The sequence below is a fragment of the Bradyrhizobium sp. USDA 3262 genome, assembly GCF_054060035.1.
In genome coordinates this window covers 4,286,565-4,344,235 of record NZ_JBSSCT010000001.1, presented here as the reverse complement: position 1 = coordinate 4,344,235, position 57,671 = coordinate 4,286,565, and the positions used below count along the sequence as shown (strand labels likewise).

Sequence of the window (57,671 nt, the reverse complement as noted above, 5' to 3'; positions counted from 1 at the left end):
CGCGCCATCATCGCGGAACGTCCGGACACCATCTTCGTCAACGAGGGCGCCAACACGCTCGACCTCGCCCGCGGCGTCGTCGACATGCACAAGCCGCGCAAGCGGCTCGACGTCGGCACCTGGGGCGTGATGGGCATCGGCATGGGCTATTCGATCGCCGCGGCGGTCGAGACCGGCCTGCCCGTGCTCGCGGTCGAGGGCGACAGTGCGTTCGGCTTCTCCGGCATGGAGGTCGAGACCATCTGCCGCTACAAGCTGCCGATCTGCGTCGTGATCTTCAACAATGACGGCATCTATCGCGGCACCGACGTCAACAGCGCCGGCGACGATCCGGCGACCACCGTGTTCGTCAAGGGCTCGCGCTACGACAAGATGATGGAAGCCTTCGGCGGCGTCGGCGTCAACGCCACCTCGCCGGACGAGTTGAAGCGCGCGGTCAATGCGGCGCTGGATTCCGGCAAGCCGACGCTGATCAACGCGGTGATCGACCCGGCGGCGGGCTCGGAGAGCGGCCGCATCGGCAACCTCAATCCGCAGAGCGTTCTGCAGAAGAAGAAGTAACCCCTAACCCCATCACTCCCTGCGGGTGCAGGGGCAGACAGAGTACGGAGCAAACATTATGACCAAGGCGCTGAAGGGCGTTCGCATTCTCGATTTCACCCACGTCCAGTCGGGTCCGACCTGCACGCAATTGCTGGCCTGGTTCGGTGCCGACGTGATCAAGGTCGAGCGTCCCGGCGTCGGCGACATCACGCGTGGCCAGCTGCAGGACATCCCGAACGTGGACAGCCTGTATTTCACCATGCTGAACCACAACAAGCGCTCAATCACGCTCGACACCAAGAACCCGAAGGGCAAGGAAGTGTTGACGGCGCTGATCAAGCAGTGCGACGTGCTGGTCGAGAATTTCGGTCCCGGCGTGCTCGATCGCATGGGCTTCCCCTGGGAGAAGATCCACAGCCTCAACCCGAAGATGATCGTCGCCTCGATCAAGGGCTTCGGCCCCGGCCCGTATGAGGACTGCAAGGTCTACGAGAACGTCGCGCAGTGCACCGGCGGCGCCGCCTCGACCACCGGCTTCCGCGACGGCCTGCCGCTCGTCACCGGCGCGCAGATCGGCGACACCGGCACCGGATTGCATCTCGCGATCGGCATCCTTGCTGCGCTCCACCAGCGCACCAGCACCGGCAAGGGCCAGAAGGTCACCGCCGCAATGCAGGACGGCGTGCTCAACCTTGCGCGCGTCAAGCTGCGCGACCAGCAGCGCCTCGCCCATGGGCCGCTGAAGGAATACAGCCAGTTCGGCGAAGGCATTCCGTTCGGCGACGCCGTGCCGCGCGCCGGCAACGATTCCGGCGGCGGCCAGCCCGGTCGCATCCTGAAATGCAAGGGCTGGGAGACCGACCCGAACGCCTACATCTACTTCATCACCCAGGCGCAGGTCTGGGAGAAGATCTGCGACGTGATCGGCGAGCCGACCTGGAAGACCGATCCGAACTACGCCAAGCCGCCGGCCCGCCTGCCGCGCCTCAACGAGATCTTCGGCCGCATCGAGCAGTGGACGATGACAAAGACCAAGTTCGAGGCGATGGAGATCCTCAACAAGGACGACATCCCCTGCGGTCCGATCCTGTCGATGAAGGAGATCGCGGAAGACCAGTCGCTGCGCGCGACCGGCACCGTGGTCGAGGTCGATCACCCGACCCGCGGCAAGTACGTCTCGGTCGGCAACCCGATCAAGCTGTCGGATTCGCCGAGCGACGTTCAGCGCTCGCCGCTGCTCGGCGAGCACACCGACGAGATCCTGCGCGAGGTGCTCGGCTTCAGCGATCACCAGGTCGCCGAGATCCACGACTCCGGCGCGCTCGACCCGCCGCGCAAGCAGGCGGCCGAGTAAAGGCTCGCACTCAAGCAGAAACACAAATGGCCGCGGGTAACCGCGGCCATTTTCGTTCCGGCTGGTCGTCAGTTCCGCGTCGTGGAGCGATCAAGGTCCCCGGCGAAAGCCGCCGCTCATTGCCAGCCCGGAACTCCGCGCATGTCGGGCAAGTGATGTGCAATGCCCTTGTGGCAATCGATGCAGGTCTTCTCGCCGGTAAACAGGAAGCGCTGGTGCGCCACCGAAGCGCGCGGCGACTGCTTGGTGATATCCATTGATTCCGCGCTGTGACAGTTGCGGCATTCGAGTGAATCGTTGGCCTTGAAACGCGCCCACTCATGCAGCGCGAGCTCGAGCCGCTTGTCGACGAACTTGTCGCGGGTGTCGATGACACCGAACAGGTGGCCCCAGACTTCCTTCGAGGCCTGCATCTTGCGCGCGATCTTGTCGGTCCAGTTGTGCGGAACGTGACAGTCCGGGCAGGTGGCGCGGACGCCGGAGCGATTGGTGAAATGGATGGTCGACTTCAGCTCTGTAAACAGATTTTCGCGCATCTCATGGCAGCCGGTGCAGAATTTTTCAGTATTGGTCAGCTCGAGCGCGGTATTGAAGCCGCCCCAGAAAACAACGCCGGCGACGAAACCCGCGATCACCAGCACGCCGAGCCCGAACACCGTGCTCGGCCGCACCAGCACGTCCCACAGCTCGCGCGCGAAGGCCCATGCGCGTCGGAAGAACCCCTCCTTCGAGGTTTGCGGGTCGGCCGCCTTCATCGACGGCCGCCCGGAGCCGCGCGGCTCAGCATGGTGTCGATGTCGACGAAGTCGTTGCTGACGGGCGGATTGCTCACGCTCTGCGGTACGTGACATTCAGTGCAGAAAAAACGGCGCGGCGAGATCGACGCAAGGAACTGGCCGTCGCGATCCATGAAATGAGTAATCGAGACCATCGGCGCCTGCGACTCGCCGGTGCGGGCACGCGCGTGACAGGACAGGCATTTGTTGCTGTTCAGATCGATCTGGTAGCCGTCGATCGAATGCGGAATTACCGGTGGCTGCTCGGGATAGTTCCTGACCTCCCGCTCGGACGTATTGCGCGTCGGCATCATCGGCGGAGCCGGGCCTTCATTATCGAGCGGCGTCGGCCCACGCAGCCCGGATTTGAGCGATTGCGCCGCCAATGTGCCGGTGCCGGCCCCTATCGCCAGGACGAGCAGAACGACGCGCAGGTTCCTGATCATGACGGCAGCACCTTCTCGATGCGCACGGCGCATTTCTTGAAGTCGGTCTGCAGCGAGAGCGGATCGGTGGCGTCGAGCGTCACCTTGTTGATGAGCTTCGACTCGTCGAACCAGGGGACGAACACCAGACCTCGCGGCGGCCGATCGCGGCCGCGGGTCTCCAGCCGCGCCCGGATGAACCCGCGGCGAGAGATTACCTTGACCTCATCGCCGCGTCGTAGCTTGGCCTCCTGCGCATCATCCGGATGCATGAAGCAGACGGCCTCGGGAAACGCGCGATAGAGTTCGGGCACGCGGCGGGTCATGGTGCCGGAGTGCCAATGCTCCAGCACCCGGCCGGTGGAGAGCCACAAGGGGTATTCGCTATCAGGCGATTCCGCCGGCGGTTCGTAGGGAAGCGCAAAGATGCGCGCCTTGCCATCGGCAAAACCGTAGAACTGCACGCCTCTGCCCTGCCCGACATACGGGTCCGAGCCTTCGCGGAAGCGCCACTTCGTCTCCTTGCCGTTCACGACGGGCCAGCGCAGCCCGCGCTCGCCGTGATAGGCATCGAACGGCGCGAGATCGTGGCCATGGCCGCGGCCGAAGCTGGCATATTCCTCGAACAGTCCTTTCTGGACATAGAAGCCAAACGCCTTGGATTCGTCGTTGGCGTAGCCCGACGCGATGTCGGAGACCGGAAACTTGTCGACCTGGCCGTTGCGATAGAGCACATCGAACAGCGTCTTGCCACGATACTCCGGCTTCTTTGCCAGCAACTCTTCCGGCCAGACCTCCTCGATCTTGAAACGCTTGGAAAATTCCGTCAGTTGCCAGAGGTCCGAACGCGACTCGCCCGGCGCGGTGACGAGCTGGTGCCAGAACTGGGTGCGCCGCTCGGCATTGCCATAGGCGCCTTCCTTTTCCACCCACATCGCGGTCGGCAAGATCAAGTCGGCGCCGAGCGCGGTGACGGTCGGATAGACTTCCGAAACCACAATGAAATTGTCGGGGTTGCGGAAACCGGGATAGGTTTCCTCGTTGATGTTGGGACCGGCCTGCAAATTGTTGTTGACCTGCACCCAGTAGGCGTTGAGCAGACCGTCCTTCAGCATCCGGCTTTGCAATACCGCATGATAGCCCGGCTTGTCCGGAATCGTGCCTTCCGGCAGCTTCCAGATCTCCTCCGCCTTGTCGCGATGCGCCTTGTTGGTGACGACCATGTCCGCCGGGAGGCGGTGCGAGAAGGTGCCAACCTCGCGTGCGGTACCGCAGGCCGAGGGCTGCCCGGTCAGCGAAAACGGGCTGTTGCCGGGCTCCGCGATCTTCCCGGTCAGAAGGTGAAGATTGTAGACCAGATTGTTGCACCAGACGCCGCGGGTGTGCTGGTTGAAACCCATGGTCCAGAAGCTGACGACCTTGGTCTTCGGGTCGGCGTAGAGCTCGGCCAGCGCCTCCAGGCGATTGAGCGGAACGCCCGACATCTTCGCCGCCTTTTCCAGCGTGTAATCGGCGAGGAATTTGACGTAGTCGTCGTAGCTCATGTCGGTGGCATCGTTGGCCTTGGCCGCGCCCGTCGCCTTCTTCTGCAGCGGATGATCGGGTCTCAGGCCGTAGCCGATGTCGGTCTGGCCGCGCTTGAACACGGTATGCGCGGTGACGAAATCCTTGTTCACGCGCCCGGTCTTGATGATGTGATTGGCGATCGCATTGAGGATGTAGAGATCGGAGTGTGGCGTGAACACGATCCCGATGTCGGCAAGGTCGAACGATCGGTGCTCGAAGGTCGAAAGCACGGCGACCCGCACATGCGCCGCCGAGAGCCTGCGGTCGGTCACCCGCGTCCACAGGATCGGGTGCATCTCCGCCATGTTGGAGCCCCACAACACGAAGGCATCGGTGGCCTCGATGTCGTCGTAGCAGCCAGCCGGTTCGTCCATGCCGAAGGTGCGCATCATGCCGACCACGGCGGAAGCCATGCAGTGGCGCGCGTTGGGATCGATGTTGTTGGAGCGAAACCCGGCCTTGAACAGTTTTGCAGCCGCATAGCCCTCCCAGACCGTCCATTGGCCGGAGCCGAACATGCCGATGCCGCTCGGCCCGCGCTGCTTCAGCGCCGCCTTGAACTTCTCGGCCATGATGTCGAACGCCTCGTCCCACGAGACCGGGGTGAAGTCTCCGTTCTTGTCGTACTTGCCGTTGGTCTTGCGCAGCATCGGCTGCGTCAGCCGATCGTGGCCGTACATGATCTTGGAGAGGAAGTAACCCTTCACGCAGTTGAGGCCGCGATTGACCTCGGCCTTGATATCGCCGTGGGTGGCGACGACGCGATTGTCCTTGGTTGCCACCATGACGCTGCAGCCGGTGCCGCAGAAGCGGCAGGGAGCCTTGTTCCAGTCGAGTTCGCTGGCATCGCGTTCGGTGACGAGGTTTGCCGCGACCGACGCAACCGGCATTCCGCCGGCCGCTGCGGCGATCGCGGCGGCCTCCAGCTTCAGCATCTGGCGGCGGTCGAGCTTGGTTTCGGTCATGGCTTGCCTCCCGGCACTTCAGCAGACGTCGATGGCATGAAACACCAGCGAGGCGGAATGGACGTGCGGTAGCAGAGCGATCGTGTTCAACGTCGCGCCGAGCGCGCCGGCATCGGGTGCATCGACCACCACGACGAGCTTGCCTCTGGGGTCGCGGCCGAAAATCTCGCAACCGGAAACGGCGAGGATATCGGCTTCGACCGCATCAAGGCGCTCGGGCCGGGCCTGCACGAGGATGCTGGCGATCTCACCCCCGGGTGGCGCCACGACGCGCTCCGCTGTCAAGGCGCGGCCGGTAATCAACATACGGCGATTGATCGCGGTCTTGCGCACAACGATGTCTCTCCCTGTCAATGCGGCGGGGGCGGACCGGGAGGGCCGGCCACCATTTGGTAGATCCAGACCGCGAGCCCGTATGACCCCACCGTCGCGACCGCGAGCCCCGGCATCAGGATGGCGGTCAGGAACAGGAAGGCGAAGATCTCCATTCGCGTTCGGCGACGCCGTACATCTGCGTCGCCGTCTGCGACCGCCATGATCGTGTCTCTCACGTGGGACGTTGGGGGGACGGCATCCGGGCCGCTGCCTTGGACATGAACCTAAGGAGCGGCGGTGAGCGGACATTGATTCAGATCAAAGTGCGGAGCGATGGCCTCACGCAGCAAACATATCTCGGGTGAACGAGACGACGCTGCCTGGCAATCAATCGCACGCCGGATCAACCACCCTCGCCGTTCTCGCCGTCCCCGCCCTCATCCCCCGGCACGTATTCCAGAATATCCCCCGGCCGGCAGTCCAGCTCGCGGCAGATTGCCGACAGTGTCGAGAAGCGCATCGCCTTGGCTTTGCCGGTCTTCAGGATTGACAGGTTCTGGATCGAAATGCCTATCGCGTCCGCGAGGTCTCCGAGGCGGCGCTTGCGCTTTGCGAGCATGACATCGAGGTTCACCACGATGGGCACAAGCATCACCCTCAGATCGTCAGATCGTTTTCGGACTGCAACAGGATGGCCTGCTCGATCACGAATTTCAGCGCCATCAGGAACACGCCGCCTGCGACGGTGCCGACGTCGACGCCGTAGCTCGGCAGGAAGAACTTGATGTCGCCGAGTTGATACAGCGCATAGGTCACCGCGATGGTCGTGATCGTATCCACAAACGGCCAGACCACCAGGAAGATCCCCATCCACCAGACACCCTGCAGCGTTTCGGACACGAATATCCGTCCGTTGGCGAATCGGTTGACCATGCGATGTAGGATGCCGATCAGCACGGCGTAAAACGATACCCCAAGCGCGAACAGCGACCAGAACAGCACCTGGCCCTTGGCCGACATGGTGAGCGGGTTGGCGACGATGGCCGCGCACTTCGCCTGCTCGCCGATCAGACTCTCGGCGATCGTCGCCGAGGCGGTGGTGGTGCGGTAATAGGCCAGCCACAGCACGACCGGCAGCGCCGCCCAGATCAACCAGAACGCCCGATCGAGCCTTCGAAACCAGAGCTGGCGCTGCTCACGAACCGATTTCCCCATCGCATCCATCCGAAAACTTCTTTGCCAAAAAAGCCGTTACGGCCGGATCACATCATGCCCAGGCAATGTCATTGACTCAACCTTAAACGTGATTTATTTCATGTTTATCATGAAATTTTTCATGAAAAGGTGGATGATGACGGTAATCCCAGACCAAAACGGCCGGCGCAAAGCCCTGAAGCAGTTGATCCACGCTCACCTCACGCGCCGCCTGATCGTGGCCGCGTTCCACATCCCGCTGCTCGGCAGCCCCGCCGATGCCGCCAAGGCGAGCGACAAGGCCAACGATCCGGCCGGCGTCTGGCTGACCCAGTCCGGCGACGCCAGGATCAAGATCCATCGCTGCGGCAGCGCGCTGTGCGGCCGCGTCGTCTGGCTGAAGGAGCCAACGGACAAGGCCACCGGCAAGCCGCAGCTCGACGACAAGAACGCCGATCCCGCGCAGCGCACCCGGCCGGTCATAGGCATATCGCTGTTCATCAACATGCAGTCCGCCGGACCGAACAAATGGGCCGGCCGGATCTACAACGCCGATGACGGCAAGACCTATGAGAGCTCGGTGACGCTGGTCTCGCCGGGCACGCTGAATGTTCGCGGCTGCATGGGAACGCTGTGCGCCGGCGAAGACTGGACGCGGTGAAGCGAACGCGGTGAAGGGACTTGGCCCCGACCCTTCATCGGCCAAGAAGAAAAGCAAACCCGCTCACTCGAGGCCGCCGCATTTGGGCGGCCTTCTTTTATGAACTAGTGTGCTGAATGCGAAGTTCGTGCGATTTCGCGGCAGCCACTTTCACGAACTTCGCATTCATAAAGCACACTAGAATCATAAGTTTGCTAGTGTCCTTATCGAATCCGAAGTTCGCTCCGAAGGTGCGGCAAATGATGCGAACTTCGGATTCGGGACACTAGCCGCCTGCCCTCAACCTTCCACGCCGAGCTTCCACAGCGGCGGCAGGTCGGCGAAGGGCGGCGTGGTGTGGGCAATGACGATCGCGGCGCGCCGGCTGTCGGAATCGATCTTGCTGTTGATCGCCTTGACGTGCGCCTTCACGGCATCGAGCCCAACGCCGAGGATAGCAGCGATCTCCTCGTTCGACTTGCCCTGGGCGATCCACGACGCCACCTCGATCTGGCGCGGCGTCAGCGCAGGAAATGCCAGCCGCAGGCGGTCGCTCGGCGTCAGCGCCGCCAGCGTTCGCTCCTGCGCCTGGCGGTAGCCGCGTAGGATGTGGGGACGAAAACCCTGCATCCGGTCGCGCTCCTCGTCGCTGAACGCTGGCCGTCCCACCACGCGATGGCCGACAACCGTGACCACATAACCGGCGTGCTCGAACGCGATCCCCATGATCCGCCGCGCCCCCGACGGCAGGAACACCTCCTTGGCAATCGGCAGCTCGACGAATTCCTCGTCGCTGAAGAAATCCGACTCGCGCAGCGCGCGTTCGCCATAGAACGCCGGATCGTGCTGCCAGAACGGATGCGAATGCATGTGCTTCGCAAACGCCTGCATGCCGCGGGCACGAACCTCCGGATCGTCGCCGACCGAAATCAACGACCGGAAATCCCAGCTCGGACGATGGAACTCGGTGAAGCTCACCACCTCCGCATCGACCAGGCGGCCGACGCCGGCGAACAGGACACCAGGCAGCGTGTGCAGGTTGGACTCAGATTCGTAGAGACGAATGATCTCGTCGTTGAGCTTGCTGTCCCGTTGCATGGGATTCTGATCGACCAGGTTTGATTTGATTTTTTGGCGATCGCTGCAACGTCACGACGTGCCCACATGTTGCAGCAAAGCCTCGCTCGCCGTCTTATCGTTCGTGCGCGCGTTGGTATACCCCTTAGGGTAATGGCCAGATCGCATTCGATTACGGAATCTCTGCGCTGTGTCGAGTCCGACACATCGCGCGACGTCGTCTGGGGCAGCAACACGCATGGCCCGGCGAAAGTTGCAACAATTCGAGTTACTACCGGGACTGAATGCGGTGACCCCATTGGAAGACGCAGCGGAACGTCCCGCTGTAGGACAATTCGACGACACACGCGCTGATTGTTTCGAGGCAAAATCGCTCGCGCGCCACGGGCGCGCGTTGTTCCGCGGCGCCCTGCTGGGCACGACATCGCTGGTCGCGCTCGCGCTGCTCACGGTAACGCCGGTACCGTCCCATGCGGCGGACATCGTCTGGACCGGTGCCAACTCGTCGATCTGGACCGACCCGACCAACTGGCTCCCGAACACCCTTCCGGCCTCCCCCAACAATGCGGTGATCGACACCACCTCGCCGCATGCCACGACGATCGCGGGGACCGCGGGGCAGGCCACTAACCTCTATATCGGCCAAAACGCCATCGGCGAGCTGACGATCAGCGGCGGCGGCACGATGAATAACGTCAATGGCTTCATCGGAAACAATGCCGGTTCGAACGGCACCGTGACGGTCGATGGCTTCGGCTCGGTGTGGTTCAGTCCCGGTGTCACTGTCGGCGTGGCCGGCACCGGCACGCTGACGATCCAGAACGGCGGCACCGTGGCCGGTACCAACGGCCTGATCGGGTCTTTGCCTGGCTCGAGCGGGACTGCGACGGTCACCGGACCCAACTCGTCCTGGAACATGACTGACGATCTCGCTGTCGGCGCAAACGGAACCGGTGTGCTGACAATCAAGGCTGGCGGCACCGTGAGCGATCGCAACGGCCGCGTCGGCTTTGTTCCCGGTTCGAGCGGCACCGTCACCGTCACCGGCCCCGGCTCGTCCTGGACCAACTCCGCCGAACTCTACGTCGGCACCGCCGGCGCCGGCACGCTGAACATCGAGAACCGCGGCGGCGTGAGCAACGGCGCCGGCTCCAATGCCTACCTTGGCTATATCTTCGGATCCAACGGCACCGTAACCGTCGATGGCGCCGGTTCATCGCTTCTCGTCGGCAAGGAGCTTCATGTCGGCTATGTCGGCACCGGCTTCCTCAACATCCAGAACGGCGGCGCGGTCAGCAACGACACGACCTTCATCGGCTCCAATGTGGGCTCCAACGGCAACGTTGTCGTCACCGGCGCCGGCTCGTCCCTGAGCAGCGCTGACTTCCTGTATGTCGGCTACTCCGGCACCGGCACGCTCGACATTCAAAATGGCGCCACGGTCACCAGCGCCCCCAGCGCGACTCGCGGGATTGCCGGTATCGGCGTCATTGCAGGCTCGAACGGCACGGTGACGATCGACGGCCCCGGCTCGTCCTGGACCCACGGCGGCATTCTCAATGTCGGAGGTGGCGGCACCGGCACGCTGACCATCCGGAACGGCGCGGTGGCCAGCATGATCGGCAGCGACATCGGCTTCCTTGCCGGCTCGAAAGGCACGGCCACGGTCACCGGCTCCGGCTCGTCCTGGACCAACAGCTTCGCGCTGTTCGTCGGCGATGCCGGCACCGGCACGCTGACGATCCAGAACGGTGGTATCGTCACGACGCCGCTTTTCGGTGTTGCCAATCAGGCCGGCTCGACCGGCACCGTCAACATCGGCGCCGGGCTCGGCCAGGTTGCCGCGGGGCCGGGCACGTTGAACACGCCGACCGTCACGTTCGGCGCCGGCACCGGCAGCATCGTCTTCAACCACACGTCTGCGAACTACAGCTTCGACCCGGCCATATCAGGCGCAGGGTCGGTGCTGGTGGAGGCCGGCAAGACCATCCTGACCGCAAACAGCACCTACACCGGCACCACCACCGTCGACGGCGGCACGCTCAGCGTCAACGGCTCGATCGCGTCCTCGTTGCTGACCACAGTCAATGCCGGCGGCACGCTCGGCGGCAACGGCACCGTCGGCAACCTCAGCATTGCGAGCGGCGGCACCGTGGCGCCGGGCAACTCGATTGGCACATTGAACGTGTCGGGCAATGTCAGCTTCGCGGCCGGCTCGATCTACCAGGTCGAGGCCAATGCGGCCGGCCAGTCCGACAAGATTGTCGTCACCGGCACCGCGACGCTCGCCGGCGGCAATGTGCTGGCGCTGGCGCAGACCGGCACCTATGCGCCGCAGACGGTCTACACGGTCCTCACCGCGAATGGCGGCGTCAACGGCACGTTCAGCGACGTCACCAGCGGCCTGACATTCCTCACCCCGACGCTGAGCTACGACGCCAACGACGTCTTCCTGACGCTCGCCCGCAACGCCACTTCGCTCACGAGCGTCGCAACGACGCCGAACCAGATCGCCGTGGCCGGCGCGCTGGATGCGAGCGGGCAGCAGCGCGCTCCGCTGATGGTCGCCGTGCTGAACCAGGGCGCCGCCGGCGCGCGGCAGGCGTTCGATGCGCTGTCCGGCGAAGTGCATGCCAGCGCGCAGACCGCGATGCTCGACGACTCGCGCTATCTGCGCGACGCCGTGCTCGGCCGTCTGCGGCAGGCTTCGTTCGCCGGCAGCAGCGGACCGATGGCGGCGCTCGGTTCGGGTGGCCCGCAGACCGCTGCGATGGACCAGCTGTCGGTGAGCACCGCGCTCGCCTATGCCGGCACCGAGCGGTCCGCGTTTCCGGTCAAGGCGCCGCCGCTCGCGCGTCCTGCGCAGATTCCGGACACCACGTTCTGGGCACAGGGGGTCGGCGCCTGGGGCCGGTTGAACGGCGACGGCAATGCCGCGGGAATGACGCGCGACCTCGCCGGCTTCTTCAGCGGCGTCGATCACAGATTCGCGCCAAACTGGATCGCCGGCATCGCCGGCGGCTACACCAGCTCGTCGGTTCATGTCGGCGATCGCACAAGTTCGGCCGATATCGAGACCGCACATCTCGCCGGCTATGTCGGCGCGAGCTACGGCGCGGTCAATCTGCGCGGCGGCGCCTCGGCAAGCTTCAGCACGCTCGACACCAGCCGTTCGATCGTGTTCCCGGGCTTCTTCGACACGGCGCGCGCCCGCTATGACGCGACCACGGCGCAGGTGTTCGGCGAGATCGGCTATGGGCTATCGCTCGGCCGCGCCGCGCTCGAGCCGTTCGCAGGCCTCGCCTGGGCCCACCTCAACACCGACAGCTTCGCCGAGACCGGCGGCAGCGGCGCCGCCGCGCTGCTCGGCGCCGGCAGCAACCAAGATGTCGGCTACTCCTCGCTCGGCGCCCGCATCGCCACCAGCTTCGCCCTCACCAACGGCATGCAGCTGACGCCGCGCGCCTCGGTGGCCTGGCAGTACGCCTTCGGCGACGTGACCCCGATGGCGGCGCTCGCGTTCCAGAGCCTGGGAACCGGATTCACCGTGGCCGGCGTCCCGCTGGCGCGGAACGCGGCGCTGGTCGAAGGCGGGCTCGACCTGCGGGTCACGCCGCAGGCCAGCATCGGCATCGCCTATGTCGGCCAGCTCGCCGACCGGGTCCAGGATCACTCGGTAAAGGCCAGTTTTAGCTGGAAATTCTGACCCGGCGGCGCCGCCGGGCTGCTCCCCTTCCACGCCAATCCGGGATGCCGATCAGTCGATTTTGCTGCATTGCACAGTCGTGAATGCTGCTATGCAAACAAGTCCGTTGTATCTGGCATCTGGTATACATAGTTTGGCTGCAGATGATGAGCCGGCCCATTGCTGGCCTCCAATGAAAGGGGACACCAATGTCCAAGACCACTGCACTGACGCTCGCGCCCTCCTCCACCCTGTTCGGCCGCCTGCTGGCCTCGATCGACCGCCTGCTGATGAAGAGCGCGGAGATCTCGAATCGCAACGGCGACCTGCCGCGCTTCGGCCTCTAAGCCAAGGGATTTCCGGCGCTCTCCGCCGGACGCAGCTTCCGTCGCGAAATGCGACCTGACATTGAACCTTCGACCAATGGCCCCGATTTTCGGGGCCATTTCCTTGCGCGCTGAACTAGTCTCCCGGGGTGCCGGGGCCGAGTCCTGTGCGGCATAAGCGCGCGCTGCCCCTGCGACAGCTTGAACCTTGGCATATCGGATACCAAGATGGCCGTTGCGCGCTCATAAGCAACGACAAGGGGCGCACTGGGAGGATCTATGTCGGACATGGTTCAGGCAACTGCGGCCCCTGCGGCCGCGCGTGTCAGCGACACCTATCGCTGGACGCAACTCGCGATCGGCGTCGCCGCGATGGTGATGATCGCAAATTATCAATACGGGTGGACATTCTTCGTCCCCGACATCCAGAAGAAATTCGGATGGGATCGCGCATCGATCCAATGGGCCTTCACGCTGTTCGTGCTGTTCGAGACCTGGCTGGTGCCGGTCGAAGGCTGGTTCGTCGACAAATACGGTCCGCGCATCGTCGTGCTGGTCGGCGGCATCCTCTGCGCGCTCGGCTGGGCGATCAACGCGCAGGCGACGACACTGAACGGCTACTATCTCGGCATGATCATCGCCGGCATCGGCGCCGGCGGCGTCTATGGCACCTGCGTCGGCAATGCGCTGAAATGGTTTCCGGACAAGCGCGGACTCGCCGCGGGCATCACCGCTGCCGGCTTCGGCGCAGGCTCGGCGCTCACGGTCGCGCCGATCCAGGCGATGATCAAGGACTCCGGCTTCCAGACCACCTTCCTCTACTTCGGTCTCGGCCAGGGCATCATCATCGTGCTGCTCTCCTTCTTCCTGCTGGCGCCGAAGGCCGGACAGGTGCCGGCCGTCGTGGCGAATGCCAATATCATCCAGACCCGGCGCAACTATCAGCCGACCGAAGTGCTGCGGCAGCCGATTTTCTGGCTGATGTACTTCATGTTCGTGATCGTCGGCGCGGGCGGCCTGATGGTGACCGCGAACCTGAAGCCGATCGCGGTCGACTGGAAGGTCGACAGCGTGCCGGTCACGCTGATGGCGGTGACGATGACGGCCGTGACCTTCGCGGCGACCATCGACCGCGTCCTCAACGGTCTGACGCGTCCGTTCTTCGGCTGGATCTCCGACATGATCGGCCGCGAGAACACGATGTTCATCGCCTTCGGCATGGAAGGCATCGGCATCTGGATGCTCTACCTCTGGGGACACGACCCGGTTTGGTTCGTGCTGCTCTCGGGCTTCGTGTTCTTTGCCTGGGGTGAGATCTACTCGCTGTTCCCCTCGACCTGCACCGATACGTTCGGCGCCAAGTTCGCCACCACGAATGCGGGCCTGCTCTACACCGCGAAGGGCACCGCGGCGCTGCTGGTGCCGATCGCCAACTACATGCAGCAATCGTCGGGTAACTGGGACAAGGTGTTCATCATCGCGGCAGGCGCCAACATCCTCGCCTCACTGCTCGCGATCGCCCTGCTCAAGCCCTGGCGAAAAATCGTGGTCGCGAAGTCCTCGGCTACGGCTTAAGCAACCGCCCTCCACCATCGCTTGCGAAGCGCCCGGTCAAAAGCCGGGCGCTTTTCGTTTTGCCGTTAGAAAGAGGCCATCCGGAGCGGCGCGTCGAAGGGCAGATTTGCTGCGTTGCAGCAGAACGAAGGGCTTGCTTTCTGGAATATAGTATACCAACTTCCGCCGCGCGCTTGCGACGATACGCCACAATAATTGCGACACTCGGTCACAAGACCAGCGCGCTCGGGAGGACTTGATGGTTTCCAGCAATACTGCCGTCACACAAGCTCAACCTTCGTCCAGCGGCTTCCGCTGGCTGCAGCTCGTCATGGGCATCGTCTGCATGGCGATGATCGCGAACCTGCAATACGGCTGGACGCTGTTCGTCGATCCGATCGACGGCGCGCACCACTGGGGCCGCGCGGCGATCCAGTTCGCCTTCACGATCTTCGTGGTGACCGAGACCTGGCTGGTGCCGGTCGAGGCGTGGTTCGTCGACAAATACGGCCCGCGGCTCGTCATCATGTTCGGCGGCATCATGATCGCGCTCGCCTGGGTGTTGAACTCCTATGCCGACTCGCTCGCCTTGCTCTACACCGCCGCGGTGTTCGGCGGCATCGGTGCCGGCGCGGTGTACGGCACCTGCGTCGGCAACGCGCTGAAGTGGTTTCCCGATCGCCGCGGCCTCGCCGCCGGCGCAACCGCGGCCGGCTTCGGCGCCGGCGCCGCGCTCACCGTGGTGCCGATTGCAAAGATGATCGCCGCGAGCGGCTATCAGACTGCGTTCTTCGATTTCGGCATCGGACAGGGATTGATCGTCTTCCTGCTTGCCTTTTTCATCCAGCCGCCCGCGGTCTCGATCCCGCCGAAGAAGAAGCAGCTCAATCTGCCGCAGACCAAGGTCGACTTCACGCCGCCTCAGGTGCTGCGCAGCCCGATCTTCTGGGTGATGTATCTGGTGTTCGTGATGGTCGCCGCCGGCGGCCTGATGGCGGCGGCGCAGATCGCACCGATCGCGCACGACTACAAGATCGCGAACACGCCGGTCACGCTCGCCGGCTTCCAGATGGCCGCGCTGACCTTCGCGATTTCGCTCGACCGGATCTTCGACGGTTTCGGACGGCCGTTCTTCGGCTGGGTCTCCGACAATATCGGCCGCGAGCACACCATGTTCATCGCGTTCGGCACCGGCGCGCTGATGCTGCTCACGCTGTCCACCTGGGGTCACAACCCGGTGGTGTTCGTGCTGGCGACCGCGGTCTATTTCGGCGTGTTCGGCGAGATCTACTCGCTGTTTCCGGCGACCTGCGGCGACACCTTCGGCTCGAAGTTCGCGACCACCAACAACGGCATGCTCTACACCGCGAAGGGCACCGCAGCGCTCTTGGTGCCTGCCGCCAGCATCGTTGCCGCCAGCTATGGCTGGCAGGCGGTATTCGTGATCGCGGTCGCCCTCAACGCCACCGCGGCGCTGATGGCGCTGTTCGTGATCAAGCCGATGCGCCGAGCCTTCATCAACGGCAACGAGCCTGCCGCCGCGGAAGAGACCGCGACGAGCGCTAAAACGGCTTAACAAGACGGCTTAACAAGACGGCTTGGCTAAAGACCACCCGATCAGGACCGCTTGGTCCCGACATTTCCCCGGAGACTGATGGAGGCGCATTTCGGTGCGCCTCTTTTCTTTTGCCAAGGTAGGGATGCCAGATACCAAAACGCTTAGCGCGCCAGATCGCCCTCGCCGCTCACAATCGTCGGAAATGTCAGCAAACCTGCCTATTTAAGCTGTTTCCTGATGGTAGATTCCTGCGACAGTCACGTTGACAATTGGCATTTTGTATACCAGACTCCAGTCAACGATAACCAAGGAGGTTGCCATGCAAGTCGGAGATATCCTGCGCAAGAAGACCCCCCGCGTCGCCACAGTGCGCATGAACGAGACGGTGGCGATCGCCGCGCAGCTGATGCGCGCCAGCAATATCAGCGCGCTCGTGGTCAAGGATGTCGTTCGCACCGAGGGCAACACCGCCGTCGGTATGTTCACCGAGCGCGACGTGGTGCGCGCGATCGCCGAGCACGGTGCGGCCGGCGCAAGCATGAAGGTGTCGCAGTTCGTCTCGGTGCAGCAGCTTGTCTCGTGCACATCGAGCGACACGCTCGAGCACATCCGTCATCTCATGACCAAGCACCACATTCGCCACGTGCCGGTCATCGACAACTACAGCCTGATCGGCGTCGTCAGCATGCGCGACATCGCCGCCGCGTTCGACGAGGAGACCGCCGCGTCGAAGAAAGACGCCGTGCCGGCGTAACAGCGCCTTCTTTGCCTTGATCTCAGCCAGGCGCTGCGTGTTCGATCACGAGCGCCTGAACAGATGACGAAAGATTTCCGTCCCGCCCTCGCCTGACCGCCGCGGCCTGTCATTTCCGCATGGGCGCGCCGCAGGTCGCCGGTAGACAATTGCCGGACAGGACTGCATCCTTCCCTCGACATCCCATAACAACACCGTGCGCCACCGTCCGCGTCACGGAAAATTCCGATGGAAACGAGGGCAGAATGATCAAGACACGTTTCACCGAGATGTTCGGCGTCGACCACCCGATCGTGCAGGGCGGCATGCAATGGGTCGGGCGCGCCGAATTAGTTGCGGCCGTCGCCAATGCCGGCGCGCTCGGCATGATCACCGCGCTGACGCAGCCGACGCCGGACGATCTGCGCAAGGAAATCGCGCGCTGCCGCGAGCTGACCGACAAGCCGTTCGGCGTCAACCTGACCATCCTGCCCGCGATCAAGCCGCCGCCCTACGCCGAATACCGCCAGGCCATCATCGAGAGCGGCATCAAGATCGTCGAGACCGCCGGCAACAAGCCGCAGGAACATGTCGACGAGTTCAAGAAGCACGGCATCAAGGTGCTGCACAAATGCACCAGCGTGCGCCACGCGCTGTCCGCCGAGCGGATGGGCGCCGACGCGATCTCGATCGACGGCTTTGAATGCGCCGGCCATCCCGGCGAGGACGACACCCCCGGCCTGATCCTGATCCCCGCCGCCGCCGACAAGGTGAAGATCCCGATGATCGCCTCGGGCGGCTTCGGCGATGCGCGCGGCCTGGTCGCTGCGCTCGCGCTCGGCGCCGAAGGCATCAACATGGGCACGCGCTTCATGTGCACCAGGGAGAGCCCGATCCACCAACTCGTGAAGGAACGCATTGTCGCCAATGACGAGCGCGAGACCGAGCTGATCTTCCGCACCATGCGCAACACCTCGCGCGTCGCCAAGAACGCGATCTCGACCAAGGTCGTGCAGATGGAAAAGGAAGGCGCCAAGTTCGAGGATGTGCGCGAGCTGGTCGCCGGCGCCCGCGGCAAGATGGTCTACGCGTCAGGCGATGCCGACGAAGGCATCTGGTCGGCCGGCCAGGTGCAGGGCCTGATCCACGACATTCCGTCCTGCGCCGAGCTGGTGTCGCGCATCGTCCACGAAGCGGAAGCGATCATCCGTGAGCGGCTGGAAGCGATGATGTCCGGCGCCAAGCGTCAGGCCGCGGAATAGGCGTTTTGATCGCGCGCTGCTCAATCTCCTCATCCTGAGGAGCTTGCGAAGCAAGCGTCTCGAAGGATGAGGCCACAGTCGGGCCTCATGGTTCGAGACGCGCGAAGACGCGCTCCTCACCATGAGGATTCAGACCGAAGGGAATGCCCCCATGAAAGCCTATGTCTACGGAGCCAACGGCCCTGAAATCACGGACGTCGCCAAGCCCGTGCCGAAGGGCACCCAGGTGCTGGTCAAGGTCCATGCCTGCGGGCTGAACCGCGCCGATCTCGGCATGACCAAGGGCCATGTCCACGGCGCGGCCGGCGGTGTCGGCACCGTGCTCGGCATGGAATGGGCCGGGGAGGTCGCCGAGCTCGGCCCCGATGCCAAGGGCGTCAAGGTCGGCGACAAGATCATGGGCTCCGGCGGCGCGGCGTTCGCCGAATACACGCTGGCCGATCACGGCCGGCTGTTCCGCGCGCCCTCGAACATGAATTTCGACGAGGCCGCAACCCTGCCCGTCGCGCTCGCCACCATGCACAACGCCGTCGTCACCAACGGCGCGCTGCAGCCGGGCCAGACGGTGCTGATCCAGGGCGCGAGCTCCGGCGTCGGGCTGATGGCGATGCAGATCGCCAAGCTGAAGGGCGCCAGGCTCGTGGTGGGCTCATCGACCGACGCGATGCGGCGCGGCCGGCTGAAGGAGTTCGGCGCCGATCTCGCGGTGGATTCCAAGGATCCCGGCTGGGTCGATCAGGTGCTGCAGGCGACATCAGGCGAAGGCGTCGACCTGATCGTCGACCAGATTTCCGGACCGGTCGCGAACCAGAACCTCAAGGCGACCAAGGTCAAGGGCCGCATCGTCAATGTCGGCCGGCTCGGCGGCACCCATGGCGACTTCAACTTCGACCTGCATGCGGCGCGCCGCATCCAGTATATCGGCGTCACCTTCCGCACCCGCTCGATCGAGGAGATCCGCGAAATCTTCGACGAGGTGCGCAAGGACATCTGGCCCGCGGTCGAGGCACGCAAGCTGCAGCTGCCGATCGACCAGGTCTACAAATTCGCCGACATCGGCAAGGCGTTCGAGCACATGGAAGCCAACAAGCACCTCGGCAAGATCGTGGTGACGCTGTAGCAGCAGGCTCCGGCGATTGTCATCGTCATTGCGAGCGAAGGGCGGATCAGCGAAGCGCAATCCGCCCTCTCTTGTCGGATGCAACGGCGGATGATGCCGGAGCCTGTCATCAGGCTGCGCTTCGCGCGGACCCGGCGGGCTGATCCGCGCCTGCTACGTGCCACGCCCTGGCTCTTTCGCGTGCGGTGTTCAACCGACCGGTCCGGGAATCCAATAGTCCCCCGCAAGCGGGCTGACCTTGACGCCGCCAATGACTCCAAGCTCCAGGCTTGGATCGAAGTAGCGCATCGTCCGCTCATTGAGGTCAATGATGCGGCCGGGCCGTAGCGGCCCCACGTCATTTATCTTCACGATGACCTTCTTGCCGACAGCCTCGACGAGGGCATATTTCGGCCTCGCGCCAAATTGGACCCCACCAAACTTCCGACGCAAACTCGTTTTGATGGCGGCCGCCCAGACCGAGTGATCATAGCGCTCGCCGGAGGCTGTGCTCGGACCACCCTCCTCCTTGCCGGGCTTGAACGGATTGTACATGGATGCCGCGCCAACGATTGCATCCCCACACGCGGCATTGACGACGGCGCTTGAATGAACCGCAGCGATTTCACTTCGAGCAGCGGTGCCAGAAAAGGCGAGCGCAACCAGGGCGCCGCAAATCGCGGCGCTCGAGCCGAACAGCATCATAACTCCTTGATTGATTTTCTTCGATCGTCCGGTTCCCGATGCCGCAAAACATGGTCAAGCGAACGCGGAGGCGCTAACTCGTGCCAATTCCTTGCGGATTCGTGCCAATTCCGGCGACGGAACCGTTATGAGAACCAGGCGGTTCTCACACAGCGTTTTCAGTTTCTCGCCCGACTAAGACAGAGAATGCGTCAGCAAAATGACTGAATGGAGCTGTCTTCGACAGCGCATGACCAGCATATCGGCGTCACCTTCCGCACCCGTTCGATCAGGGAGATCCGCGCGATCTTCGGCAAGGTGCGCAAGGACATCTGGCCCGCGGTCAAGGCGCGCAAGCTGCATCTGCTGATCGACCAAATCTACAAATTCGCCGACATCGGCAAGCCGTCCGAACACACGGAAGCAACAGTCACCTCGGCAAGATCGTGGTGACGCTGTACTCGGCGCGCACGGCTGCGTAGGATGGGCAGAGCGAAGCGAAACCCATCGATGTATCCGTGCAGCGAGATGATGGGTTTCGCTTCGCTCTACCCATCCTACAGCTACCGCGTTGATCCGCCCTACGTGCTCGGTCTCACCTGCGTGATGGCGACGCCGGAGATCGCGAGCAGTCCGCCGACAACCAGATTCGGCGTCACCTGGTCGCCAAGGAACAGCACGCTGAAGATCAAGGCGAACACCGGAAGCAGCAGACCGAAGGGTGCGACGCGGGCCATGGAGCAGCGGGCGATCAGCCAGAACCACAGGCCGAACCCGACAATGCCACCGATGAAGACGGTGTAGGCGAGCGCCAGCCAGCCCCGTTGATCCGCAGTGCCAAGGCTCGCCAGCTGTCCGTATTCCAGCAACAGCGACATCAACATCACCTGCGGCACGGTGAGCAGCGACGACCATCCCATCAACATCAGCGGATCGAAAGGGCCGTAGCGTTTCGTCAGGACGGTGGACACCGCGAATGCGAAGGCAGCGGCAACCACGAGCAGCAGCGGAAGCACGTTGGCCGACAGCCCCGGCCCCGCCGCCAGCACCACCACGCCGGCGAACGCCAGTACCACGCCGGCGGATGTGATGAGGGACGGCCGCTCCGCGAGCAGCGGCCAGGCGAGCAGCACGGTGAAGGGCGGAGCGAGTTGATAGGCGACCGCCGACATGCTTCCCGAGCCGAGCCCGAGGCCGACATAGAACAGCCCGAAGTTCAGTCCGCCGAGGAAAACCGAAATAGCCGCGACAGGGCCGAACTGTTGGCGTGTCGGCCTTCTGACGAACGGAACAAGCAGCAGCGCGATGGCCAGGAAGCGCAGCGCGAGGAAGAACAGCGGCGGAAACTCGGTGACGCCGACCTTGATGACCACGAACTGATAACCCCAGAGCAAGGGAACGGCCACCGCGCAGACGATCTGGATGGCGGACATGGAATCTTTCCTTTCAAGACCGATCGGTCCATATATCGGCGCGCCGATCGCGCAGACGTCCAGAGGACATCAAGGGTCATTCCAACAGTTGCTTATTTGATGAAGCGATCAAGCAGCGCGTCGGCAGTGGCTTGCGACGTGGTGCGCGCCGGCGCCGTTTTGGCGACCACGCGCAGCCCCCAAAGGAAACAGATCAGAATTCGGGCGGCACTCGAAGGCTCGACGCCAGCGGCCAATCTGCCCGCGGTCTCCGCACGGGAAAATGCGTCCGCCACCCTGGCCTCCATGATCTTGAAGAAGCTCGCGAAGCGACGGCCAACCTCGGCATCCTGGCCAGCCAGCTCCATCGCCGTCGCCACCAACAGGCAGCCGCGCCGGCCATTGGCACCGCACGCGCGTTCAACGTAGCCGGCGAGATAGGCTCGCAGGCCGTCGACCGGATCTCTGCGGGGGTCGAGTTCATCATCCATCCGCGTCAGGGCATCGGCAATGTAGCGATCGAGCGCGCGCAGAAAGAGCGAGTGCTTGTCGCCGAAAGCGGCGTAGAGGCTGCCGCGCGAGAGCTTCGTCGCACGCAGCAGGTCCGGCAGCGCCGTAGCGTGATAGCCGCGCGACCAGAACACATTCATGGCGCGCTCGACAGCGGCCTCCATGTCGAAGCTTCGCGGGCGCCCACGGGGCGACTGCATGGCGGTTTGGCGGCTCATTGCCGATATATAGACCGATTGGTCTTTAAATAGCAAGTGCCGGCTTCGGATAACAACCCGGCGGGTCCGTAGGATGGGTAGAGCGAAGCGAAACCCATCAATTGCATCCGCACGCCGAGATGATGGGTTTCGCTGCGCTCTACCCATCCTACGATACGCGTCGAGATGGCATTCGACACGACGAGCGATGCAGCGCGCACCCGGCATTCCCTCCGCCCTCTTGTTTCAGGGCGAAACGATTGTGCAAAGCTCGGGCGGACCGCGCCGCGAGAATGCGGATGTCTGCTCCGGATGTCGCGCACATCTAGCGTCGTCCTGGCGAAAGCCAGGACCCATTACCCCGAATGCGAGTCATGACGCGATGCAATTGCACCAGCTCACTTCAACAACACAACCCTGTGGTTATGGGTCCTGGCTTTCGCCAGGACGACGGCATGATTTTGGCGCAAGGATGCAATTGCAACTGAGTGGCGATTGCGCGTGGCGAATGACACTTGATGTTCACCAACTCCCTGCTACACCGCCGCCCATGAGCTCTTCAAAGACCAGCGCACCCTCCACCAAGACATCCGTCGCCGCGATCTCGATCCTCGCCAGCGGCAGCATGGCGGTGGCGAAGTTCGTCGTCGGCATCGCGATCGGATCGCTGGCGCTGATCTCCGAGGCGCTGCACTCGTCGATCGACCTGGTCGCCACCATCATCACCTGGGCGGTGGTGCGGGTGTCCGACCAGCCAGCCGACGCCGAGCATCATTACGGCCACGGCAAGTTCGAGAGCGTCTCGGCGCTCGGCATCATCGCTTTGCTCTATGTGCTGGCCGGCGGCATCCTGGTCCAGGCCTATAGCCACCTGCGCGAGGGCGCGCCGCCGCCGTCGATCTCGGCCATTCCCTTTGTCGTTCTGGTCATCGATATCGGCGTCAATCTATGGCGGGCCCGCGCGCTGCACCGCGCCGCGCGCGACACCAAGAGCCAGGCGCTGGCCGCCGACGCGCTGCATTTCGCCTCCGACGTGATGGGCTCGACCGCCGTCATTGTCGGCCTGGTGCTGGCCGGCTTCGGCTTCTGGTGGGGCGACGCCGCGGCGGCGATCGCGGTCGCGGTGATGATCGCCCTGCTCGGCCTGCGCATGGCGCGCGAGACGGTCGAGACCCTGCTCGACCGCGCGCCCGAAGGCGCGCTGGAAAAGGCCACCGCCGCTATCAAGGCCGTGCCGGGGGTGGTCGATGTCGACCGCCTGCGGGTCCGCATGGTCGGCGCGACGCATTTCATCGATGCCATCGCCAAGGTGCCGCGCACCTACCCGATCGACCGCGTCGAGGACATCAAGCGCAGGGCGCAGGCGGCGGTGACCAAGACGTTCGGCGACGCCGACCTCACCTTCACCGCGGTGCCGGTGGCGCGCGACAATGAGAGCGTGCGCGAACGCATCATGGTGATCGCGCGCAATTCCGGCCTCGCCATCCACCACGTCACGGTGCACGATATCGGCGGCAAGCTGATCGTCGGCATCGACCTCGAGGTCGACGGCGACATGGCGCTGGACGCGGCGCACGACATCGCCCACGAGCTCGAGCGCGCGATCCGCGAGGACTTTGGCGAGGACGTCGAGGTCGACACCCATATCGAGCCGCTCGAGCCGGAACTGCCGTGGGGAACCAACGCCGCGCCCGATCGCGTCGAGGCCATCAAGGCGGCGCTGACCGGCTTTGCCGATGGCGGCGCGATCCATGACATCCACAATGTGCGGGTCCGTAACACCGACGCCGGCGAGATCGTCAACTTCCATTGCCGCGCCCGGCCTTCGATGAGTGTGATCAAGGTGCACGAAAGCGTCGACGAGATCGAACGCAAACTGCGTCGTGCGTTCCCCACCGTGAAGCGTGTGATCAGTCACGCCGAGCCGACGCGCGCGTAATTCTACGGAGCCGTTCCTGTTTCGGACTCACTTTGCGCCGCCTGATTCTGTTTTGGACAAGAATTATTTCGCATTAACGAATCGTTGACTCTCGACAGTCCCGGAAATCTGGATTCAAATGATCATGATTCGGATGCATCGTGGGGAGCATCCGAACCGGGTAAAAAATCAGCTTAGAGCGGGGGTCTAAGGCATGGCGCGCGCGCATGCAGCGAACGCGTGCGTCCAATCCGATTCGATCAAGGGATTGGCGCAGTCGATCGCGAAACCGGCCTATCACAGGCTCTTGACGGCCGAGCCTGCACTGCGCCGCGCTGTCCCTACCCTCATCATCGCCTTCCTCATCACGATCTGCCTCGGCGCCTTCGTCCAGGTGATCGACCAGAACCGGCAGAAGCGCGGCGCGATGAAGCGCGACCTTGCCGCGCTCTCCGACATCCTCGCCGAGCGCCTCGATCGCCTGACCTCGGTGCGGCGCGACCGGCTCGCCAACATCGAGCGGATGCAGGAACTGCTGCCGGACCTGATCCCGTCCTGGGGCATCGCCTATGGCCGCCACGTCATCATCACCAGCGCCGATCACCGCGTGTTGGCGCGTGTGCCGGTCGATGGCGCCGGCGAGAACGACCGCATCCTCGACATCGTCTCCACCGCGCAGCTGCTCGTCGCGCCCGGCCAGCAGGGCACGGTCAGCGACATGACGCTGCCCGGCGGCACCGGCGCGCTGGCGATCTCGCAGCTCGTCAAGTCGCTGCCCGGCCAGGTCGTCGTGATCCAGGAGATGAACGAGCCGATCTGGGGATCGGACGCCGCGCTCTCGGTGACGCTGTCGGCGACCACGAGCTTCGTGGTGCTGATCCTCGGCTTCGCGTTCCACTGGCAATCGACCCGCGCCCGCGAGGGTGACCTGATCAACGACGCCGTGCGCGGCCGCATCGACACCGCGCTCAACCGCGGCCGCTGCGGATTGTGGGACTGGGACCTGTCGCGCGGCCGGATCTTCTGGTCGCAGTCGATGTTCACCCTGCTCGGCCTCGACACCCGCAACGACCTCCTCACCTTCGGCGAGGTCAACGCGCTGGTGAATTCGGACGACATCAACCTGTTCGACATCGCCGACCAGCTGATCTCGGGCAAGATCGATCACATCGACCAGAGCTTCCGCATGCGCCATGTCGGCGGCCACTGGATCTGGCTGCGGGTGCGCTGCGAGCTCAGCCACGCCGCCGCCGACGGCGGCCTGCATCTGATCGGCATCGCGGTCGACATCACCGAACAGAAGAGCCTCGCCGAGAAGTCGGTGGAAGCCGATCTCAGGCTGCGCGACGCGATCGAGACCATTCCGGAGGCTTTCGTGCTCTGGGATGCCGACGACCGCCTCGTGCTCTGCAACTCGCACTTCCAGCGGCTGCACAAGCTGCCCGATTCCGCCGTCAGCCCCGGCACCTCCTACGAGACCGTGATCGAGGTCGGCAGCATGCCCGAGGTGCGCACCCGCCTGCACGAGAGCGGCGTGCCGGCGCCCGGCGCCCGCACCTTCGAGGCCCAGCTCGACGACGGCAGCTGGCTGCACATCAGCGAGCGCCGCACCAAGGACGGCGGCTACGTCTCCGTCGGCACCGACATCACCCGCATCAAGGCGCACGAGCAGAAGCTGGTCGACAACGACCTGCGCCTGCGCGCCACCGTGATCGACCTGCAGCGCTCGCAAGCCGAACTGGAACGGCAGGCCGTCGAGCTCGCCGACCTCGCCGAAAAATACTCGCAGGAAAAGACCCGCGCCGAGGACGCCAACGCCGCGAAGTCGAAATTCCTCGCCAATATGAGCCATGAGCTGCGCACGCCGCTCAACGCCATCATCGGCTTCTCCGAGATCATGGGCTCTGGCCTGTTCGGCACGCTCGGCTCGGACAAGTACGCGGAGTACTGCCACGACATCCTGACGTCGGGGAAATACCTGCTCGAGGTCATCAACGACATTCTCGACATGTCGAAGATCGAGGCCGGCCGCATGAAGTTCGACATGGAGCCGCTCGACCTCTCCGGCATCCTCGCGGAGTCGCTGCGGGTGGTCTCCGGCCGCGCCGAGCACAAGGGATTGTCGCTGGAATCGGATATCGAAAGCACGATCTCGGTCGTCGCCGACCGCCGCGCGGTCAAGCAGATCATCGTCAACCTGCTCTCCAACGCCGTGAAGTTCACGCCCGACCACGGCCGCGTGCTGGTGCGCGGCCAGATGCTGGATGACTCGATCGTGCTCCTGATCGCCGACAGCGGCATCGGCATCGCGCCGGAATCGCTGCGCCGGCTCGGCAAGCCGTTCGAACAGGTCGAGAGCCAGCTCACCAAGAGCTACCAGGGCTCCGGTCTCGGACTTGCGATTGCGCGCTCGCTCACCAATCTGCACGGCGGCTCGATGCGGCTGCGCTCCAAGCTCGGCGTCGGCACCGTCGTCCGCGTCACGCTGCCGCGCGATCCGCGGTCCCTGCAGACGAAGCTGTCGGAAGCGGCCTGACACCCCACGCTACTTCGCAAGCACTCCTTCCAGCAGCGCGGCATCACCGAGCACGGCCAGCGTCTCGCGAGGCGTGAGATGGCGGACTGCCTGGTCGAAGCTGTCGCTTGCCTCGATCCGCGCCCGCGCCACCGCGAGGTGAAGATCGATCTCGCCCGGACCGCCGCGCCGCACCGGCGGCAGCGACGAGAGATGGCGATGCAGCAGGTCAGAATCCTGCCGCAACGTCGCGAGCGCGGGGGCCGATGCGGCAGCCGGCGACGCCGCCAGCTCATTGGCGCGGACCAGCACGCGCGGCGGCTTCACCTCCTCCGGCGTCACGAACAGCGCGCGCATCGCGGGCCTGGCGGTCCAGGCCCCGATCGGGATCGCGAACAGCAGGCCAATGATCACCGGCGACATCCACAGCAGCAGCGGCAGCGACACCGCCCAGGCGCTGATCGCCATCGCGACGCCGCAGGCGGTCGGAACGCCGTATTTCCGATAGAGCTCGCGCCGCTCGACCGCGCCGTCGTCGCGCCGCTGTGTCTGCCAGCCCGCGTCCCGGCCGAGCAGGATCTCGACGACGGCGATCGACTGGAACACCATCATGACCGGCGCGATCATCGCCGAGATCAGCACCTCGGCGATCACGCCCGTCAACGCCCGGAAGCCGCCGCCGAATTGCCGGCGCACGTCCGACCGTGTCAGCAACAGGAGGAAGCCGAGCAGCTTCGGCACGATCAGCAGCGCCATGGTGAGGCCGAACACCCATGCGGCGAGCACGGGGTCCTGTGCCGGCCAGTTGGGAAACAGCGAAAAGCCCTTCGGAAAATATTCGGGGCGAATGAAGCGCGCCTGCAGCGAGATCAGGATTCCGAGCAGCAGGAACGACAGCCAGAGCGGCGCGGTGATGTAGGAGCCGATCCCGGTCATGAAATGCAGCCGCGAGATCCAGTGCAGGCGGCGCGTCCTCAGCACGGCGAGATGCTGCAGATTGCCCTGGCACCAGCGCCGGTCGCGCGCGGCAAAATCCAACAGCGACGGCGGCACCTCCTCAAAGCTGCCGCCGAGCATCGGCGCCATGTAGATGCCCCAGCCGGCGCGCCGCATCAGCGCCGCCTCGACAAAGTCGTGACTCAGGATATGTCCGCCGAACGGCTTGCGTCCGGAGAGCTCGGGCAGGCCCGCCTGCTGCGCAAATGCCTCGATCCTGATGATGGCATTGTGCCCCCAGTAATTGCCCTCGGAGCCGTGCCACCACGCAACGCCGGCGGCGACCATCGGTCCGTAGAGCCGGCCGGCAAACTGTTGCAGGCGGCTGAACAGGCTGCGCGCGTTGACGATGACCGGCAGCGTCTGCAGCAGCGCCGCCTGCGGATTGGTCTCCATCGCGTGCACCATCCGCACCATGGTGTCGCCCGACATCAGGCTGTCGGCGTCGAGCACGATCATGAACCGATATGCGCCGCCGAACCGCGTGATCCACTCGCCGACATTGCCGGACTTGCGCGCCGTATTGTCGGCGCGATGCCGGTAGAACAGCCGCTGCGCGCCGCAGGCCTCGCACAGTTCGAGGAACGCCCGTTCCTCGGCGATCCAGATATCCGGATCGCGGGTGTCGCTGAGCACGAACCAGTCGAAGCTGTTGCCCTGCCCGGTCGCCTCGACGGACTCGTAGATCGCGTGCAAACGCGCCATCAATTGATGCGGATTCTCGTTGTAGGTCGGGAGCAGCACCGCGGTCCGGCTCGCGAGCTGCGGCAAGGGACCATCGTCGCGGATCGGCAGGGCGTTGCCGTTGCGCCGAAGCAGAGCGAAGAAGCCGGCGAGCGCCGACGCGAACGAAAACGCGATCCAGGCGAGCAGCGCGACGAACAGCACCAGCACCATGCCTTCCATGATCGTCACGCCGCCGACCTGGACCACCATGTACATCTCGTAGGCGCCGGCACCGGTCAGCGCCGCCGTCAGCACCAGGATGAACGCGCGGCGCATCAACATGCCCGCACCGACCGAGACCGGCTTGCCCACCGCGTGCGGCGGCCGGCCAAGATCGGCCGCCGACATCGCAAGCGGGCTCTCTTGTGGCAGGAAGCCGTCCGCCACCGTGGCGGCGTCGGGATGAGGCGACGTGACTATGGCGCCCATCGATAGACCCAGATCTCGGAGAGCGGCTTGTCATCTTGCGCCAGATGCGCACGCAGCTCGATCGGATCCTTCTTGACGGCGCACTGGAAGCTGAGCCGCCATCCGCCGGTATTCGGATTTGGCTGCGTGACGACGTTCGTGATCTCGGACTTCTCGGCCGTCACGACGCCCTTGACGCTATTGGGATCGATCCCCTTCAGATTGTCTCCGAACAGGTCGAGCACGAACAGCTTGCTGTTCTCGCCATGCGCGCCGATGCCGCTGCGCGTGAAGCGCGCGAGCGAATGCGGCTTCGGCGCGTCCGGCCCCCAATGCAGGCGATAGGTGAAATTGGTCTCGCTCTTGGCCTTGAGCGGCGCCTTCGGCCGCCAAAACGCGGCGATGTTGTCGTGGATCTCTTCCTTGGTCGGAATCTCGAACAAAATGACCGCGCCCTCGCCCCAGTCGCCGATCGGCTCGACCCACAGGCTCGGACGCTTCTCGAAGCGCGATTCGATGTCCTGATAGGCGAAGAAATTCTTCTCGCGCTGCATCAGCCCGAAGCCATGCGGATTGACGTCCTGGAACGTGCTGATCTGGAGGTCGCGCGGATTGCTCAGCGGCCGCCACAGGCTCTCGCCCTTGCCGTTGTAGATCGCAAGCCCGTCGGAATCGTGCACGGACGGCCTGAAGTCGTCGACCTCGTTGCGATCGTTGGGCCCGAAGAAGAACATGCTCGTCATCGGCGCAAGGCCGGCATGCTCGAGATCGGCACGCGGATAGAGCGATGCCTCGACATCGAACACCGTGGTCGCTCCAGGCCTGATCGTGAACCGATAGCTCGCCGCGCAGCTCTTGCTGTCGAGCAAGGCGTGAATGACCAGCGAGGTCGCGTTGGGCACCGGGCGCTCGAGCCAGAACGCCTTGAAGAACGGAAACTCCTCGCCCTTGGCCTCGCCGGTATCGATCGACAGGCCGCGCGCCGACAGGCCGTAGGTCTCGTCCTTGGCGACCGCGCGGAAATAGCTCGCGCCGAGAAAGACGCAGACCTCGTCGTAATAGTCCGGCTTGTTGATCGGCGCGTGGATGCGAAATCCGGCAAAGCCGAGGTCGGTCTCGGTGAAGTCAGGCACGGTCTCGCCGAACGAAAACATGTCCTTGCTGTATTTGACTTCGCTGACCTTGCCGTCGGCGATCTCGAAGATATTGACCTTGTTCTTGTAGAAGAAGCCGCGGTGGAAGAACTGCGCCTCGAACGGCAGCTTCGCGCCGCGCCACAGCGCGCGCTCGGACGTGAAGCGGATCGTGCGGTACTGGTCGTAGTTCAGGTCCGTCAGGCCGTTCGGCAACTTCTCGTCCGGCGCCTCGAACGACTTGCTGGCGAGATTGCGCGCAAGCTCCCTGACCATGCCTGGGTTGAAGGGTGCGTCCGTCGCGCTCCCTGCGGCGGCGGCCTGGCGCTGTGGCAAGAACATGAGTGTCGGCAATACGGCCGATCCGTGGAGTAACTGGCGACGATTCAAAGCAGCTCCTGCTCGCTGACCGGGACGCCGCAATGCAACCGCCGAGCCGGCGCTGAGTTCCATCTTTGCTGCGAGCAAGCGAAGATTGTCCGCCGGCTGAACACCAGGACTTGCTTCAACGCAACCACACAACGCGTGGTCGGTTGCTGCCGTACCGGAACCGTGGCGGAAAGGCTGCGAGGAATGCCGAGAGCTACGCGCTCTCGAGCGTCGGCGCGACCTCGCGTGCGACCTGCACCAAGGCTGCGATCAACGGCGTCATCGGATCGCGCTGCGGGATCACGAGGCCAATGCTGTAGTCCACGACCGGATCGACGATCGGAATGCTGCGCACCGCATCCGCAAGGCCGAGCGTCTCGGCGAGCTTGGCCGGCATCACGCTGGCCCAGCGGCCGGTCTTCACGTGGGTGTAGAGCACGAGCAGTGAGTTCGACGTCAGCGTCGGCGTCGCCTCCGCGCCGACCGAGGTCAGCGCGCGATCGATGATGCGGCGGTTCTGCATGTCGGGCGTGAGCAGACAGAGCGGCACGGTACCGACCTCCTTCCACGTCACCTGCTTGCGGTCACCGAACATCGCATCCGGCGCCGTCAGCAAGCGATAGCTCTCATTGTAGAGCGGGATGGTGCGGACCTTGCCGATCGGCTCGTTCTCAATATAGGTCAACCCGGCATCGACCTCGAGATTCTCGAGCAGGCCGAGCACATCGGCCGACGTGCACGACTGGATGCGGAACCGCACATCGGGATGGCGCGCCCGGAACGGCGTGGTCAGCGAGGCCACCATGCCGAGCGCGGTCGGGATCGCCGCGATCCGGATCTCGCCCGACAGCTTGTCCTTGAGGCTGTTGATCTCCTGCTTCATCGCGCGCGCATCGCCGACGATGCGCCGCGCCCAGTCCAGCGTCCGCTCCCCTTCCGGCGTGAAGCCCTGGAAGCGGGATCCGCGCTGCACCAGCATGACACCGAGGATTTCCTCGAGCTGCTTGAGACTGGTCGACATCGTCGGCTGGGTGACGCCGCACGCCTCCGCGGCCCGGCCGAAATGCCGCTCCTTGGCCAGCGCCAGCAGAAGTTCCAGCTTGTCGATCAAGGTTCAAATCCCTTCGGAAAACGGCGCCCCAAGCGGCAGCCCAACACGTCCATAGGTAGCACGATCCGGGTGCGATCCCGAAATCCAAAGCGCCCCGGAAGTGCGTGATTCCAGAACATTATTGCGATCCCGCATCGATCCATTCGGCAACGCTATTAATCGTGTTTCGCAATCGCCGCATGAGACAGCTTTATTGATGTTTCGAAGGATTCCAACTCTCATGTGCGAAGCAAGAACTGATCGTGAGAAGCGCTGATGACGGTGGGATACGAACCTTGGGACAGGGCGCGCGGCGCTGAAATCATCGCCGAGCACGCCGGGCTTGAAGGCGCCACGCTGGTGATCCTGCACGCGCTGCAGGAAGCCTTCGGCTACGTGCCCGAGCCGGCGATCCCGATGGTGGCGGAGGCGCTCAATTTGTCGCGCGCCGAGGTGCACGGCGTGTTCACCTTCTACCATGATTTCCGGAAGCAGCCTGCCGGACGCCACGTCCTCAAGCTGTGCCGCGCCGAGGCCTGCCAGGCCGCCGGCGGCGACGCGCTGGCGGCGCGCGCGGAAGCCAGGCTCGGCGTTGCGCTGGGGCATACCACGGCGGATGACCGCGTGACGCTGGAGCCGATCTACTGCCTCGGGCTGTGCGCCACCGCGCCGTCGGCGATGCTGGATGGCCGCGTGGTCGGCCGGCTAGATGAAGCGCGGATCGACGCGCTGGTCGCGGAGGCACAGCGATGACGATGCGAATCTTCATTCCCCGCGACGCCGGCGCGGTCGCCGTCGGTGCCGACGATGTCGCCCTCGCCTTCGAGCAGGCCGCAGCAGGACGCGGCGCGCCGCTCGAGATCGTCAGGACCGGTTCGCGCGGCCTGTACTGGCTGGAGCCGATGGTCGAGCTGGCGACCGCACAAGGCCGCGTTGCGTTCGGCCCGATCAGCCCGGCGGACGTCCCGTCTCTGCTCGAGGCGATGGCCGGCAGCGGCCAGCACGCGCTGCGGCTTGGTGTCACGGACGAGATTCCCTGGCTGAAGCGCCAGACCCGGCTGACCTTCGCCCGCTGCGGCGTGATCGATCCGCGCTCGGTCGATGACTACCGCGCCCATGGCGGCTACAAGGGTCTGGAGCGGGCGCTGACGCTGACCTCCGACCAGATCCTCGCCGACGTCACGACGTCCGGTCTGCGCGGCCGCGGCGGCGCCGGCTTCCCCACCGGCATCAAGTGGAAGACCGTGGCGCAGGCCAGCGCCGACCGCAAATACATCGTCTGCAACGCCGACGAAGGCGACAGCGGCACCTTCGCCGACCGCATGATCATGGAAGGCGACCCCTTCGTCGTGATCGAGGGCATGACGATCGCAGGTATCACGGTAGGCGCCACCAAGGGCTACATCTACATCCGCTCGGAATATCCGCACGCGGTCGAAGCGATGAACGCGGCGATCGTGGCGGCCCGCCGCACCGGCTTGCTCGGCAAGCGCATCGGCGGCTCCGCCCATGAGTTCGATCTCGAGGTGCGCGTCGGCGCCGGCGCCTATGTCTGTGGCGAGGAAACCTCGCTGCTGGAAAGCCTCGAGGGCCGCCGCGGCATCGTGCGGGCCAAGCCGCCGCTGCCGGCGCACAAGGGCCTGTTCGGCCGCCCGAGCGTGATCAACAACGTGCTGTCGTTCGCGGCGATCCCCTTCATCCTCGACAACGGCGCCAAGGCCTACGCCGATTTCGGCATGGGCCGCTCGCGCGGCACGATGCCGATCCAGCTTGCCGGCAACATCAGACATGGCGGGCTGTTCGAGACCGCGTTCGGCGTCACCCTCGGCGAGCTCGTCGACGAGATCGGCGGCGGCACCTTCACCGGGCGCGAGGTGCGCGCGGTGCAGGTCGGCGGCCCGCTCGGGGCCTACTTCCCCCGCGCGCTGTTCGACACGCCGTTCGACTATGAGGCGTTCGCCGCGCGCGACGGCCTGATCGGCCATGGCGGGATCGTGGTGTTCGACGACAGCGTCGACATGGCGAAGCAGGCCCGCTTTGCGATGGAGTTCTGCGCGGTCGAATCCTGCGGCAAGTGCACGCCGTGCCGGATCGGCTCGACCCGCGGCGTCGAGACCATCAACAAGATCATCAATGGCGAGCGCGTGGCGGAAAACCTCGCTGTTGTCGAAGACCTCTGCAACACCATGAAATTCGGCTCGCTGTGCGCACTCGGCGGCTTCACGCCCTACCCCGTGATGAGCGCACTGAAACACTTCCGGGAAGATTTCGGCGGAGATGTAGATCCCGCACCGGCCCGCCTGCAGGCCGCGGAATAGCAAGGAAATCACGATGTCGCTGATCCAGGAAACCGATTTCGGCACCCCCAAATCCAAATCCGAGACGATGGTCACGCTGACCATCGACGGCAATCAGATCACGGTGCCCGAGGGCACCTCGATCATGCGCGCGGCGATGGAAGCCGGCACCCAGATTCCAAAGCTCTGCGCGACCGACATGGTCGACGCCTTCGGCTCCTGCCGGCTCTGCCTCGTCGAGATCGAGGGCCGCGCCGGCACACCCGCCTCCTGCACGACGCCGGTCATGCCCGGCCTCGTCGTGCACACCCAGAGCGAGCGGCTGAAGAAGCTGCGCAAGGGCGTGATGGAGCTCTACATCTCCGACCACCCGCTGGACTGCCTGACCTGCGCCGCGAATGGCGACTGCGAATTGCAGGACATGGCGGGTGCCGTCGGCCTGCGCGACGTGCGCTACGGCTATGAGGGCGAGAACCACGTCTTCGCCAAATCGCACGGCTGCGAAAACGACAACTGGATGCCGAAGGACGAGTCGAATCCGTACTTCACCTACGATCCCTCGAAGTGCATCGTCTGCTCGCGCTGCGTCCGCGCCTGCGAGGAGGTGCAAGGCACCTTTGCGCTGACGATCTCCGGCCGCGGCTTCGACAGCCGCGTCTCGCCCGGCATGAACGAAGGCTTCCTCGGCTCGGAATGCGTGTCCTGCGGCGCCTGCGTGCAGGCCTGTCCGACCGCGACGCTGACCGAGAAATCCGTGATCGAGATCGGCCAGCCCGAACACTCGGTCGTCACCACCTGCGCCTATTGCGGCGTCGGCTGCGCCTTCAAGGCCGAGATGCGCGGCGAGGAAGTGGTGCGCATGGTGCCGTGGAAGGACGGCAAGGCCAATCGTGGCCATTCCTGCGTCAAGGGCCGCTTCGCCTGGGGCTACACCACCCACAAGGAGCGCATCCTGAAGCCGATGATCCGCGAACGGATCGAGGATCCCTGGCAGGAAGTGTCGTGGGACGAGGCGTTCAACTTCGCCGCCGCCAAGTTCAAGGGCATCCAGCAGAAATACGGCCGCGACGCGGTCGGCGGCATCACCTCGTCGCGCTGCACCAATGAAGAAACCTATCTGGTGCAGAAGCTGATCCGCGGCGGCTTCGGCAACAACAACGTCGACACCTGCGCCCGCGTCTGTCATTCGCCGACCGGCTACGGCCTGTCGCAGACCTTCGGCACCTCGGCCGGCACGCAGGATTTCGATTCGGTTGAAGACACCGACGTCGTCATGGTGATCGGCGCCAACCCGGCCTCCGCCCACCCAGTGTTCGCCTCGCGGCTGAAGAAGCGGCTGCGCCAGGGCGCCAGGCTGATCGTGATCGATCCGCGCCGCACCGAGATGGTGGAATCGCCGCATGTGAAGGCGCTGCATCTGCCGCTGATGCCCGGCACCAACGTCGCGGTGGTCACGGCGCTCGCCCACGTCATCGTCACCGAAGGGCTGGTCAACGAGACCTTCGTGCGCGAACGCTGCGACTGGAGCGAGTCCGAGGAATGGGCGGCCTTCGTCGCCCAGGAGAAGTACAGCCCCGAGGCGACCGCGATCATGACCGGCGTCGATCCCAAGGACCTGCGCGAGGCGGCACGGATCTACGCCACCGGCGGCAACGGCGCGATCTATTACGGGCTCGGCGTCACCGAGCACAGCCAGGGCTCGACCACGGTGATCGCGATCGCCAACCTCGCGATGGTCACCGGCAATATCGGCCGGCCCGGCGTCGGCGTGAACCCGCTGCGCGGCCAGAACAACGTGCAGGGCTCCTGCGACATGGGCTCGTTCCCGCACGAGCTGCCCGGCTATCGCCATATCTCGGGCGATGCCGTGCGCGAGCAGTTCGAGGCGATGTGGAACGTCAAGCTCAACAAGGAGCCGGGCCTGCGCATCCCCAACATGTTCGATGCGGCGATCGAAGGCACCTTCATGGGGCTCTATGTGCAGGGTGAGGACATCCTGCAATCCGATCCGAACACCAAGCATGTGGTGGCGGCGCTGTCTTCGATGGAATGCGTCATCGTCCACGATCTCTTCCTGAACGAGACCGCGAACTACGCCCACGTCTTCCTGCCCGGCTCGACCTTCCTCGAGAAGGACGGCACCTTCACCAATGCCGAGCGCCGCATCCAGCGCGTCCGCAAGGTGATGACGCCGCGCAACGGCTATGCCGACTGGGAGGTGACGATCCTGCTCGCCAAGGCGATGGGATTCGAGATGCACTACGCCCATCCATCCGAGATCATGGACGAGATTGCCGCGCTGACGCCGACCTTCGCGGGCGTCTCCTATGCCAGGCTCGACGAGCTCGGCTCGGTGCAGTGGCCCTGCAACGAAAAGGCGCCGGAAGGCACCCCGGTGATGCATATCGGCGGCTTTGTGCGCGGCAAGGGCAAGTTCATCCTCACCGAATATATCGCGACCGACGAACGCACCGGCCCGCGCTATCCGCTGCTGCTCACCACCGGCCGCATCCTCAGCCAGTACAATGTCGGCGCGCAGACCCGCCGCACCGAGAACGTGGTCTGGCACGCCGAGGACCGGCTGGAGATCCATCCGCATGACGCCGAACAGCGCGGCGTGTGCGACGGCGATTGGGTGCGGCTGGCGAGCCGCGCCGGCGAGACCACGCTGCGCGCGGAGATCACCGACCGTGTGGCGCCGGGCGTGGTCTACACCACGTTCCACCACCCGGACACCCAGGCCAACGTCATCACGACCGACTTCTCCGACTGGGCGACCAACTGTCCGGAGTATAAGGTGACGGCCGTGCAGATCTCGCCGTCGAACGGTCCGTCCGACTGGCAGAAGGCCTATGACGAGCAGGCCCGCCATTCGCGCCGCATCGCGCCGGTGGTGGAAGCCGCGGAGTAGCGATGCGCGAACCGGTCCACAAGGCGATACGGAAGGTCTGGCGCGACGGCGTCTTCAGCGACGGCGCGCGCCTGATCCCGGAGGAGACGCCGCTGGCGCTGACCTATAATGGCGGCACCTACGCCGTGATGATGGGCTCGCCCGAGGACCTCGGCGACTTCGCGGTTGGCTTCAGCCTGAGCGAAGGCATCGTGCAATCGGCCGACGAGATCGAGAACCTCGACATCGTCGAGCTCGATGACGGCATCGAGCTCCGGATGTGGCTGAAGGCCGACAAGGCCGAGCGGATCGCGGAGCGGCGGCGCAACATCGCCGGCCCGACCGGCTGCGGCCTGTGCGGGCTCGATTCGATCAGCGAGGCGGTGCGACCAGCTGCGATCGTTCCCGCGGGACGCGTGTTCGCGCCGCGCGAGATCATGACCGCGGTGGCGGCGGTGGCGCCGCTGCAGGAGATCAATCACCAGACTCGCGCGGTGCACGCCGCCGCGTTCTGGACGGCGACGCGCGGCATCGTCGCGCTGCGCGAGGATGTCGGCCGCCACAACGCGCTCGACAAGCTCGCCGGCGCGCTGGCCCGCGACAAGGTCGTCGCGAGCGAAGGCATGGTGCTCTTGACCAGCCGCGTCTCGGTCGAAATGGTGCAGAAGACCGCCGCGATCGGCGCGCCGCTGATTGCCGCCGTGTCGGCCCCGACCGCGCTTGCGGTCCGGATGGCGGATGCCGCCGGCATCACGCTTGCAGCGATCGCCCGCGCCGATGGATTTGAAATCTTTACGCATCCGGAACGCGTCACAGGCGCGGTGCCCGGCAAGGAGTCCGCTTATGTCGTCGTCGCCTGACAGACTGGTCTATATGGCGAACCAGATCGGAAAGTTCTTCCACAGCCAGGGCCACGACCGCGCCGTGCAGGGCATTTCCGAGCACATCTGGAAGTTCTGGGACCCGCGGATGCGCAAGCAGATCTTCGCCCATCTCGACGCCGGCGGCACTGGCCTCGATCCCGACGTCCGCGATGCCCTGCAGAAGCTGAAGCAGCAGGCGTAGCGAACTCAACTCTGCACCGCGCTCTCTCACCGTCACCCTGAGGAGGCCGCAAAGCGGCCGTCTCGAAGGGCGACGGGCACGAGCGTGGCCGTGCATCCTTCGAGACGCGCTACGCGCTCCTCAGGATGACGGGATTGAGATCGTAGCTTCCCCTACCCCACGATCGTGTTGAAGACGCGGCGCACCTCGCTCTGGGTCTCGCGCAGGCGGGCTTCCAGCGCGGAGAAGTCCGGCGTGTCCCCGGCCCGCGCCATCACGCGCAGCAGATCTTCGCCCGCGGTCTCCGGATTGAACTTGCCGGTGACGCAGAGCCGCAGGATCTGCGTCAGGTCATGATAGAGCCGCGCCGCCGAGCGCAGGATCTCGGCCTCGGACTGGCCGAGCAGGCCGAGCTTGGCGGCATTGTCGAGCACCTGCAGCGTGGAGACGCTGAGAATTTCCGGCTTCACCGAGGCATGCGCGAGCTGGAGATATTGCGCGATGAAATCGATGTCGACGAGCCCGCCGGCGGCGAGCTTGAGATCCCAGACATCGTCCTCCCCCTTCTCCAGCGCGATCGCGCGCCGCATGTCGGCGACGTCGGCCGCGGTCGACGCCGCATCGCGCGGCCGGGTCAGCACGCTGCGGATGATCGCCTCGATCTTCTCGCGAAACTCAGGCGACGACGAGATCACGCGGGCGCGCGTCAGCGCCATGTGCTCCCAGGTCCAGGCCTCGCGCTCCTGGTAGTCGGCAAATGAATCGATCCGCGATGCGACCGGACCGGCGCGCCCCGACGGGCGCAGCCGCATGTCGACCTCGTAGAGCACCCCGTAATTGGTCCGGGTCGTGAAGGCGCTGATCAGGCGCTGGGTGAAGCGGGCAAAATACTGCGCGCCGTGCAGCGAGCGCTCGCCGTCGGAATCCGGCGCCTCGCTGTCAAAATCGTACAGCAGGATCAAATCGAGGTCGGAGGACGCCGTCATCTCGCGGCTGCCGAGCCGGCCCATCGCGACGATCGCGGTCTCCTGCCCCTTGATCCGGCCATATTGCGCGGCGAACTGGTCGGTGACGAGGCCGTGCACAGTGTGGACGATACCCTCGGCCACATCGGCAAAGGCGGTGCTGGCGTGCTGCGCCGACACCGTGCCGGACAGGATCCGCGTGCCGATCAGGAACAGGCTCTCCTGGCCGAACAATCGCAGACGATCGAGGAAATCCTCGTAGGATGACGCATCCTGCAGCGTGGCGGCGAGCCGCTCCGACAATTCCTTCTTGTCCGGCATCGCGCCGAAGAAGCGCGGATCGACCAGGCCGTCCATGATCTGCGGCTGCCGCGCCAGCATGTCGCCGAGCCGCGGTGCCGCGCCGAGGATCAGTGCCACCAGCGCGACGAAATCGCGATTCTGGCTGAGCAGCGAGATCAGCCGCCCGCCCCGCTGCAACGCGCCGAGGAAACGGTCGAACGCCGCCACCGCATCATCAGGCTCCTCGGCATTCGCGAGGCCGTCGATCAGGCCGGGAATGAATTCCAGGAACGCGGCGCGCGTCGCCTCGACGCGCAGCGCGCGATAATCGCCCTCGATCCATTGCTGCACGGTGCCGGCAACCGCAATGGGCTTCTTGAAGCCGAGATTGGCGAGATGCTCGGTCAGGCGGGCATCCTCAGGCCCGGCGCCGTAGTCGACCTCCGGCAGCTTTGCGGTGCCGGTCGGATCGTCGCCCTCGAACAGCTTGCCATAGTGGTTCTGCACGATCTTGAGCTGGCCGAGCAGGTCCTTGGCGAAGGCCTCGCGATTCTCGTAGCCGAAGAAATGCGCAAAGCGCTCGACGTCCTCAGGCGCTTCGGGCAGCGAATGGGTCTGCTCGTCGGCGATCATCTGCAGCCGGTGCTCGACCCGGCGCAGGAATTCGTAGGCCGTCGTCAGTTCGTCGCGCGCTTCAAAGGTGATCCAGTTGCTGTTGGCGAGCACGTTGAGCGCCTCCAGCGTCGGCCGCACCCGCAACTCCGGATGACGGCCGCCGGCGATCAGCTGCTGGGTCTGGGCGAAGAACTCGATCTCGCGGATGCCGCCGCGGCCGACCTTGACGTTATGGCCCTCGACCGAGATCTCGCTCTGGCCGCGATAGGTCTGCATCTGCCGCTTCATGTCGTGGACATCGGCAAGCGCGGCAAAATCCAGATGCTTGCGCCAGACGAAGGGCGCGAGCTCGGCGATCAGCGCCTCGCCGGCCTTGGGATCGCCGGCGCAGGGCCGCGCCTTGATCATCGCGGCGCGCTCCCAGGTGCGCCCCTCGCGCTCGTAATAATGCAGCGCGGCGTCGGTCGAGATCGCGACCTGGGTCGAGGCCGGGTCCGGCCGCAGCCTGAGATCGACCCGGAACACGTAGCCGTCGCCCGAGCGCTGCTGCAGCATCCGCGCCATCGCCTGGGTGACGCGCACGAAGAACGGCTGCGGCTCGATGTCCTCGGCGAGCGAAGTGGCCGCGCGATCGAAGAACACGATCAGGTCGATGTCGCTGGAATAGTTCAGCTCGCCGGCCCCCATCTTGCCCATCGCGAGCACGATCAGGCCCGAGCCTGCTTCGGGGTGATCGGGATCGGCGGCGGTCATCCGGCCGCGGGCCACTTCCTGCCGGAACAAATATCGCAGCGCCGATTGCACCGAATTCACCGCGATGTCGGTCAGCGCCGCCGTCACCCGCATCACCGGCCAGACGCCGCCGATGTCGCACAGCGCGATCATCAGCGCGGCCTCCGCCTTCATGCGGCGAAGCAGAACCATCACGTCGGCCTCGCTGCCGGCGGCGAGCACCTCGCGCGACGTCGTCTCGATCAGGCCGGCAAGATGCGACTCCGGGTCGCATGACAGGATCCGGATCAGCCGCGCGGCATCGGCACGGGCGAGCTCGAACAAATAGGGCGAGAACTCGGCGATGCCGCGCAGGATGTCCCGTGCGAACGGATGTTCGAGCAATGCATTGAGCGCGGCCGATTGCGCCGGCTCGAGCTCGGCGAACCAGTCGGTCAGGCGCTGATCGGCGGATACGGGCGCGGCGACACGCGGTCCGTCCGCGAACCGCGCGGCCAGACGATGTCGATCCGCGTTTCCCGGCGCGGCGGCATTCATGCCGCCTTCTGTGGCACATCCTGCGTTTGAGCCGCAAGCCTGTCACTGCCGCCCACCCGCACCGGCAGCACCAGGGTGGCGACCAGCCCCGGATGGGCATCGCCGAGCCTGAGCTCGCCGCCATGAAGCGTGGCAACCGCCGAGGCCAGGCTGAGGCCGAGACCGGAACCGGGTAAGGTGCGACTCGCCTCGAGCCGGACGAAGCGCTCGACCGCGTGCTTGCGGTCGGCCTCGGGAATGCCCGGGCCGTGGTCGGTGACGCTGAGCAGGACCTGGTCGCCCTCGCGCCGCGCCTCGATCAGGATCTCCCGCGCATCCGCATTGAGCGGCTGCACGCTCGCGTCGGGCTTGCCGTATTTGATGGCATTCTCGACCAGGTTGGCGACCGCCTGGCTGATCAATTCGCGGTTGCCGTGAATCGGCGCCGGCACGGTCTTCACCTGCAGCGTCATGCCGTCGTCCTCGGCCAGCGGCTCGTACAGTTCGTGGATGCCGTTGGCGACATCGGCGCCGTCGAAATCGTCCATGTTGCCGCGCGCCTGGCCGGACTCGGCACGCGCGATCATCAACAGGGCGTTGAAGGTGCGGATCAGCCCGTCGGATTCCTCGATGGTCCGCTCCAGCGCCGCGCGATAGTCGGCTTCGCAGCCCGACCGCGCCAGCGCCTCCTCGGCGCGGTTGCGCAGCCGCGTCAGCGGCGTCTTGAGGTCATGGGCGATGTTGTCGGAGACCTCCTTCAGCCCCGTCATCAGCGCCTCGATGCGCTCGAGCATGGCATTGAGATTTTCCGCCAGGCGATCGAGCTCGTCGCCGCTGCGGCCGACCGGCAGCCGGCCGGACAGATCGCCCGCCATGATGCGCTTGGTGGTTCCGGTCATGGCGTCGATCCGGTGCAGCACGCGGCGGGCGACGAAGATACCGCCGCCGATGCCGAGTACGACGACGACGAGGATCGACCATTGCGCGGCCTTGGCGACGATACCGAACAGCCGCCGCCGTTCCTCGAGGTCGCGCCCGACCAGCAGGCGGAAGCCGTTGTCCATCTGGGTGACCCGCACCAGCGCGCGGTGATCGGTCTTGTCCTGGTCGTCGAGCCGGCGATAGGCGGTCTCCGTCCAGCCCTGCGTGCTCATCACGCCCGGCGCCAGCGCGCCGACATTGCCGGCGAGCATCTGCCCGTTCGGCGCCGTCACCAGATAGAGGTTGGCGCCCGGCCGCAGCGCACGGTTGCCCATGGTGCCCAGCAGGCCGCGCAGGCCGCGGCGGTTGTAGATGTCGGTGATCTCGCTGATCTCGACGTTGACCGTCGTCGTGATCTGCTCGGTGATCAGCCGCCGCGTGTTCCAGGCGAAGTAAGCCAGCAGCGAGGCGGCGAACAGCGCGAACAGGAACAGGTAGACCAGCGTCAGCCGAAACGCCGTGGTCCGGATCAGTTTACCGAATGCCGTCACGGATCATATACCCCGCGCCGCGGATGGTATGCAGCAGCGGCCGCTCAAAACCCTTGTCGATCTTGGAGCGCAGCCGCGAGATGTGGACGTCGATGACGTTGGTCTGCGGATCGAAATGATAATCCCAGACATTCTCAAGCAGCATGGTGCGCGTCACCACCTGCCCGGCATGCTTCATGAGATATTCGAGCAGGCGGAACTCGCGCGGCTGCAAGGTCAGCTCGTCCTTGCCGCGGGCGACGCGATGGGACAGCCGATCGAGCTCGAGGTCGCCGACCCGGTAGGTCGTCTCCTCGGCCGGCCCGACATTGCGCCGCGACAGCACCTCGACGCGCGCAAGCAGCTCAGCGAAGGAATAGGGTTTCGGCAGGTAATCGTCGCCGCCGGCGCGCAGGCCCTTGATGCGGTCATCGACCTGGCCGAGCGCCGAGAGGATCAGCACCGGCGTCCGGTTGCCCTTGTCGCGCAGGCTGCCGATCAGCGACAGGCCGTCACGCTTCGGCAGCATGCGATCCACAACCAGCACGTCGTAGTCGCCGGACTCGGCCATCGACAGCCCTTCCTCGCCATCGGAGGCGAGATCGGCGATATAGCCGACTTCGCGGAATGCCTTGACCAGATAGTCGGCTGACTCACGGTCGTCTTCGATGATCAGGATGCGCATTTGCGGAGCGATTGCGGTCACGGGAATTGGCCCTCTGTCAGCATGACGCGGCCGGCCTGCACATGCAAGACGACCGCGCATATTCTCGATTGCTTGAAAAAAGTGGGCGGTGAAGCTGGGGGACCTCACCGCCCTGAGACCTTCCGACAGAGGGGGGCATATTCCATCGAAAGGCAACGTAGGGAGCGAGCAAGGGGCCCGCCCCCCGGAAAGCGCCGTCGGCGGGGGCGACTGATGCCGGCGACGCCTTCCAACTCATAGATAGTTATCCCTTCGCCAGCGGCACTGCCACAAAGCGCGACGAACCGCCGCTCTTCACGCGCATGAGAACGCTGTTCTTGCTGTCATTGCGCGCCGCGGTGATCGCATCCCGCACTTCACCGGCGGTGCCGACGGACTTGCCGGCGACCTCGAGGATCACGTCGCCTTCCTTGAAGCCCCGCTCAGCGGCAGCACTCTTGGGATCGACTTCGGTCACGACCACGCCATCCTTGCCGGCGCCGGCCACGCTGTTGGCGGGCGCGACGGTGAGGCCGAGCTTCGGCACGTCGGTGCCGCGGGACGAGTTGCCCTTGTCGCTCTTGTCGGTGTCAGCCTTGGCCTCCAGGTTGTTCGGCAGCTGGCCGAGCGTGAGGTTGACGGTCTTGTCCTGGCCCTTGTGCAGCACGTTCAGCTTCACGGCGTTGCCGGGCGCGAGGCCACCGATGGTGCGGGCGAGCTCGCGCGCATCCTTCACCGGCTCGCCATTGACGGCGGTGATGACGTCACCGGACTCGATGCCAGCCTTGGCCGCGGGGCCGTTGGCCTGCGGTTCGGCAACCAGCGCGCCTTCGGCCTTCTTCATGCCGAGGCTGTCGGCGATGTCGGAGGTCACCGGCTGGATCTGGACGCCGATCCAGCCACGGCTGACCGCGCCCTTGTCCTTCAGCTGGGCGACGACACTCTTGACGGTCTGGGCCGGGATCGAGAACGCGATGCCGACGCTGCCGCCGGACGGCGAGTAGATCGCCGTGTTGACGCCCATCACCTCACCAGACACGTCGAATGCCGGGCCACCCGAATTGCCCTTGTTCACGGGCGCATCGATCTGGATGAAATCGTCATACGGGCCGTTGCCGATGTCGCGGCCGGAGGCCGAGACGATGCCCGCGGTCACGGTGCCGCCGAGGCCGAACGGATTGCCGACCGCCAGCACCCAGTCGCCGATGCGCGGCTTGGTTTCGGACAGCTTGGCGAACTGGAAGTTGGAGCCGCCCTCGACCTTGATCAGCGCGAGGTCGGTGCGCGGATCGGTGCCGATCACCTTGGCGGAATAGGTCTTGCCGTCGTCGGTGGTGACTTCGACCTTGTCGGCGCCGTCGACGACGTGATTGTTGGTCACGGCAAAGCCGTCAGCCGAGATGAAGAAGCCGGAGCCCTGGCCCGTCACCACGCCACCGCCACGCGGTCCACCGCGCAGGCCCGGGGGCAAGCCATCCGGACCGCCGAAGCGGCGGAAGAAGCGCTCCATCGGCGAACCCGGCTGGAACGGCGAATCGTCATTGTTGTTGCTGTCATCCTTCGCGACCTTCTCGCGAATGTTGACCTTGACCGAGATCACCGACGGCTTGACGCGCTCGACGATGTCGGCAAACCCGACCGGCTGCTGAACCTTCTTGACCTCGTTATTGACCTGCGCATGCGCGGGCGTCGTGAACAGGTCGGCGGGGTTGTGCGAGGGGCTGAAGCCATAGGTGGCGGCACCGAGGCCGGCCACGACCGACGCCATCAGCGCGAGTTTGCGGGCAGAGAGCAGCGAGCGCTTCGGCGCCTTGTAGGACGGAAGGGTCGAGAGGTCGGGACGGTCGGTCATGTCTTGAAATCTCCAGGGCCAGAATCATTGGTGCCGGGGGCGAGCACCTGATGGGTCTGAACATGGGGTCATCAGCCTTACAGCGCGCTGGCTGCGGAATTAAACTTTGGTAATTGAGCAGGTCGCCGCTGCGGCAGAATAGCGCAGGTAAATAAAGGACTTAAAAGGGAACTAAAGCGGCTTGTCCGGCGCGGATTCCGCCGCCAGCAGCCGTTTCAGGCGCGCCTGCTCGTCGGACGTCAGTCCGGCGGAGGAATCGCCCCCGCCGGCGGCCGGATTTGCCTTGCGCAGGCCGAGCCGCCAGAGCGCAAAACCGCCCAGCAGAAGCGCCAGCGGCGGGGTCAGCCACAGCAGCAGCGTGTGCTCGTTGAGGCGCGGCTTCAGCAGCACGAATTCACCGTAGCGCGCCACCAGGAAATCGATCACCTGGCGGTCGCTGTCGCCGGCCGAGATGCGTTCACGCACCAAAAGACGGAGATCGCGCGCCAGCGGCGCCTCGGAATCGTCGATCGACTGGTTCTGGCAGACCATGCAGCGCAGCTCTTTGGAGAGCTCGCGCGCCCTCGCCTCCTTGGCCGGATCCGCCATGATCTCGTCGGGCAGCACCGCCCGGGCGGGCATCGCGCCGAGCATCAGGGCCGCCGCAAGCACGGCGGCTGCAAGCGCGCGCGGCCGCATCACTCGGCCGCCTGCAATGCGCGCGCCGCTTTCGCCGGCTTCGGCGCGCCGACCCGCAAGCGGCGGTCGGACAGCGACAGCATGCCGCCGAACGCCATCAGCACCGGGCCCCACCAGATCATCAACACCAGCGGCTTGTGATAGATGCGCACCGCGATCGCGCCGTCGGCCGAGGTATCGCCGAGCGAGATGTAGAGCTGGCTTGCACCGCGCGTCATCAGCGCGGCCTCGGTCGTCGAGGCGCCCCGCGTCGTGAAGTTGCGCTTCGACGGCGTCATCACGCTGACCTTCTCGCCGTCACGCGTCACGGTGAATTGCGCGACCATCTCGCGGAAGTTCGGACCCTGCCGCGGGTTCAGGCCGTCGAGCCGCAGCTGGTAGCCGGCGACGCGGGCGACGTCGTCCGGCTTCATCGCGCCGATATATTCGCTGTTCCAGGTGGTCTCGCAGACGATCCCGATCAGGGCGACGCCGAGACCGGCATGCGCGAAGGCGGTCCCCCAGGTCGCACGCGGCAAGCCGCGCGCCCGGCGCAGCGAGAGCGACAACGGAATCCGGAACAGCGCGATGCGCTCGGCGAGATCGCACAGCGCGCCCATGATCACGAACACCGCAAGCGCAATGGCGAGCGGCGCCAAGGTCGCGCCGCCATAGGTCCACGCAAACACCAGCGCCATCGCAGCCAGCGCGACGATGCCGGCCACCATCAGCCGCTGCGCCGCGCCGAGCAGGTCGCCGCGCTTCCAGGCCAGCAGCGGCCCGAACGGTACCGCGAGCAGCAGCGGCACGAACAGCGGCGCGAAGGTGAAATTGAAGAACGGCGCGCCCACCGAGATCTTCTCGCCGGTCAGCACCTCGAGCGCCAGCGGATACAGCGTGCCGATGAACACGGTCGCGCAGGCGGTGGTGAGCAGCAGATTGTTGAGTACCAGCGCGCCCTCGCGCGAGATCGGCGCGAACAGCCCGCCCTGCTTCAATGCCGGGGCGCGCCAGGCGTACAGCGACAGGCTGCCGCCGATGAAGACGAACAGGATCAGCAGGATGAACACGCCGCGTGTCGGATCGGTCGCGAAGGCATGGACCGATGTGAGCACGCCGGAGCGCACCAGGAAGGTGCCGAGCAGCGACAGCGAGAAGGTCAGGATCGACAGCAGGACGGTCCAGACCTTCAGCGCGTTGCGCTTCTCCATCACCAGCGCCGAATGCAACAGCGCGGTGCCGGCGAGCCACGGCATCAGCGAGGCGTTCTCGACCGGATCCCAGAACCACCAGCCGCCCCAGCCGAGCTCGTAATAGGCCCAGTAGGAGCCCATCGCGATGCCGAGCGTCAGGAAGATCCACGCCATCAGCGTCCACGGCCGCACCCAGCGCGCCCAGGCGGCGTCGATCCGCCCCTCCAGCAGCGCCGCCACCGCGAACGAGAACGAGATCGAGAAGCCGACATAGCCGAGATAGAGCATCGGCGGGTGCACCGCGAGGCCGATGTCCTGCAGCACCGGATTGAGGTCGCGTCCCTCCAGCGGCGGATTGGCGATGCGCAGGAACGGGTTCGAGGTGATCAGGATGAACAGATAGAACGCGCTGGCGACCCAGGCCTGCACCGCCAGCACATGCGCCCGCAGCGACAGCGGCAGATTGTTGCCGAAGGCCGCGACGAGGCCGCCGAACAGCGCCAGGATCGACACCCACAGCAGCATCGATCCTTCATGGTTTCCCCAGACGCCGGTGATCTTGTAGAGCAGCGGCTTCAGCGAATGCGAATTCTCGTAGACATTGGCGACCGAGAAATCCGAGCTGACATGCAGCGTCACCAGCGCCGCGAACGACGCCGCGACGAACAGCAATTGGGCGAGCGCGGTCGAGCGCGCGACGTTCATCAGCGCCGCATCGCGCCAGCGCGCGCCGACGATCGGCACGATTGACTGGATCAGCGCCAGCCCAAGCGCGAGCACCAGGGCGTAATGTCCACTTTCGGCAATCACCGCACGGCTCCCTGGGTCGGCGCCGCGGAGGCGCTCGGCGTATTGCTTGATTTGGCACCGTAATCGTCCTTCCAGTGGCCCTGCTTCTTCAAGGCGTCGGCGACGTCCTTCGGCATGTAGGTCTCGTCATGCTTGGCGAGCACGGTGTCGGCACGGAACACGCCGTCAGCATCGAGCGCGCCTTCGGCGACGACGCCCTGCCCCTCGCGGAACAGATCGGGCAGGATGCCCTTGTAGGCGACCGGCAGCGTCGCGCCGCCGTCGCCAACGGTGAAGGTCACGGCGAGATTGTCGCCGCGCTTGAGCGAGCCCTGTTCCACCAGGCCGCCGAGGCGGAAACGCTTGCCCGGACCAAGATGCTTTTCGGAGACCATCGACGGCGTCGAGAAGAACACGATGGAATCGCGCAGCGCGTTCAGCACCAGGCCCGCGGCGATCGCGAGCACGACGAGCGCGCAGCCGATCAGTGTCAAACGCCGTTGCTTCCTGGTCATGTTCCATCCTTGCGCATGACGTTCTCCGCACTTTTCGGCGTCATGCGTTATCCATCCAGCCCGAGATTCTTCAGCCCCTCATTGAGCTGACGCAACCGGTCCGCATCGTTGCCGACCGCCTGACGGGCATCCGCGAGCGCGCTCATCGCCTTGTCGCGCTCGCCCATCACGAGATAGGCGCGGACCAGCCGCAGCCAGCCCTCGACGTCGTCGCCATTGGTCTTCAGCCGCGTCGCCAGCCGATCGACCATGCCTTTGATCATGGTGCCGCGATCGGCCTCGCTCATGTCCCGGGCCGCAGCCACCGCACTGTCCGGCAGCGCGGGTGCGGTGACGCCGCCGGGCGAGCTAGCGCCGCCGGGCGCGCTGCCGCCGCCGGGCGCGCTGCCACCGACCCGGACCAGCGCGGCCTGCACCAGCGGCCGCCACGGCGCGTCCGCCGGCGCCTTCGCCAGCATCTTTTGCCAGAGCGCCGCGGCATCAGCCTTGCGGCCGTCCTGCTCGGCGGCAAGGCCGAGGAAGTAGTTCGCCTTGGCATCGTCGCCGTTCAGCGCGACGGAGCGCTCGAACTCCGCCTTGGCGTCCGCCGTGACGACGCCGCCGGCGGTCCCCATCAGCGCCTCGCCGAGATCGGCGCGGCGATCGGCGCTGTCGCCGGCATAGGTGATGGCGTTGCGATAGGCGCGGACGGCGTCATCGTAGCGGCCGAGGCGCGACAGCACCGGTGCCAGCACCGTCCAGCCACGGCCGTCGGTCGGGTTCTTTTCGAGATGCGCCTCGACCTGCGCGACCAGATTGGCGAGCGGCTGGTTGGCGTCGGCCACCCGGCCGCGCTCGGCGAGCGGAAAGTCACCGAGGCGTGGCGAGCCGAGCGCGAGATAGAAGCTCGAGGCAATCACCGGCAATCCGACCAGGCCGACGATCGCGGCAGTGCGCCGCAGATTGAGGCTGCCTTGCACCGGGGTCTCACGTCCGCTCTGATCGGCGGCGGCCAGCAGCCGGCGGCTGATCTCGATCCGCGCGGCATCGGCCTCGGCGGCACCGATGATGCCGGCGGCCATGTCGCGGTCGATTTCGGCGAGCTGGTCGCGATAGACCACGACCTCGCTGCCACCGGTATCCGCGCGCCCGCGACGGCTGAGCGGCCACAGCACGGCAAAGATCGCCGCGACCGTCATCAGCGCGAACACAAACCACAGCGTCATCAAGCGGTTCCCGGATGGAACGGCGGCTTCCGGCAAGCCGCCTTAGAATCGCTTTACACTACCGGCGGCGAGCCCGGCAATTGACAATTGCTGGATCGACCGAAGGTCGAAATCAGGCGGTTTCCGGTGCCGTTCCGGCGGTATTGCGCCGGCGTCTCCGGGCGAAGGTGCACACGACCAAAATGTCGAAAACAACCCCATGCAAAGGTGCAGGCTTCCGCCGGCGCTCGATTGACGACTTGACATGTCGGGCAAATCAGCGGCACACTTCCATTATTCCGAAATTGTGCAAATGCTTGTCCCCCGACCCCGGCGCGGTCGTCAATTTGCCGTCCGCTTTCGGGGGCAAAGTGGACACGCGACCCGACCCCGGCAATATCGTCCTGCGACCCTTCTGCGACATCCAGGGATGTTCGCACTAGCGCGACGCGGCGACGGGCGGCGGATGAACGCGTCACGCCGTCACCGAGGATCATTGTTATGCAGCGTGGCATTTGAGCACCCAGGCCGGCTGCCGCGCGGGATGGTAGGTCGCTTCGAGCTGCTATTCGACGGAAACTGGGAGCAGAGGCCGGGCGAAACTGAGTTCGTGGCCATCTGGATCAATCAGGTGGAAGTAGCGCTCACCCCATTCGGCGTCGCGGGGGACAGTAGCCGGCTAGTATCCGGCTGCAAGCGAACGGTCGTAGAGTTTGTCAACATCGGCAACATAAAAGATGATGCGTCCCCACCAGGACCAGCACCGATCGGCAGGCTGGGCGATGAGGTTGAGATAACTCGCACCAGCCCGAAAGCTGGTGAATGACGACTGTTCGCCGCCATGCAGGACCTCAAATCCCAAGGCGCGGTAAAATCGGACAGCCCGTGGCATTTCGTGGGTGCCAAGCGTGACCGCGCTGATCCCCTCGATCATGGAAACAACTCTCCTGCACTATTTCCTGCGTCGTTTGTAGGTAAGACTTCTCTCGCGGTCAGAGTGCGACTGTTTCCTCGACAACATGTTTCAGCGGCGTCCCCTCAGCGGACAGGGTCATTCGCAGTTTGAGCTCGCCACCTTTCACCGCCCCGCTACGCACCAGGTTCTCGATTTCACGCTGCGATGTAACTCCGACATGCTTCAGAAATTTACGGATAGCCATATTGAAGCGGTCTTCATCGAACTCGGCGGTCATGGCTGTTCTCCCTGATCGGGTAGCCAAAGTCTAACACGAGGTGAGCAAACCCCAAACATCGAGGCCGCGCTCGCGTCGCCGCCGACTTCCTCCTTACCTGGATCGCCTACCAACCTCGGCCCGGATCTGAAGACTACACCTGACGCTGCAATGTCGGCACGCTGAGGTGGACCGGACACGGCTGAGCGCGGTCCTCGACCGCTGCTTGTGACCCATCTGCGACATTACCCCTCCGGTACTCCTGCCAATCGCATGCCTTCATAAATGCGCTCACGTTTGGCGAGATAAGCTGGATTATCGCTCGACGGGCTGGCGCGGAAGCGGCGGATGCTGAAATTAGGTTGAAGCGCGAGCCCTGCTTGCGCCGCGGCCCGCGCGTCATCGAGTGCTCCAAGCAGTGCTAGGGCAGCGGCGAGCCCAAGATGCGCAAACGGATAATTTCGGTTGGCGTCGATGCTCCTGCGGAGCCAACAGACGGCTTCCCTATCGGCACTAAGTTGCAACTTAGCGAAACCGACATACTGCATCCACATGAAGGCATGAATGTCGCGGGGAGACAGGCGGAGTGCCTCTAAGACATGCGCCTCAGTGTCCCCGCCGCGACCGAGGAAAATCTTGGCTTGACCGATTAACCCGTGCGCATGGGCCAGATTTCGGTCCAACGCCAAAGCGTGTTGTAGTTCGTCAATGCCCTCGGACACGCGGTTCGTGAAAATTTTTGCTGTTCCCAAATGTAAGTGAGCCAAGGCGTGGTTCGGCGCAAGGGTCAGGACATGCATAACGGCCACTTCTGCTACGGTAAGGTACTTTATCCGATTGTCGGTCATGTAGCCGGCACCAACAATGCCATCAACATGCGCTAAGCCCAGACATGCTTCGATATTGCCGGGATCAAGCGTCAGGGCACGCTCGAAAAAGTGGCGCGCCTGCAAGATATATTCGGAAGTCAACCCCATATTGAGCTTAGCTCTGCCCTGGAAGTACAACTCCATTGAATTGGGATGCGCCGAACGTTGTGCTCTCACGGCCTCGGCTGCGACGAGCTGCGCGTCTAAGGAGTTAGCTAGCCTAGATATGATCTCGTCCTGCATATCGAACAGATCGGCGACGGGTTTGTCAAAGCGGTCCGCCCATAAGTGCGCGCTGGTTTCAGCGTCTACCAGCTGCACGTTGACGCGAAGTCGGCTTTCGTGACGCTGCACGGAGCCTTCTAGCACATACCGGATGTTCAACTCGCGACCGATTTGCTTGAGGTCAACTGCTTTGCCCTTGTAGGTGAATGCGGTGTGTCGCCCGATCACCAATGAGCCGCTGATCCGCGACAAGTCCGTAGTGAGGCTTTCCGTTACACCATCGACGAAATAGTCGTGCTCTGGGTCGCCGTTGAGGTTGGCGAAGGGCAACACAACGATGGAGAGGTGAGGCGATGAAAGCGACATTTGTGCCGTGCCGTCGTTCTGCGCCGCCGAACTAGCCGCCGCAGTTTCGGGCGTCTGCCCTTCGTGCACTACGCCAACGAAGCGAAAGCCTTTGCGCGGCAACGTTTTGATTAGGCGCTGCTTGTCACCATCGTCACCGATTGCGGCGCGAGCGGCATTCAAGCGGGTCGTCAACGCGGCATCTGAGACTATGCGTCCGTTCCAAACTGCGCTGATGAGATCGTCCTTGCTGACGACGCGCTCCCTGTGCCGGATCAAATGGTCTAGTAGATCGAAGACCTGCGGCGTGATGGGAACAGGGATGGTCCCGCGATGTAGCTCGCGACGGTCAGTATCGAATGCGTACTCCTCGAAGAAATAGCGCATCTGGCGATCCCTTAAAGGGCGTTCGATTTTCAGGCTTTAACGCCCTCGAACGCAAAGAATAAGCCGCTGGTAAGGAAAATGTAAGCCGGATGTCAGGCGCGGTGGCTCGTCGTACAGCATGTTCGTCCTCCGAAAAGTAGACAGGACACACGGCAATGAGCACAGTCCAAGAGATCACCAAGTTGCAGCACAGAGCAACTGCCGACCGGCCGGTCTATAGTCCGCTCGAAGCATATTGGAAGGCATTTCAGGAGTGGCGCAAACGCCGGAGGCTGCAAACGGAATTATGCCGCCTGACGGACCGCGAGCTGATGGATATTGGCACGACGCGAGGCGAGATTGACTACGTCGTGTCGAACAGAGATATCGACCCGCGAGGCATACGAGCCGAATGGGTCCAATACCTGCCAACAGTGGACGGCCAAATCCACCCACATTGGGACAAGCACCTCTCAGAAACACGCGTCAAACCTCGCTAGTGCAATGCGCGGAAACCATCGCGGTCTGCTACGCAAGCCGTTATGGCTGCTTCTGGCCCCTTAGCCGACATGACCAAGCGCGCCTGTTTTGTCAGCTTACCGTTGGCAATGCGGACGTTGGTACAGCGGACGGATTTACAGGTACACGCCCTGGTAAGTGGGATTTTGGAGCGCTCGAACAGGGTTCGAACCGTATCTAGGCTATCGCTACCCCGCGCGCGACGACTTCCGCTCGCCGGTGACGGCATTTTCCGCCGCCCTGTTCATCAGCGACGCGTAGTCGTGGCCGAACAGCACCTCGCAGAAGCGGATCGCGGCCTTGACCTGCTGCTGGCGAAAGGCCCGGACCCGGGCGTCGCCGCCGCGCAGCGACTGCACCAGCCCTTCGGTCGACTGCTCGACATAATGTTGCAGATCCGAGAAGGTCCGTAGCGTCACCTCGTTGATGGCGAGCTCGCTGGCATAGGTGCGGCACACCGCGACGAAATCGATCAGCGCCGCGGCATCCTCGACCTCGGTCGCATCGATCTTGGCGCCGGCCGTAATGTCCTTGTCGGCGCGCTGGCGCAGGATGCGGCGAACCTGGCCCGGCACGCTGTCGATCTCCGATTGCAGCGCGTTGGAGGTATCGGCGCGAACCGAGGTGAGCTGGCGGCCCCAGGCGGAATCGTTGCGCAGATCAAGCTCGGTGCGCAGGCCGCGGACGCCGTCATGCAGGGTCTTGAGCTGCTCGCCGACATAATCGAAATGGCCGCGCCTGATGTCGGTACGCAGGCAGGCCGCGACGAACGACAGGTCATGCAGCGCGATGGTGACCGCGACGCCGTATGGCGTTGCCGCGACGCGGAGCTCATCGTCCGAGGCCGCCATCTTGATGGCAAGGCGGACGATCTGCCATGGCGCGGCGAGCCGCTGCGCAATCAGTGACAGCGCGAACGGCAATAGCTGCGGCGTCTGCAGCGACGGCAGCTTGAGCGCTTCGGTCGCTGAAGCGATCTGGGAATCGGCAAACACCCGGATCTGGCTCGGCAGCCGGCTTCCCAGGGTTTCCAGCGCTTCGCGGGCCTGCAGAACGAGGCCGATCGGCAGCAGGTCCTCGACCACGTTCGGCGGACCGACGCGCGACAGCGCGCGCTGGCGATCGTCCTGACTTGGCGCCGCGATCTTGAGGATGGCGTCCGCGGCGGCAAGCTGGAACTTGCGCGCGGCGGTCTCCATCGGACCGCTCTCCGTGGCCGCGGCCAACGCCGCCTCGAACGCGCGAGCCGCTTCGGGCGCGCCCTCGCGGGCGAGCCATTGCCAGATCGGCAGCAGCGAGGCGCGCCGGATCTGGCCCGCTCGCGTCGGGAAATTGGTCTCGGCGAGGAACGGCTCGAGTGGCCGGAACAGCAGCCGCGCCGGATCGTCGCTGCGCGGCTGGATGTGCTCGTCCTCCTCGGCCCCGCGCACGATCTTGCGCAGCTGCTCGAGGACCAGATTGGCGACGGCGACGTCATCGCCGCGTTCGACGGCGCGCTCCAGCTCCCGCATCAGCAGCGCCTGCGATTGCGGCGGAAGCTGCGCGAGATAATCCCTCAGCCGCTCGGTCGATTTCTGGCTCATGCCCGGTCGTGAAAGCTTGGTGCCCGGCAAGCGCCGCAGCCCGTCCGCCCGCGATGATAGAGGTGGGCGCGTTAAGAAGCCGTTATCTGAAAAATTCGACGGATCAATAGCTTAGAGTTCCTAACGCACATACAAGGCACAATTGAAATGATTGAGGAAAATCGCCAACTGCCTAATTCGATCCCCCTGCCCGATCTCAGCAAGATCGCGGACTTTGTGCCGCGTGGCGAAAGCGGTTGCGCCGCTGATCCGCTCGTAACTCATGCGGTCAGCTAAACAGACCGAGACGCCATGGGCCGATCGCCGATCGAGAGGATGATCGATGGCGTGATGTCGTGCACCCGCCGCGGCTTCCCGGTGCTATCGCGACGCAGGCGTCAATCCGGACATGGTTGTCCGGCGGCGCCCCAGATAGCCACATCCTTGACGTGATCCTCAAACGTCCCCGGCGGGGTCGTACGGCCCGCCCCGGGTGCCCATCCGCGCGGGATGAAGCCGTTGAGCGATGCATCGTGCCTGAGATGCTCGAGCAGACCAACGGCGTCGCGGCCACCGTTGCGTTTGGGGTCCTTGAGCTGCGCGCAGATCTCTGCGCCACTCTTGCCGAACCAAATGAATTCGACGGGGGCGAGTTGCCAGTCGATGCCCGCGCGAGGCGGCGACGGTGCCGGCTCGTTAGCCTGGGTCGAAGTCATGTGACAGGCCGCGCAGGCGATCTTCTCGGCGCCAATGCGACTGTCGCCGCCGTGGATGTTCATACCATGGACGCGAGGCCTCGATTCACCTGCCGGCGTCCAGATCGGAATGGCCTTGGCATCGACGTGACAATTGGCACATCGCGGATGTGTCACAACAGCCTCGATGCGTTTCCAGGCCTCCAACCCCTCGGTGCGGCTTATACTGCCCGCCGGCAAGACATCCTTGTTGGCTTCGTCCTTGGCCGCGACAATTCCGGTCAGGACGGCAGTTGCCGAAGCGGCAAGAACGAGCGCAATCAGAGATCTCTTCATGGCCCGCCTCAGACGAAATCGATGAACTTGTTGAAGGGCATTTCGCGGATGCGCTGTCCAGTCGCTGCGAAGATCGCGTTCGCGAGCGCAGGTGCGGCCGGCGGGACCGGCGGCTCTCCGACGCCCCTCACTTTGGGATCGTTCTCGAGCCCGCGGACTTCGATCACGGGACACTGGTAGATTCGCATCGCTTCGTGGTGATTGTAATTGGTCTGCTGCACCGCGCCCTTTGCGTAAGTGAGTTCGCAATTGATGGCATGACCAAGCCCCCAGACGACGCCGCCCTGCACCTGGTTCTCGAAATTGACGGGATCGACGACCTTGCCGACATCGACGGCGACCCAGACCTTGTCGATCCTGATGCCTCTGTCCGTCTTCGTCACTTCGACGACTTCCGCAGTCGGCGTGCCGAAAGCCTCGACGAAGGCGACGCCGCGGCCTCGGCCGTTTCCGAGCGGTCCCTTCCAATCCGACATCTCCGCGACCGTCTCCAGCACCTTCCGGTAAGTCGGCACATTGCACATCGCGATGCGCGCCTTCATGGGATCGAGGCCCGCGGCGTGGATCAGCTCGTCGATGAAGCTCTCGGTGAAGAAGCCCGCGGTTGAAGCACCGACCGATCGCCATGTGGTGCTCGGCGACAATCCTTGCGCCTCGTAGCTCGTGCCCCGGAAGTTGGGGATGTCGTAGTAGACGTTCCACAGACCCGCGGCCAACTGCCCGTCGGGATCCTTCGATGGGATGCCCGAGCGCTCGAGCAGTCCCTTGAGCGGAGTCGTTGACGCCAGTTGCAGATCGACGGCAACGATCTTGCCGTTGTCGACGCTGCCTTTGTGCCTGGCGATTGCAATCTGCCGCGGAATGTCCTGGAGAAAATCCTCCTCGCGCGAGAAGACGAGCTTGATCGGCGTGCCGCGCATCTGGTTTGCGATCTCTGCCAGGACGCGAACGTTCTCATACTCGAGACGGTGCCCGAAGCTTCCGCCCGTCCATTGATTGTGGAAGGTGACCTGTTCCGGCTTCAGGCCGATCGCGGCCGCCGCGATGTTCTGCACGAATTGCGGGCTCTGATGGCCGACCCAGATCTCCATCCCCTTGTCGGTGACGAGTCCGATTCCGTTGAGAGGCTCGAGCGGCTGATGCGCCAGATAGGGTGCGCGATATTCGGCCTCGACGCGCGTGCCGGTCTTCAGCCCGGCCTCGATATCGCCGATCTTGCGCCACTCCTTGCCGAGGAATTCGGGCTTGAACGAAGTTTCCAGTACCTTCCAATGGTCGGCCTGCTCGGCGGGATACACCGGGGGCGCCCACTCGCAATCGATCGCGGCGACCGCCTTCATCGCATACCAGCTGTTCGTGGCAATCACCGCAACGCCATTTTTGATTTCGAGGATCTTCTTGACCCCCGGCATCGCGCGCATCTTGCTTGCCTCATACGATTTCAGCGGCTGCCCCTTATTGGGGTTCAGCTTGACGGAGGCATAGAGCATGCCGTCCATCCTCATATCGATGCCGAACTTCAGCTCGCCCATAACCTTCGAGCGAACATCGAGACGTGTCATGGGCTTACCCAGCAACCGCCATTGTGACGGATCGCGTAGCTTTGCATCGAGCACGGGCGCTATCTTCGCAGCATCTGCCGCGAGTTCGAGATAGGCAATCTTCTTCCCGTCCGGCAAGATCACATGGCCGGATTGCGTGCGGAGGTCGGCGACGGCAACACCCGCACGTTTGGCTGCGGCGGCCTTCAGCGTCTCGCGCGCGACCGCGCCGGCGACCCGCAGTTTTTGGTAGGTGTCCGGAATCGTACTCGAGCCTCCAGTCATTTGCAGACCGGTTTTTCTAAGATATTCGAGCGTGGCGGCGCGCGCTTCTTCGGCGGCCGGGCTTTGGTCCGCGGCCACGAACGGCGCGAATTCGTCCGCAAAACCGGTGTTGAAGTAGGCGGGACTGGGGCCGGCGAACCGGATCTCGAACTGGCCAGGATCCAGATCCATCTCTTCGGCGATCATGATCGGCTGCACTGAGCCGACGCCCTGGCCAATGTCGGCATGTTGCGCAATGAGCGTGATTTTCGCCGGGCTGATTTCGATCCAAGGGTTGAAGGCGACGGAATCCGGCCCGAGGCCGGCGGTCAATGGATTGTCACTTGCCGTCGCGGCTTGCGCAGCATCGCTGTACAAGCCGAAGGCGATGCCGCCAGCTACCGCAGCGGAGCCAAAAACGAATGCGCGGCGTGAATAATTCTGAAGTGCCATCTCACTTCTCCGCCATCTTCTTCGCGGCCGCCGCGTGGATAGCCGCCCGAATACGCGGATAGGTCCCGCAACGGCAGAGATTGCCGGACATCACCTCATTGATATCTTCATCGGTCGGCTGCGCGATCAGATCGAGCAGCGAAATAGCCTGCATGATCTGGCCGGTCTGACAGTAACCGCATTGTGGAACCTGATGTTCGATCCAGGCCTGGAGAACTGGATGTTGGTCCCGCTTTTCCAACCCTTCGAGCGTGACGACCGACTTGCCTGCAATCTCGCCAACATGCGCCTGGCAAGATCGGACCGCCATTCCATCGATCTGGACGGTGCAGGCGCCGCATTGCGCAACGCCGCAGCCGTATTTGGGGCTTGTAATTCCGAGTTCGTCGCGCAGCACCCACAGCAAAGGCATCTCGGGGACAACGTCGACTTGGTGCTTGGTACCATTGACCGTGAGCTCAATCATGGTGTCCTCGCAGATTATCGCCTTGACTTACGGTCAAGCGCAGATGGAACCGTAACTGACGCTTGTTACACTGCCAAGTACACTGATTAGGCAGCCGCGTGCCATCACGTCGCGCCCGGCAACGTGAGAGACAGGACAAAGCGTACGCTTCAACGAGACCG

The 57,671-nt window shown here is 64.6% G+C and carries 47 protein-coding genes and 1 pseudogene (1 of these 48 only partly in view); 19 read left to right on the top strand and 29 right to left on the bottom strand.

Annotated elements, in window-relative coordinates; all coding sequences use genetic code 11:
* Window positions 1-561, top strand: the end of a protein-coding gene (gene oxc / locus ACVWYP_RS19815; RefSeq protein ID WP_304499491.1) for an oxalyl-CoA decarboxylase. Its footprint begins 1,173 nt before the window's first position; 561 of the gene's 1,734 nt are visible here — the last part of the coding sequence; its start codon lies beyond the left edge, outside the window; the stop codon is at window positions 559-561.
* A gap of 58 nt (window positions 562-619) precedes the next feature.
* Window positions 620-1,897 carry a formyl-CoA transferase gene (gene frc / locus ACVWYP_RS19810; RefSeq protein ID WP_304499490.1) on the top strand — a complete coding sequence of 426 codons (1,278 nt, stop codon included), beginning with the start codon at window positions 620-622 and terminating at the stop codon, window positions 1,895-1,897.
* A gap of 116 nt (window positions 1,898-2,013) precedes the next feature.
* Here the strand turns inward: frc and ACVWYP_RS19805 are convergent, their stop codons facing one another.
* The 7 genes from ACVWYP_RS19805 to ACVWYP_RS19775 form a co-directional block, all read right to left on the bottom strand.
* Window positions 2,014-2,652: a NapC/NirT family cytochrome c gene (locus ACVWYP_RS19805; protein WP_304499489.1), complete on the bottom strand. Its 639-nt coding sequence runs from the start codon at window positions 2,650-2,652 to the stop codon at window positions 2,014-2,016.
* Window positions 2,649-3,152, bottom strand: a complete 504-nt coding sequence (locus tag ACVWYP_RS19800; protein WP_456684132.1) for a nitrate reductase cytochrome c-type subunit — start codon at window positions 3,150-3,152, stop codon at window positions 2,649-2,651. Before ACVWYP_RS19800 ends, ACVWYP_RS19805 begins: the two co-directional genes overlap by 4 nt.
* Complete coding sequence (gene napA, locus ACVWYP_RS19795) at window positions 3,116-5,629, bottom strand: nitrate reductase catalytic subunit NapA (RefSeq protein WP_304499487.1); 2,514 nt, start codon at window positions 5,627-5,629, stop codon at window positions 3,116-3,118. Before napA ends, ACVWYP_RS19800 begins: the two co-directional genes overlap by 37 nt.
* Window positions 5,630-5,647: 18 nt before the next feature.
* On the bottom strand, window positions 5,648-5,935 hold the full coding sequence (locus ACVWYP_RS19790; RefSeq protein ID WP_152977868.1) for a chaperone NapD: 288 nt from the start codon (window positions 5,933-5,935) through the stop codon (window positions 5,648-5,650).
* Between the two features lie 44 nt (window positions 5,936-5,979).
* Window positions 5,980-6,165, bottom strand: coding sequence for a periplasmic nitrate reductase, NapE protein (gene napE, locus ACVWYP_RS19785; RefSeq protein ID WP_157345976.1), 186 nt, complete (start codon window positions 6,163-6,165; stop codon window positions 5,980-5,982).
* Window positions 6,166-6,347: 182 nt separating this feature from the next.
* Window positions 6,348-6,590 (bottom strand): helix-turn-helix domain-containing protein, encoded by a 243-nt coding sequence (locus ACVWYP_RS19780; protein WP_369525583.1) that lies wholly within the window; start codon window positions 6,588-6,590, stop codon window positions 6,348-6,350.
* An 11-nt stretch (window positions 6,591-6,601) separates the two neighbouring features.
* On the bottom strand, window positions 6,602-7,159 hold the full coding sequence (locus ACVWYP_RS19775; RefSeq protein WP_176936754.1) for a DUF2975 domain-containing protein: 558 nt from the start codon (window positions 7,157-7,159) through the stop codon (window positions 6,602-6,604).
* Between the two features lie 133 nt (window positions 7,160-7,292).
* On the opposite strand from ACVWYP_RS19775, the gene ACVWYP_RS19770 reads away from it, so the two are divergent.
* Window positions 7,293-7,799: a DUF2147 domain-containing protein gene (locus ACVWYP_RS19770; RefSeq protein ID WP_304499485.1), complete on the top strand. Its 507-nt coding sequence runs from the start codon at window positions 7,293-7,295 to the stop codon at window positions 7,797-7,799.
* 279 nt (window positions 7,800-8,078) lie between these two features.
* Here the strand turns inward: ACVWYP_RS19770 and ACVWYP_RS19765 are convergent, their stop codons facing one another.
* A complete protein-coding gene (locus ACVWYP_RS19765; RefSeq protein ID WP_028345242.1) occupies window positions 8,079-8,876 on the bottom strand; it encodes a helix-turn-helix transcriptional regulator in 798 nt (265 codons plus the stop codon).
* Between the two features lie 373 nt (window positions 8,877-9,249).
* Here ACVWYP_RS19765 and ACVWYP_RS19760 point away from each other — a divergent pair, with 373 nt between their 5' ends.
* The 7 genes from ACVWYP_RS19760 to ACVWYP_RS19730 all read left to right on the top strand — a co-directional run bounded on the left by ACVWYP_RS19760 (window position 9,250) and on the right by ACVWYP_RS19730 (window position 19,093).
* Window positions 9,250-12,561 (top strand): autotransporter outer membrane beta-barrel domain-containing protein, encoded by a 3,312-nt coding sequence (locus tag ACVWYP_RS19760; RefSeq protein ID WP_304499484.1) that lies wholly within the window; start codon window positions 9,250-9,252, stop codon window positions 12,559-12,561.
* A gap of 188 nt (window positions 12,562-12,749) precedes the next feature.
* Window positions 12,750-12,887, top strand: a complete 138-nt coding sequence (locus tag ACVWYP_RS19755) for a hypothetical protein (protein ID WP_016848357.1) — start codon at window positions 12,750-12,752, stop codon at window positions 12,885-12,887.
* A gap of 258 nt (window positions 12,888-13,145) precedes the next feature.
* A complete protein-coding gene (gene oxlT / locus ACVWYP_RS19750) occupies window positions 13,146-14,441 on the top strand; it encodes an oxalate/formate MFS antiporter (RefSeq protein ID WP_304499483.1) in 1,296 nt (431 codons plus the stop codon).
* A gap of 238 nt (window positions 14,442-14,679) precedes the next feature.
* Entirely contained in the window at window positions 14,680-15,996 is a 1,317-nt protein-coding gene (gene oxlT, locus ACVWYP_RS19745; RefSeq protein ID WP_304499482.1) for an oxalate/formate MFS antiporter, read from the top strand.
* Window positions 15,997-16,297: 301 nt separating this feature from the next.
* Window positions 16,298-16,732 carry a CBS domain-containing protein gene (locus tag ACVWYP_RS19740; RefSeq protein WP_028331534.1) on the top strand — a complete coding sequence of 145 codons (435 nt, stop codon included), beginning with the start codon at window positions 16,298-16,300 and terminating at the stop codon, window positions 16,730-16,732.
* A 245-nt stretch (window positions 16,733-16,977) separates the two neighbouring features.
* Window positions 16,978-17,973 carry an NAD(P)H-dependent flavin oxidoreductase gene (locus ACVWYP_RS19735; RefSeq protein ID WP_168858126.1) on the top strand — a complete coding sequence of 332 codons (996 nt, stop codon included), beginning with the start codon at window positions 16,978-16,980 and terminating at the stop codon, window positions 17,971-17,973.
* Window positions 17,974-18,124: 151 nt separating this feature from the next.
* Window positions 18,125-19,093: a zinc-binding dehydrogenase gene (locus ACVWYP_RS19730; protein ID WP_304499481.1), complete on the top strand. Its 969-nt coding sequence runs from the start codon at window positions 18,125-18,127 to the stop codon at window positions 19,091-19,093.
* Between the two features lie 189 nt (window positions 19,094-19,282).
* Here ACVWYP_RS19730 and ACVWYP_RS19725 read toward each other — a convergent pair whose 3' ends face one another.
* Window positions 19,283-19,777, bottom strand: coding sequence for a septal ring lytic transglycosylase RlpA family protein (locus tag ACVWYP_RS19725; RefSeq protein ID WP_304499480.1), 495 nt, complete (start codon window positions 19,775-19,777; stop codon window positions 19,283-19,285).
* 207 nt (window positions 19,778-19,984) lie between these two features.
* On the opposite strand from ACVWYP_RS19725, the gene ACVWYP_RS19720 reads away from it, so the two are divergent.
* Window positions 19,985-20,209 (top strand): hypothetical protein, encoded by a 225-nt coding sequence (locus ACVWYP_RS19720; RefSeq protein ID WP_439711170.1) that lies wholly within the window; start codon window positions 19,985-19,987, stop codon window positions 20,207-20,209.
* Window positions 20,210-20,337: 128 nt separating this feature from the next.
* On the opposite strand, the gene ACVWYP_RS19715 is transcribed toward ACVWYP_RS19720, so the two are convergent.
* Window positions 20,338-21,189, bottom strand: coding sequence for a DMT family transporter (locus ACVWYP_RS19715; RefSeq protein WP_304499479.1), 852 nt, complete (start codon window positions 21,187-21,189; stop codon window positions 20,338-20,340).
* 92 nt (window positions 21,190-21,281) lie between these two features.
* Window positions 21,282-21,878 carry a TetR/AcrR family transcriptional regulator gene (locus tag ACVWYP_RS19710; RefSeq protein WP_304499478.1) on the bottom strand — a complete coding sequence of 199 codons (597 nt, stop codon included), beginning with the start codon at window positions 21,876-21,878 and terminating at the stop codon, window positions 21,282-21,284.
* A gap of 547 nt (window positions 21,879-22,425) precedes the next feature.
* On the opposite strand from ACVWYP_RS19710, the gene ACVWYP_RS19705 reads away from it, so the two are divergent.
* Window positions 22,426-23,814, top strand: a complete 1,389-nt coding sequence (locus tag ACVWYP_RS19705) for a cation-efflux pump (protein WP_028345250.1) — start codon at window positions 22,426-22,428, stop codon at window positions 23,812-23,814.
* A 193-nt stretch (window positions 23,815-24,007) separates the two neighbouring features.
* Entirely contained in the window at window positions 24,008-26,329 is a 2,322-nt protein-coding gene (locus ACVWYP_RS19700) for a sensor histidine kinase (RefSeq protein ID WP_304499477.1), read from the top strand.
* Between the two features lie 9 nt (window positions 26,330-26,338).
* Here the strand turns inward: ACVWYP_RS19700 and mdoH are convergent, their stop codons facing one another.
* From mdoH to ACVWYP_RS19685, 3 genes are all read right to left on the bottom strand, one after another.
* Window positions 26,339-28,459: a glucans biosynthesis glucosyltransferase MdoH gene (gene mdoH / locus ACVWYP_RS19695; RefSeq protein WP_304499476.1), complete on the bottom strand. Its 2,121-nt coding sequence runs from the start codon at window positions 28,457-28,459 to the stop codon at window positions 26,339-26,341.
* Window positions 28,447-29,913: a glucan biosynthesis protein G gene (locus tag ACVWYP_RS19690; RefSeq protein ID WP_304499475.1), complete on the bottom strand. Its 1,467-nt coding sequence runs from the start codon at window positions 29,911-29,913 to the stop codon at window positions 28,447-28,449. The genes mdoH and ACVWYP_RS19690 overlap by 13 nt, the downstream gene beginning before the upstream one ends.
* 241 nt (window positions 29,914-30,154) lie before the next feature.
* The gene (locus tag ACVWYP_RS19685) at window positions 30,155-31,051 is read right to left on the bottom strand and encodes a LysR family transcriptional regulator (protein WP_018270739.1); all 897 of its coding nucleotides are present in this window, start codon (window positions 31,049-31,051) and stop codon (window positions 30,155-30,157) included.
* 255 nt (window positions 31,052-31,306) lie between these two features.
* On the opposite strand from ACVWYP_RS19685, the gene ACVWYP_RS19680 reads away from it, so the two are divergent.
* Genes ACVWYP_RS19680 through ACVWYP_RS19660 form a run of 5 tightly spaced genes read left to right on the top strand, consistent with a single transcriptional unit; the run spans window position 31,307 to window position 37,282 of the window.
* On the top strand, window positions 31,307-31,783 hold the full coding sequence (locus ACVWYP_RS19680; protein WP_304499474.1) for a formate dehydrogenase subunit gamma: 477 nt from the start codon (window positions 31,307-31,309) through the stop codon (window positions 31,781-31,783).
* Window positions 31,780-33,348 (top strand): formate dehydrogenase beta subunit, encoded by a 1,569-nt coding sequence (locus ACVWYP_RS19675; protein ID WP_304499473.1) that lies wholly within the window; start codon window positions 31,780-31,782, stop codon window positions 33,346-33,348. Before ACVWYP_RS19680 ends, ACVWYP_RS19675 begins: the two co-directional genes overlap by 4 nt.
* A 13-nt stretch (window positions 33,349-33,361) precedes the next feature.
* Window positions 33,362-36,238: a formate dehydrogenase subunit alpha gene (gene fdhF / locus ACVWYP_RS19670; protein ID WP_304499472.1), complete on the top strand. Its 2,877-nt coding sequence runs from the start codon at window positions 33,362-33,364 to the stop codon at window positions 36,236-36,238.
* A 2-nt stretch (window positions 36,239-36,240) separates the two neighbouring features.
* Entirely contained in the window at window positions 36,241-37,077 is an 837-nt protein-coding gene (gene fdhD, locus ACVWYP_RS19665) for a formate dehydrogenase accessory sulfurtransferase FdhD (RefSeq protein ID WP_304499471.1), read from the top strand.
* Window positions 37,061-37,282 carry a formate dehydrogenase subunit delta gene (locus ACVWYP_RS19660; protein WP_028345259.1) on the top strand — a complete coding sequence of 74 codons (222 nt, stop codon included), beginning with the start codon at window positions 37,061-37,063 and terminating at the stop codon, window positions 37,280-37,282. Before fdhD ends, ACVWYP_RS19660 begins: the two co-directional genes overlap by 17 nt.
* 152 nt (window positions 37,283-37,434) lie before the next feature.
* Here ACVWYP_RS19660 and ACVWYP_RS19655 read toward each other — a convergent pair whose 3' ends face one another.
* The 11 genes and pseudogenes from ACVWYP_RS19655 to ACVWYP_RS19605 all read right to left on the bottom strand — a co-directional run bounded on the left by ACVWYP_RS19655 (window position 37,435) and on the right by ACVWYP_RS19605 (window position 51,695).
* Complete coding sequence (locus ACVWYP_RS19655) at window positions 37,435-40,392, bottom strand: bifunctional [glutamine synthetase] adenylyltransferase/[glutamine synthetase]-adenylyl-L-tyrosine phosphorylase (protein WP_304499470.1); 2,958 nt, start codon at window positions 40,390-40,392, stop codon at window positions 37,435-37,437.
* Window positions 40,389-41,843, bottom strand: coding sequence for a sensor histidine kinase (locus ACVWYP_RS19650; RefSeq protein ID WP_304499469.1), 1,455 nt, complete (start codon window positions 41,841-41,843; stop codon window positions 40,389-40,391). The genes ACVWYP_RS19655 and ACVWYP_RS19650 overlap by 4 nt, the downstream gene beginning before the upstream one ends.
* Entirely contained in the window at window positions 41,827-42,507 is a 681-nt protein-coding gene (locus tag ACVWYP_RS19645; RefSeq protein ID WP_028331552.1) for a response regulator transcription factor, read from the bottom strand. Before ACVWYP_RS19645 ends, ACVWYP_RS19650 begins: the two co-directional genes overlap by 17 nt.
* A gap of 265 nt (window positions 42,508-42,772) precedes the next feature.
* The gene (locus tag ACVWYP_RS19640; protein ID WP_304499468.1) at window positions 42,773-44,359 is read right to left on the bottom strand and encodes a Do family serine endopeptidase; all 1,587 of its coding nucleotides are present in this window, start codon (window positions 44,357-44,359) and stop codon (window positions 42,773-42,775) included.
* 171 nt (window positions 44,360-44,530) lie between these two features.
* Complete coding sequence (locus ACVWYP_RS19635; RefSeq protein WP_304499467.1) at window positions 44,531-45,037, bottom strand: cytochrome c-type biogenesis protein; 507 nt, start codon at window positions 45,035-45,037, stop codon at window positions 44,531-44,533.
* Entirely contained in the window at window positions 45,037-47,019 is a 1,983-nt protein-coding gene (locus tag ACVWYP_RS19630; RefSeq protein ID WP_304499466.1) for a heme lyase CcmF/NrfE family subunit, read from the bottom strand. Before ACVWYP_RS19630 ends, ACVWYP_RS19635 begins: the two co-directional genes overlap by 1 nt.
* A complete protein-coding gene (ccmE, locus tag ACVWYP_RS19625) occupies window positions 47,016-47,513 on the bottom strand; it encodes a cytochrome c maturation protein CcmE (RefSeq protein WP_304499465.1) in 498 nt (165 codons plus the stop codon). The genes ACVWYP_RS19630 and ccmE overlap by 4 nt, the downstream gene beginning before the upstream one ends.
* 47 nt (window positions 47,514-47,560) lie before the next feature.
* Entirely contained in the window at window positions 47,561-48,718 is a 1,158-nt protein-coding gene (ccmI, locus tag ACVWYP_RS19620; RefSeq protein ID WP_304499464.1) for a c-type cytochrome biogenesis protein CcmI, read from the bottom strand.
* Window positions 48,719-49,262: 544 nt separating this feature from the next.
* Window positions 49,263-49,631, bottom strand: a pseudogene (locus tag ACVWYP_RS19615) (VOC family protein).
* A gap of 58 nt (window positions 49,632-49,689) precedes the next feature.
* Entirely contained in the window at window positions 49,690-49,890 is a 201-nt protein-coding gene (locus ACVWYP_RS19610) for a DUF6494 family protein (RefSeq protein ID WP_027547784.1), read from the bottom strand.
* 224 nt (window positions 49,891-50,114) lie between these two features.
* Window positions 50,115-51,695, bottom strand: a complete 1,581-nt coding sequence (locus tag ACVWYP_RS19605; protein WP_092079683.1) for a winged helix-turn-helix domain-containing protein — start codon at window positions 51,693-51,695, stop codon at window positions 50,115-50,117.
* 155 nt (window positions 51,696-51,850) lie between these two features.
* On the opposite strand from ACVWYP_RS19605, the gene ACVWYP_RS19600 reads away from it, so the two are divergent.
* The gene (locus tag ACVWYP_RS19600) at window positions 51,851-52,174 is read left to right on the top strand and encodes a DUF1127 domain-containing protein (RefSeq protein ID WP_028345270.1); all 324 of its coding nucleotides are present in this window, start codon (window positions 51,851-51,853) and stop codon (window positions 52,172-52,174) included.
* A 207-nt stretch (window positions 52,175-52,381) separates the two neighbouring features.
* Here ACVWYP_RS19600 and ACVWYP_RS19595 read toward each other — a convergent pair whose 3' ends face one another.
* The 4 genes from ACVWYP_RS19595 to ACVWYP_RS19580 all read right to left on the bottom strand — a co-directional run bounded on the left by ACVWYP_RS19595 (window position 52,382) and on the right by ACVWYP_RS19580 (window position 57,510).
* Window positions 52,382-53,776 (bottom strand): hypothetical protein, encoded by a 1,395-nt coding sequence (locus ACVWYP_RS19595; RefSeq protein WP_304499462.1) that lies wholly within the window; start codon window positions 53,774-53,776, stop codon window positions 52,382-52,384.
* A 377-nt stretch (window positions 53,777-54,153) separates the two neighbouring features.
* Window positions 54,154-54,786 carry a hypothetical protein gene (locus ACVWYP_RS19590; RefSeq protein ID WP_304499461.1) on the bottom strand — a complete coding sequence of 211 codons (633 nt, stop codon included), beginning with the start codon at window positions 54,784-54,786 and terminating at the stop codon, window positions 54,154-54,156.
* Window positions 54,787-54,794: 8 nt separating this feature from the next.
* The gene (locus ACVWYP_RS19585; protein WP_304499460.1) at window positions 54,795-57,044 is read right to left on the bottom strand and encodes a xanthine dehydrogenase family protein molybdopterin-binding subunit; all 2,250 of its coding nucleotides are present in this window, start codon (window positions 57,042-57,044) and stop codon (window positions 54,795-54,797) included.
* 1 nt (window position 57,045) lies between these two features.
* Window positions 57,046-57,510: a (2Fe-2S)-binding protein gene (locus ACVWYP_RS19580; RefSeq protein ID WP_304499459.1), complete on the bottom strand. Its 465-nt coding sequence runs from the start codon at window positions 57,508-57,510 to the stop codon at window positions 57,046-57,048.
* Window positions 57,511-57,671 lie beyond the last annotated feature (161 nt).

Coding starts and splice junctions, on each gene's coding strand:
- frc (WP_304499490.1), top strand. CDS start 620: ATGACCAAGGCGCTGAAGGGCGTTCGCATTCTCGATTTCACCCACGTC.
- ACVWYP_RS19805 (WP_304499489.1), bottom strand. CDS start 2,652: ATGAAGGCGGCCGACCCGCAAACCTCGAAGGAGGGGTTCTTCCGACGC.
- ACVWYP_RS19800 (WP_456684132.1), bottom strand. CDS start 3,152: ATGCGCCGTGCGCATCGAGAAGGTGCTGCCGTCATGATCAGGAACCTG.
- napA (WP_304499487.1), bottom strand. CDS start 5,629: ATGACCGAAACCAAGCTCGACCGCCGCCAGATGCTGAAGCTGGAGGCC.
- ACVWYP_RS19790 (WP_152977868.1), bottom strand. CDS start 5,935: ATGTTGATTACCGGCCGCGCCTTGACAGCGGAGCGCGTCGTGGCGCCA.
- napE (WP_157345976.1), bottom strand. CDS start 6,165: ATGGCGGTCGCAGACGGCGACGCAGATGTACGGCGTCGCCGAACGCGA.
- ACVWYP_RS19775 (WP_176936754.1), bottom strand. CDS start 7,159: ATGGGGAAATCGGTTCGTGAGCAGCGCCAGCTCTGGTTTCGAAGGCTC.
- ACVWYP_RS19770 (WP_304499485.1), top strand. CDS start 7,293: ATGATGACGGTAATCCCAGACCAAAACGGCCGGCGCAAAGCCCTGAAG.
- ACVWYP_RS19765 (WP_028345242.1), bottom strand. CDS start 8,876: ATGCAACGGGACAGCAAGCTCAACGACGAGATCATTCGTCTCTACGAA.
- ACVWYP_RS19755 (WP_016848357.1), top strand. CDS start 12,750: ATGTCCAAGACCACTGCACTGACGCTCGCGCCCTCCTCCACCCTGTTC.
- oxlT (WP_304499483.1), top strand. CDS start 13,146: ATGTCGGACATGGTTCAGGCAACTGCGGCCCCTGCGGCCGCGCGTGTC.
- oxlT (WP_304499482.1), top strand. CDS start 14,680: ATGGTTTCCAGCAATACTGCCGTCACACAAGCTCAACCTTCGTCCAGC.
- ACVWYP_RS19740 (WP_028331534.1), top strand. CDS start 16,298: ATGCAAGTCGGAGATATCCTGCGCAAGAAGACCCCCCGCGTCGCCACA.
- ACVWYP_RS19735 (WP_168858126.1), top strand. CDS start 16,978: ATGATCAAGACACGTTTCACCGAGATGTTCGGCGTCGACCACCCGATC.
- ACVWYP_RS19730 (WP_304499481.1), top strand. CDS start 18,125: ATGAAAGCCTATGTCTACGGAGCCAACGGCCCTGAAATCACGGACGTC.
- ACVWYP_RS19725 (WP_304499480.1), bottom strand. CDS start 19,777: ATGATGCTGTTCGGCTCGAGCGCCGCGATTTGCGGCGCCCTGGTTGCG.
- ACVWYP_RS19720 (WP_439711170.1), top strand. CDS start 19,985: ATGGAGCTGTCTTCGACAGCGCATGACCAGCATATCGGCGTCACCTTC.
- ACVWYP_RS19715 (WP_304499479.1), bottom strand. CDS start 21,189: ATGTCCGCCATCCAGATCGTCTGCGCGGTGGCCGTTCCCTTGCTCTGG.
- ACVWYP_RS19710 (WP_304499478.1), bottom strand. CDS start 21,878: ATGCAGTCGCCCCGTGGGCGCCCGCGAAGCTTCGACATGGAGGCCGCT.
- ACVWYP_RS19705 (WP_028345250.1), top strand. CDS start 22,426: ATGAGCTCTTCAAAGACCAGCGCACCCTCCACCAAGACATCCGTCGCC.
- ACVWYP_RS19700 (WP_304499477.1), top strand. CDS start 24,008: ATGGCGCGCGCGCATGCAGCGAACGCGTGCGTCCAATCCGATTCGATC.
- mdoH (WP_304499476.1), bottom strand. CDS start 28,459: ATGGGCGCCATAGTCACGTCGCCTCATCCCGACGCCGCCACGGTGGCG.
- ACVWYP_RS19690 (WP_304499475.1), bottom strand. CDS start 29,913: ATGTTCTTGCCACAGCGCCAGGCCGCCGCCGCAGGGAGCGCGACGGAC.
- ACVWYP_RS19680 (WP_304499474.1), top strand. CDS start 31,307: ATGACGGTGGGATACGAACCTTGGGACAGGGCGCGCGGCGCTGAAATC.
- ACVWYP_RS19675 (WP_304499473.1), top strand. CDS start 31,780: ATGACGATGCGAATCTTCATTCCCCGCGACGCCGGCGCGGTCGCCGTC.
- fdhF (WP_304499472.1), top strand. CDS start 33,362: ATGTCGCTGATCCAGGAAACCGATTTCGGCACCCCCAAATCCAAATCC.
- fdhD (WP_304499471.1), top strand. CDS start 36,241: ATGCGCGAACCGGTCCACAAGGCGATACGGAAGGTCTGGCGCGACGGC.
- ACVWYP_RS19660 (WP_028345259.1), top strand. CDS start 37,061: ATGTCGTCGTCGCCTGACAGACTGGTCTATATGGCGAACCAGATCGGA.
- ACVWYP_RS19655 (WP_304499470.1), bottom strand. CDS start 40,392: ATGAATGCCGCCGCGCCGGGAAACGCGGATCGACATCGTCTGGCCGCG.
- ACVWYP_RS19645 (WP_028331552.1), bottom strand. CDS start 42,507: ATGCGCATCCTGATCATCGAAGACGACCGTGAGTCAGCCGACTATCTG.
- ACVWYP_RS19640 (WP_304499468.1), bottom strand. CDS start 44,359: ATGACCGACCGTCCCGACCTCTCGACCCTTCCGTCCTACAAGGCGCCG.
- ACVWYP_RS19635 (WP_304499467.1), bottom strand. CDS start 45,037: ATGCGGCCGCGCGCGCTTGCAGCCGCCGTGCTTGCGGCGGCCCTGATG.
- ccmE (WP_304499465.1), bottom strand. CDS start 47,513: ATGACCAGGAAGCAACGGCGTTTGACACTGATCGGCTGCGCGCTCGTC.
- ccmI (WP_304499464.1), bottom strand. CDS start 48,718: ATGACGCTGTGGTTTGTGTTCGCGCTGATGACGGTCGCGGCGATCTTT.
- ACVWYP_RS19610 (WP_027547784.1), bottom strand. CDS start 49,890: ATGACCGCCGAGTTCGATGAAGACCGCTTCAATATGGCTATCCGTAAA.
- ACVWYP_RS19605 (WP_092079683.1), bottom strand. CDS start 51,695: ATGCGCTATTTCTTCGAGGAGTACGCATTCGATACTGACCGTCGCGAG.
- ACVWYP_RS19600 (WP_028345270.1), top strand. CDS start 51,851: ATGAGCACAGTCCAAGAGATCACCAAGTTGCAGCACAGAGCAACTGCC.
- ACVWYP_RS19595 (WP_304499462.1), bottom strand. CDS start 53,776: ATGAGCCAGAAATCGACCGAGCGGCTGAGGGATTATCTCGCGCAGCTT.
- ACVWYP_RS19590 (WP_304499461.1), bottom strand. CDS start 54,786: ATGAAGAGATCTCTGATTGCGCTCGTTCTTGCCGCTTCGGCAACTGCC.
- ACVWYP_RS19585 (WP_304499460.1), bottom strand. CDS start 57,044: ATGGCACTTCAGAATTATTCACGCCGCGCATTCGTTTTTGGCTCCGCT.
- ACVWYP_RS19580 (WP_304499459.1), bottom strand. CDS start 57,510: ATGATTGAGCTCACGGTCAATGGTACCAAGCACCAAGTCGACGTTGTC.